Raw genomic sequence first — 57,671 nt, 5'->3', positions numbered from 1 at the left:
GACGAGTTCACCACCAGCCTGGGCCGGGAAGCTCACCGTACCCACCATGCTCGGATGCTGATATGACTCACTGATCACCACGCGGACATGGCTATTATCCAGCGTGGAGATGGCGGCCTCATAGCGATTGCCATGCTCCATCAAAGTGATCAAGCGGTTGGCCAGCCGCGGCTCAATCTGGCCGATCCGCTCGCCCGTAGCGGAGCGCACATAGATGGCATGGCCGTCGCGCTCAAGCTGGACCTTCTCGCCGGTACTGACCCGGGCCAAGACCTGGGGTTCAGCCAGGTTGATCAGGTCGGTAGTTGTCCGTTTGCCAGGCTCTTCATTGAAGATGACTGGATCGATAGCGACAGTTGCGGCATTGACGCGCGCCTGATCCTCCTGGATCAAAGCGAGCTGTTCCAGGTTCTTGCGAGCGATCGTATTATTCGGATTAAGCTTCAGTGTCTGTGAGTAGGCCTCGCGGGCCTCGGCATACATACCCAGCTCGCGGTAGGCCTTGCCCAGACGATTGTAGGCCTCGGCCTCATTTGGAAAGAGACTTAAGATATTGCGGTTGGTGACTACCGCCTCTTGCCACTGACTGGCCAGGGCCTGCTGAATGGCCAACTCCGTCCACTGCTTCTTCAGCCGGGCCTTCTCCTCCGCCGATAGCGCTTGCGTCATCAGATGCCACCTCCATCTACGAACGAACTGCAAAATACCACGGGCCAGATTCTGGCCCGCCTATTATACCGCAACTGCGCAACCCTGCAAGGACCAGGCTGTAGCGCGTTCGATGCGTACCTGCACCAGGTCGCCGGGGCGCAGCGCGTCAAGGTCGATGCCCGCCTCGCGTCCATCATGGAAGGACTGATGTCCTTCGTCATCAGCAGGAGGGAAGTAGACCAGCTTATTGCCGCGGTTGCGGCCCTTCCACTGACGGCGGCCATGCAGCGTGTTGCTTTCCTCGATCAATACCTCCTCCACCCGTCCGACATACTGCTGATTCAGCTCTAGCGCAATGCGGGCTTGCAGTTCCTCGACGGCATGCAGCCGGCGCTTTTTCTCGGCCAGCGGCACATCGTCGGGCCAGCGGGCCGCCACCGTGCCCGGGCGCGGCGAGTAGGCGGCCACATGGACCACGTCGAAGCGGATCTCCGCCAGCAGGTCGAGCGTATGCTGAAACTCTTCCTCGGTCTCGCCGCAGAAGCCCACGATGACATCGGTCGAGAGCGTAACGCCAGGCCACCAGGCCCGCAGCTTGGCGATCAGCTCGCGATACTCGGCGATCGTATAGCCACGCTTCATGCGGCGCAAGACGGCGTCGTCGCCCGACTGCACGGGAATATTGACATGCTCGCAGACCTTGGGCAAAGCCGCCATGCGCTGAATCATCCGATCCGTCATATGGCGCGGGTAGGAGGTCATGAAGCGAATGCGCTTGAGGCCCTCGATCTCGCTAAGCTTCTCCATCAGGTCGGCCAGGTCCGGCTGACCCGGCAGATCGAGACCATAGGCCTCGACCGTCTGGCCCAGCAGTGTCAGCTCACGCGCGCCCTTGGCGACCAGTGACTGCGCCTCAGCATAGACCTCGTCCAGCGGGCGGCTGCGCTCGCGGCCCCGGCGATAAGGCACGATGCAGTAGGTGCAGACCTTATTGCAACCCAGAATGACCGGTAGCCAGGCTGTAGGTGCCACGTAGCGCGCCTCGATCTTGGTTGGGTAGTGCGCCACGCGCTCCCCAGGACGCGGCGTGATTGCCATCGGCAACACGGTGCGCTGGCCACTGCGATTGAGCGAGGTGGCAATCGTCGGCGCCGGCTGGCTCTGCTGAGGACGCTCCGCTCGTTCCGCTGGCAGCGGCTGCAACTGATGCAGTTGGCCGCTGTCATCCTGGTACTCGATGTCCAGGCAGCCCGCTCCGGAGATAGGCGTCCAGCGCTCTTCGAGGAAGCGCGGCAAGATATCCGCCTGCTCGACCTTGAAGAGCAAATCGATATGGGGATAGCGGCGGGTCAGCTCGTCGATGGTCTTCTGGTTGCCGATCATGCAGCCCATCAGAGCAATCAACAGGTCGCCGCGCCGCTCCTTCATCTGCTTGAGACGCACAAGCAGATTATGAGCCTTCTCCTCGGGCGCCTGGCGCACGCTGCAGGTGTTGAGCACCACTAGATTGGCCTGCTCCAGGCTTGTTTCCTCCCAGCCCAGTTCATCAAGCATGCTCTGAATGCGCTGCGAGTCGGCCTGATTCATCTGACAGCCGACCGTCCAGATGTGATACTTCCCCTTGGGAATGGTGGCAGTTGTGGTCATAATGGATCGTCCCTCTCCGAGCCTCTAGGCTTAGCGTTGCATGCAAGCTGCTTTCTCGTCGTATACTTTGCTTCCTTCGCGCTCCTCTGTACCTACCTGTGCTGTGTACCTGCCTACCCTGCGCTGACTAGTTGCCTGGCTGGCAGCTAGCCAGGCTGTGTGGATCTGTCGCTTTTCCCTGGCTGGGTATTATACACCATCTCCTCGGGATTTAGAAAGCCCAGACTTTGAGATGGCGATAGCTGACCTCTGTTTCCTGGCCCTCATCGGCAAATGGCACTGCCAGCAGGGCCACCTGACCCAGCCGGTAGCGTCCGTCTGTTACCTTGATCACCGGCTCATGGTTGAGATAGAGCGTCAGGCTCGACCCTCGGGCGACCAGGGCCAGCAGGTTAGTGCTGCCTTGACCGCGCTCGAAGCTCAGGGCGATACTGCGCGCCAGCTCCTGAGCCTCGTTCCCGTTGCCGGTATAGGCGAAAAGTGAGCAGAAGCCGCTGGTGTCGATCTGAAACAGATAATAGGTGTCCTTGTCAATATCGCCGCGGAAAAGCAGCCCACCCTGATCTCCCTTAACGATGCTCATGGTGACCTCGAGGGCGAAGTCGCGATAGCTGAGGCCGTTGCTGCATTTCTCGAAGAAGCGCGGGTCCTGCGCCATCACATGGTAGGCCCCGGCCTGAAAGGCGCAGTGCGTGCCGGTTTCCCAGCCGATGCTATTGTGTGCATCGCTCAACGGCGCGTAGAGCACCAGTCTGCCACCACCTGGCGGGTAGGGGTTAGGGTAAGCTGCAATCGTCGAGGCGGTGGCCTGGGCCGCCGCCGTCGCCTGGGTGACAGTGCTGGTGCGCCGGGCCGCTTGCCTGGTGGCAGTAGCGGCGGTGAGCGCTGCGCTGGTCGCGGTGGTGTTTGCCTCCTCCCGGACGTGCCGCTGCTGCAGCTCCAGGAAAAAGCCCAGGCTGCTGGCAAGCAGCAGCCCAATGATCAGGGTCGCGATCAGGAGCGTGCGCTGCCGTGACCAGCGCCTCGGGCCTGGGGGGGGCCCCTGTGAGGCTGAGCCAGGGGGCGAACCTGGCGGCCCGGCGCTGATGAGCGCGGGATGGGCTGCCCACTGCCCTGGCTGGCCGCTCAGCAATGTGGGGGCCTCAGCCTCGGGTGAGCCTGACGCAGGCGCCGCCGCCGGCGGTCCGGGCAAGACTACAATCGTCAGATGCAGCGTGCTATAGGTGCCGTCCTCTCGACGCCGTCCCTGGCCAGCCAGGCTGAGCCGCTGGCCTGACTGCATGCCCGCCGGCAGCGTCATCGGCAACCGGCGCCCGTCAGGCAAGGTCAGCACGCGGCTGGTGCCGGTTTGGGCCTCCTCGGCGCTGATAGCTAGCGTGGCATGCAGATCGTCAGCGCGCTCTGGCTCGGACTGTGCAGACATCGGAGCCTGTGACCTCCTGTACTTGGAATAAGCGCCCATTGGGTGGGCGCAGGTGGGCGCGGGGCAGAGACTTGCGGGCCTGGCGCCAGGCGTCGCTACTCCAGCCTGGCCCGCGCTGCTAGCTGCTTTCTTTCCTCCTAAGAAAGGGAACGCATGGGCGCCTTGGAAGTGGGGCCTGGTCCGCCAGTCCCGTTCAGGAACGGGGGAGAACGCGCTGAGCCTGGAGTATGCGTAGTCCGCCAAGGAGCAGGCAGAGGTCGGCCACCTGAAGAAAGAACAGATTGTTAAAGCTGTTCGTGATACCGGGGATCGAGAGGATCAGGATGATGATCGGGAAAAGCCCGAAGAGAAAGGTGGGACCCGGGTGGAGGCGCCAGCAGATCGGGCGCAGCCACCAGACCAGCAGCCCCAGCCAGAGCGCCACGGCGGCAATGGCATCGGCTACCGTCACGAGAGAGCGCTGATCTGGGGCTGTTACGAGATAATCGATCAGGACCGCGCCGCTGCCTCCCACCAGGGCCAGAGCGAAGAACCAGCTATCCCAGCGAGGAGAGCGGGCCTGCTCCGTAGCGAAACAGAGATACATGCCCAGCAAGGAGAGATTGCCCGAGACGTTCAAATAAGCGACTGTCGCCGGCTCCGCGCTGGCGCGCAGGTTGAAGAGCAGGTTGATGCCCACGAAACAGGCCCACAAGCAGCCGAAGATAGCTCCCAGCCGGACCCAGGCCGTTCGTCCCCGAACGAGGAGCGCCAACCAGAGCAAGAGCAGCGCCGCCAGATGACCAAGCTGGGGCCAGTTGCCGCCGTAGAGATGGGCCTGCCAGCCATTGGTAAGAAGGCACTCAGCGCTGAGGCCCAGGCCGAGGGTCAGGGCAAAGACCACAATAAAGCCTGGCGTCCACAGTACTGTCTCTGCAGCAGATTCGCCTGTGGAGATCACTGCTTCCTCCGTTGCTTGCCCCTCCGCCAGGGTAGATGTCGGGCTGCTCGTGACCGACGCTGGGGCCGTGCAGGCCGCCTGCTCTGGCTGTGGCTGGGCGGGGTGCTCGCGCTGAGCCGTGACCAGCTCGGGCGGCTCAGTGGCCCTCTCAGCCATGCTCTCTCCCCCTTTCCTAATAATAAGAAAGCGCTGCTTTCAGTCATCGCTGCGACCGCTGCATTGCATCCTCGCATGGATCGCTTCCTCAGCATTATACTCCACGCGGGAGAGAGAACAGCAGCGCTCACCGTCAGGTCCCAGTCAGGCTACGATCCGAGCGCGCGGGCGCGGGCGAACAGGGCGGAGCGCGCTTTCATCCAGGGCGACGCCGCGCGCCTGGCCCGCCCGCGCTACGCTACTCGGGCAGCTCGACCCCAACGATGCGCGCCGCCTGGCGACGCAGCACCTGCAGGCCCTCGCTAAAACGCACCGGATACGGCTCCTGCACCGTCAAAGCTCGATACTTCTCGGGCAGCGCAGCCAGATTCTGCTGAGCCAGCTCGCGGATCTCTGACAGCGGCGGCAGACTGCCGGGAACCATCTCGCCATTGCGCATCACCGGCTTGAGCAAGCGATGGTAGCCCGCCGGTGCTGGCTCATGGGCCAGTTGGACTACATCCTCCTCCCACTGCGGATGACGATAGATCTCCTTCTTGCCCGGCCACGTCGCTTTCTCACTGGCCAACTTCACTTTCGGGTACTCGGTGCCGTTCTCATCAACGTACCAAACCTCCTTGTAGACCGCCCCAAGTGAGCCGCCGGCAATACCACGCTCCACCGAGCCGGCGCCGCTGCCCAGGGCTGTCCCGACACCGAAGGCATCGATAGCCGCGCCGGCCTGCAGTAGCTCCAGAATCTTCCACTCGTCCAGGTCGCCGCTCGCCAAAATGCGCACATGCTGCAGACCAGCCTTGTCAAGCTGCTCGCGAATATACAGGCTGTCGGCCACCAGGTCCCCGCTGTCAATGCGGACCGCGGCTAGCGTATGGCCCAGGGTCTCCTGAGCGCGCAGCGCCACCTCAATCGCGGTATGGATGGCGCGGCGCGGATCGTAGGTGTCCAGCAGCAAGGTATAGCGGTTATAGGCCTGAGCGATGGCCTCAAAGGCTTCTTCTTCGCTGTCGAAGAGTTCGATCAAGGCGTGGGGAACAGTGCCGGTCGCTGGCAGGCGGAACTCATAGGCGGCATTGAGCAGCGACGTACTGGCGCAGCCACCGATATAGGCGGCGCGCGCCACCGTCATTGGCTCCTGAGCACGGCGGAAAGCGAACTCCGCCACGCGGCGTGGCTGACCTTGCTGGGCCGCGTAGACGATGCGCGAGGCCTTTGTGGCGATCAGCGTCGCCAGGTTCATAGCCTGCATAATGCCGGCTTCCAGGAGCAGGGCCTCGCGAAAGGGGGCCGTCACGCGCAGAATCGGTTCGTTGGGAAAGGCGATGGAGCCTTCTGGCATGGCGAGAATCTCGCCCGTGAAGCGCAAATTCGCCAGCTCATCCAAAAAGGCCGCGTCATAGTCGCGGATGCGGGCCAGAAAGGTCAGTTCTTCTTCGGTGTAGCGAAACGACTGTACGAATTCAAGCGCCGCCTCCAGACCGGCAACGAGCAGGTAAGCACCACCAAAGGGGGCGGTGCGCGTATACAGGTCGAAGGTCGCCAGTCCGTTGCGACCGGTGCGCCAGCTTACATAGGCAGCATCTGGATGATACATGTCGGTCATCAATCCCGGGTGCACACTGGGGGCGCGGCGATGCATCGGATGCCCTCCTCAGTTAGTGTACTTTGTACGCTATTAGAAAATCAGGGATATTGTACCACAAGCGAGCGGGGGAGGAGCAAGGAATCGGCCTGACGGGCCTGGCGCCGATTGACACTCAGCCCATTCGTATGCTACTCTCTATCTGTTAGCTGAAACGAGTTCCTGCCGGTCTGGCGCGCTTGTAAAGAGCGCGCTGCCCGCGGTCCGGTGCCGGCGCGAGCCTCAGCGGGCCCGGACGCGGAGAAGAGCGAGGGAGTGCGTGAGTAGGTGAACGAAGCCGGCAAGCGGCTCGGGCGTGCAAGGTGCTCAAAAGGTCGTTCTCTCTGGGCGTGTGTAAGGAGCGAGAAAGGAAGGAGAAGCCGCGGCATACAAAAGGCAGGGAGGTAGCGATCTGGCGAGCCTCCCCCTGATGATCCTTTCCCCATGCTTGTTTGCGCGCGTGTGCAGCAGCCAGAGTCAGCAGCGCCAAAGAAGGGGGCATCTGAGCGCCTGCGGCTCGTGATGGGCCGGTGACGACGGCCGGCGCGCCCAGGTCCGTCATTCCGTTCCACGACGACTGCTGCAGCCCAATAAGAAGCTGAGCTGTTCCCAATGGGCCTATGCTGTTCCAGGCCTTTGTATACTGAACAGAGGGCAGAAACTTCACGGGCCTGATCAAACCGACCACATGGAGGTATCACCAATGACGACGAAGCGCGAAATCACGGTGACTGTGAATGGTCAGCAATACCGTTCAGAGGTCGAACCGCGCATGTTGCTGGTGCACTATTTACGCGATGTGCTGGACCTGACGGGCACGCACATCGGCTGCGACACCTCGCAGTGTGGGGCCTGCACCGTGCTGCTCAACGGCGAAGCGGTCAAGTCCTGCACCGTACTGGCCGTGCAAGCGGACGGCTGTGAGGTCACGACCATTGAGGGCCTGGCTCCAGAGGGACAGCTCCATCCGCTGCAGGAAGGCTTTTGGGAAAAGCATGGGCTGCAGTGCGGTTTCTGTACGCCAGGCATGATCATGGCGGCCTACCAGTTGCTCAAGACCAACCCCAACCCGACCGAGGCTGAGATCCGCAAGGGGCTAGAGGGCAATATCTGCCGCTGCACGGGCTACCAGAATATTGTGCGGGCCGTCCAGTATGCAGCGGAAAAAATGCAAGCCGGCGCCTCGCAGCCTGTGGGCGCCAGCGAGTAAGGCCGGCTGCTTTCCGACGGCAGCCTGTTAGCTAGCTCGCTTGCTTGTCAGTCTCTCAGACTTCAAGCGACGACCCCATTGAGCGAGCGTGTGTCCTTAGCCGAGGTGCCTCTGTGCTGGCGCGTGAGCGCGCCGGATGTGTTGGGCTCGCACTGAGGTGGACGCGACGGCTCTGCTCGCTCGCGATTACTGGCGATTGTTCACGTAGTCATCCAGCGGAAAGCTTGCTCACCTGGCTCAGACAGTGCTGTCTGCAGGCCGTCCGCCCTTCCGTTCGGGGCCGGGCGGGCTGTGTTGGCTGTGTTGAACTGACCAGGTCTCCTCTATCCATTTGTCTCTGTTGCCTGTTACGAGGAGAAAGGAACGGTTGCTTATGGGTATTGCTGCACTGGTTGGTACGCCGATTAAGCGGCGCGAAGATCCCCGCCTGATCACCGGTCAAGCGACCTACGTTGACGATATCAAGCTCCCCGGTATGCTCTACATGGCGGTCCTGCGCAGTCCCTACGGCCATGCGCGCATTCGCAGCATCAATACGGAGGCGGCCAAGCAGGCCCCAGGCGTCGTAGCGGTTTACACGGCCCAGGATCTCAAGGGGGTTGTTGGGAATATCCCGGTCGCGGCGCCGCTGCCGCCGCACATCACCAATGGTATGGGCCGGCGCGGACCGCTGGCGGAAGGCAAGGTTCGTTTCTATGGCGATCCGGTGGCGGTGGTGATCGCTGAGAGCCGCTACGGGGCGCGCGATGCGCTCGACCTGATCGAGGTCGACTACGAGCCGCTGCCGGCGGTGGTTGATCCTGAGAAGGCGGCTCAGCCCGATGCGCCCTTGCTCTATGAGGAGTTTGGGACCAATGTGGCCGCTTCGGTGCGCCCCCCAACTGATGAGATCGATCGGGTTTTTGCTGAGACCCAGGCCAATGGCGGCATTGTGGTCAAGCAGCGCATGGTCAATCAGCGCCTGGCGCCTTCGCCAATGGAGACGCGTGGCGTGGTAGCCGAGTTCCGCAAGGCGGATCGCACGCTGACTATCTGGAGTTCCTCGCAGATCCCTCATCTGTTGCGCAACTACCTGGCCGAGCAGCTTGGTTTGCCACAGCATCAGGTGCGTGTGATTGTCCCCGAGGTCGGCGGTGGCTTCGGCTGTAAGCTCAATATTTATCCTGAAGAGGCCCTGGTAGCCTTCGCCGCCATGAAGACGGGCCGCCCTGTCAAATGGATCGAGGATCGCAGCGAGAATCTGGCGGTGACCATCCACGGGCGTGACCAGATCGATTATGTGGAGGTGGCGGCCACGCGCGAAGGGAAGATCACCGGTCTGAAGGTCCATGTGGTCTCGGATCTGGGTGCCTACCTGCAGTTCTTTACGGACGTGATCGCGATTGCCTTCACGCTGCCGATGATCTGTGGCTGCTACGACATCCCGGTGGCCTATGGCAGTTGCGATATCGTCTTCACCAATAAGGCGCCGACCGATGCCTATCGCGGCGCGGGCCGGCCCGAGGCGGCCTATCTGGTGGAGCGCGCTGTTGATCTGGTGGCTCATGCCCTGGGTAAGGACCCTGCCGAGGTGCGCATGATCAATTTCGTGAAGCCCGAGCAGTTCCCGCATAAGATGGCCACGGGTACGGTCTATGATAGCGGCAACTATCAGGCCGCCCTGGAGAAGGCCATGCAGTTGATCGGTTATCAGCAGTTGCGCGCCGAGCAGGCTCAGAAGCGGGCCCAGGGGAAGCTGATGGGCATCGGTATCTCTTCCTACGTGGAGATCTGTGGTATTGGTCCCAAGGGCCTGACGCCCTTCGGTCTCTATGAGAGCGCGCGGGTGCGCGTCGATCAGAGTGGCGATGTGCTCATCTATACGGGCGCTTCACCGCATGGGCAGGGCGAGGAGACGACTTTTGCGCAGATTGCTGCCGATGAGTTCGGTATCCCTATTGAGCGCGTGCTGGTGATCCACGGTGATACCGATTCGACGCCCGAGGGGCGCGGTACGTATGGCAGCCGCACGACGGCGGTGGGCGGCACGGCGGTCTATAATGCCGTGCAGAAGTTGAAGGAGAAGATGAAGCAGATCGCTGCTCATATGCTGGAGGCCAGCCCGGCAGATGTGACGCTGGAGGATGGGAAGTTCTCGGTGGCTGGGGCGCCGCAGAAGGCGGTGACCTTCGCTGAGGTGGCGGCGGCGGCCAATTTCTCGAATACGTTGCCGCCGGGGATTGAGCCGGGCCTGGAGACAACGGTCTTCTTTGAGCCGGAGGCCTGTACTTTCCCGTTCGGGACACATATCTGCGTCGTGGAGATCGATAAGGATACGGGTGAGGTGCATTTGACGCGCTATGTGGCCGTCGATGACTGTGGGCGCCAGTTGAATCCGTTGTTGGTGGCGGGCCAGATCCACGGTGGCATTGTCCAGGGGGTCGGGCAGGCGCTCTTTGAGGGCGTGGTCTACGATGAGAATGGCCAGTTGCTGACGTCGACGTTTATGGATTATGCGATGCCGCTGGCTTCGGAGCTGCCGTCTTTTGAGTTGGATCATACGGTGACGCCCACGCCTTATAATCCGTTGGGGGTCAAGGGTGTGGGCGAGGCTGGGACGATCGCGGCGACGCCGGCGGTCGCTGGGGCTGTGGCGGACGCGCTCGGTCTGCCGCATGTCGATATGCCCTTTACTCCTGAGCGCATCTGGCGCATTATCCAGCAGCAGCAACAGGCGCAGCCGCAGGCCTGAGTGAGTCAGCCTGCTCTCGCTGTCAGTGAGGATTCGTCTGTTGCTCTGGTGAACGTCGATGACGACGGCGAAGGCTGAGGTGGGGCGCGGGCCGGCGGGCCGCTCTGCTGGCTGGTTGGCTGGTGGTTGGTGGTGATGCGTGGGCCTGCTGGTCTGCCTGCCCTTGACGTACGACGCGAGGAGGAGATGTCTGATGATTCCTGCCGCTTTTGAGTATCATCCTGCGACCTCGGTGGATGAGGCCATTGCCCTGCTCTCGCAGTACGGCGATGATGCGAAGTTGCTGGCTGGCGGCCATAGTCTGATCCCTACGATGAAGCTGCGTCTGGCCCAGCCGGCCCATTTGATCGATATCGGGCGCATTCCCGGTCTTTCTTATATTCGAGAAGAGCCAGGTGTGGTGGCGGTCGGGGCGTTGACGACCTATGCGCTGATTGAGCGTTCGGAGGTCTTGCGACGGCATTTTGCGGTCTTGCCTGAGTGTGCCTCGGTGATTGGTGATCCGCAGGTGCGCAATCGGGGGACGATTGGCGGCAGTATTTCGCATGCTGATCCGTCGGCGGACATGCCGGGGGCCGTGAGGGCGCTGAAGGCGGAGATTCGTGTCCGGGGACCCAAGGGGGAGCGCAGTATTGCGGCAGATGATTTCTTCCTGGGGACCTTCACGACGGCGTTGGAGCCGGGCGAGATGGTGACGGAGATTCGCTTTCCGCTGCCGCCGGAGCGCACGGGGAGCGCCTATACTAAGCTGGCTAATAAGGCGTCACACTATGCGGTCGCCGGTTGTGCGGCGGTGGTGACGCTGGGGGCCGATGGCGCCTGTACGGCGGCGAGCGTGGTGATTACGGGGGCGGGCACGATGCCGACGCGCGCTGCGGCGGTGGAGGCGGCCCTGGTGGGCAAGCAGCTAGATGAGGCGACGGTGGCCGAGGCGGCCAGCCATGCCGCAGAGGGCCTGGAGCTGATGGAGGATATCCACGGTTCAAAGCAGTACCGGGCTCAGATGGCGTGTGTGATGGCGCGCCGGGCTATTCTGAAGGCTGCCGAGCGTGCGCGCGGCTGAGGTCCTGCGGGGCGAACGTCAGTCAGCCAGTCAGTCACTCAGTTGGAGAGAACAGCGATTCCTGGCACCTGGGCATGACGCGGCCCGGGTTCGGGGCTGAGTGAGACCGGGCAGAGAAGTTGAAGAGGACAAAGGGAGGACCCTGGGCGGGCCAGATGGGAAAGGCTCTGCTCAGGGTCCTCCTTGTTAGTGAGGAGGTGAGGGTGATGGGCGATGGCGGTGGCTCTGACTTCAGTCACAGACCCTCATCTGCCTCGCTTTCCAGAGAGGGAGAGCCAGTGACCCGCTGCTGCCGCGATTGCCCTCGTTCTTTTTCAAGCCCCTCCAATACAGGCAACAGCCCTTGAATCATTCTCTGCTTGGCCTGGAGATAGGTGTGAAGCTCCGTGGGAGCCGCCAAAGAGCACCCTTCACGATAGTGAGCAAGAGCCTGAGCGACCTGGCCCCGGACGACGAACAGGTCGCCCAGGAGTATTTCACTGTGGGCTAGCAACAACCGATAGCCCTCTTCCCTGGCAAGTGTTTGGGCCTGAAGACAATAGCGCTTGGCCTCTGCATAGTGACCAGCTTGCTGCAGCACTCTTGCCAGCTCCAGGGAACTTTTCGCCTGGAGATAGCGATGTTGCAAACGTTGAGCGCCTTCGCAGACGCGGCTTAGACGGCTTATTGCTTCTGGCCAGCTTTTTCTACAGGCGGCAAGACAGCCTAGTCCGTGCTCGCTCAGCAAGGCAATCTCCTCTTTGCCCTTGCAATCTCTTGCCAGTATGTTCACCTGTTGGAATAGTCCTGCTGCTTGTTCAAGCTGAGTCTTGGCCAGAGCGATCAGTCCCTGATAATAGCAGAGGGTAGCGATTCCTGGTTGATAGGAATCTTGCTGATAGCAAATGAGCGCGGCAGAAAAATGCTTTTCGGCCTCAGCAAGCTCCCGAAAGGAGAGCCAGACCAGGCCAAGCGCAGCGTGGCTCATTCCTGTCGCAAGGGTATTGCCCTGGCCCTGATCTGCAAGCTGGAGATGAAGGCGTAAGCCAGCCAGGCAATAAAGAAGTGCCTCTGAAAGGCGCCCTTGCTGGAGCAGCACTTGGCCGATCTCGCTTGTCAGAAAAGCAGACCGGCCAGGATCGGGGATGCTTCTGTAGAATGCTAAGGCGCGCTGATAGGCTTGCAATGCTGACTGCGAGCGACCGAAGCGGCGGTAGATCAAGCCGCACCATCCCTGTAGCCTTGCCGCCTCGGCCGGCAGCTGAGCAGATGCTGCCAGCTTCCAGGCTGCTTCGAAGGAGTGTAGGGCCTCTGCTAACCGGCCCTGTTGGAACTCCTGCTGGCCCAGCTTGATCAGTGAATTGAGGCGGCGAATCCGTGATGTCCAGTCGCCTTCTTCTGTCAATGAAGCTGCCTGGATCTGGGGACTGCTGATGGTCATCTGATCTTCCAGGCCGACCAGCCAGCCCGGTTGACGATCTGATGACTGGTGGTATAGATCCGCTGTAAGCAAGGGTCCGCTCTCCTTCCTGTGCTCCTACCTTGTGGGATTGCTCTGCTTTCCACATCAGTCCAGGGTCTCTGACCTCTGCAGCGAATGTCGCTCTTCCCTGTCCTATTGGGAGATTTGCTATCCTCTATGGCCCTTTTTGTGGTTAAGGATAGCATGTGCTCTGTCTAGCAGGACACTATGCGAGTGAATTTTACTATTATGAGTATCATGGTTTACTTGCATTCAGAGTGATCTAGAAGGGGAAACTTATAGATTGTCTCGTGCTCTTGTAGTCGGGACGCAGACCAATCAGCTCAGGATAGCGGATCAGGGACCGCCAAAAGAGGAGTATCTTGCGCCTGAAGCCTGGGCGTGACTGCCTCTTGCGAATAGCTGTCTATCCCTTTACCCATCTCTAGCTTTTCTGGCAAGATCTGGCGGCAGACCGTGACTTTCTCTAGGCTGTCTCGTACGCCTGTGTAGCCTCTGGCGCCTTAAGCAAATGGATGGTATACTTTCTTGAGAAAAAGCATATATGTACTCTTGGATAGAAGGTTTCTCAGAAGAGGTAAATCACCCCTTGTCAGATTCGCTTCCTCTAGCAGGCGCCCATAGGAGGTCTTTAGTATGGAAGGGAAGAATGTCGCCGAAATTTGGCTCGGAGAGGACACCATAGGACAGAAGCCGAGAGATCTGCGGCTTGTGTTACGCGCCTTCGGCTGGCTGACAGTGGAAAGGCCGGGGCAAGCCCCTAAGCAGGTATACGCTTGTCGCGTCCTCTCTCAGGAAGAACGGCGAGAGAGGCTCAAGAAGTATCTGAGCAGTTATCAGCACGTCTTTGCATTGCTGGCGGCCTTGCTGTGCCAGCCGGGGCGGCTAGCCACACGTGAAGACCTGCAGGAATGGCTCTTTGGGGATTATTCTCCCCGCAAGGCTGCAGCTCGACTCGATGATACAGCTTCTCGCCTACGCTCTCTATTAAGGTCTGTGGTGCCAGAGGTTGAACCTGATACATTATTCTGGTTAGAGCAGGCGGGTATCAGCAGGGCCTATCGCCTTGCTCCTTATCCAACTGTCTGGTTAGATGTTGATGCCTTTTTATGGTATATGGAGCAGGCCAGCCGTTTTGAGCGTTTTGGAGAGCAGGGTTTAGCCTTAGTCTGTTGGGAACGGGCTTTTCAGCTCGGACGGCGTGGCATCTTTCTGGCAGGTTGCTATGCCCCCTGGCTGGATGCCAGACGTGAGCTGCTCGAAGGCCTCCTGAGTCAGTGCGCTCAGGCTCTTGCGCGCTGCTATCGGCTTCAAGGGGGAATAGCCCAAGCGGAGTTCTCTCTGCGGCTCCTGCTGGAAAGGCAGCCAGACAATGAAGATGGCTTTAGATTACTTGTGGAATTATTAGGAGAGCGAGGAGCCTATCAAGAAATTGAAATATATTATGATCGCCTGCAGAAAGTACTAGGGCAAGCGGGCCGCCGTCCCAAGCCTCAGACCGAAGAACTGGTGGCATACCTGCGTGCGCGCCCTCTGGTGCGGTGGCTAGCAGGACCTCACCTTCGACTGCCGACCGGCCAGCCGGCACAAGGATCAGGCGAGAGGTCTGCTGGTTGCACTGGGCAGAGAGTGATCCCTGATGACCTCTCCATGTGGCGATCTGCCTGTTTAGAGGGCTTCGGAAGCGTTGAATCTCAGCACCTCCAAGAGGGGAGCCAGGATATGCCTTCGTTTGACCAGGCCCGACGAGAATTACTTCGTGCTCTGCAGCGTATGGCGGTTGCTTTGGGAGCCGGTGCCATCGGCGCTAACGAACTGCTCCAGGAGAGTAAGGCGCTTAGACAGCCAGTTGCTCTCTCCAAAGCTGCCCTTGATCTGGATCTCTTATACATACTCCTGAACTCTCTGGAGAAGCTCTTGCAGCAGGGGGAGTATCAGTATGTATTGGCCGTGACACAAAGTCTTTATGAGCGTTGGCTTGCTACCCCCGACCTGCGCGATGATCCAAGAATGACATCGTGGGAATTGCGCTTAGGCTTACTCAGGGCCCGCGCTCAGGAGTATGTAATCTCGTGGTACCGGCGTGCCCCGCAGCTCATTGCTTTCTACAATGAGCTGGAGGACCGTTTTCTATGTGCCAGCAATCTCAAGAAGGGCGAAGAGCGTCTTCTGGCTGCGCAGTTACTTGCTCGCCGCGGGAGGCATCAGCGTGTGCTCTGGCATTTTGAAGAAGCTGAGCAGGCCTGTCAAGAGGGTCTCAAGTTGCTTCAGGGACAGGAGCTGGCTCCTCTCTGGACTCACTTCCTGTGCGAGTATGCTCATCTGGCTGCTACCCGTGGAGATGAAAACCTCTGGTTGCAACGGCTCGACGCCGCACGCGGCAGTGTGCTGGCACTTCCTAGCAGCGAACGGGCTAAAGCCTTCAATCAAATTACCTATATGCAAGGAGAGGGTTACAAACGGTTTGCTTTTCATCTGCGCAAAACACTGCCGCTGGCTCGTCGCGAGCAGGCTGCAGGCCTGGCATACCAGCTTTTCCAAGGGTGGGAAGGACTGAGTATCGAACTCCCAGGTTTTGAGTCCCTGGTCATGCAAGTGTCTCGGGCTCAGTGTCTTATTCTGCTTGACCCGGCGGCTGCTATTGAGGAGGCTCAGCGTCTAATTCTTGTGGTTCAGGATCACTACCCGACCCTCTTGGGGAAGCTATCGCGTCTCATCTGGCTAGCTGAGCAACGCCTTCAGATGGGCAATGCTGGCTTTCTTGCTCTCTTGCAAGAAGGCAAAACGACCGCCTACTCAACAGGCTATCAGTTACTCTGATGGTATCTTGAGAGTAAAGCAGCGCCATCAATCAGAGGAGAGAGATTATGGCTGATCATGACTATTTCGCGCCCGCTCAGAAGCTCCAGCGCCCGCTTATACGGGCGAGGGAGACTGTCCCTCGGGAACCAACGCGTCACGGGGCTCTCAAGCGAGTCCTCTTGCGTCGCGAAGAGGCGCTCTCAGCTCTGTGCTTTGTCAATGAGGTGGAGGTGGCCCCCGGCGAGACGATCCACAGTCATGCCCATGAGAGCATGCAGGAGGTGTTTTATCTGCTGGAAGGGGAAGGCCTGATGAAGCTTGGTGAGCAGTCTCTGACGGTGCGAGAAGGAGACTGTCTACTTGTCCCTCCTCTGCTGCCTCACGAGATAACAAATGCTGGCCCGCTTCCTCTACGCTTTCTCTGCTTTGGGGTCGAGATCGCTCCTCCCACAGGATAACCGTGCTCGCCCGCTCATTCACCATAGCTGGCTGGCATGGTTTGACAAAGCAGTTTTCGCTAGACTAGACTAGACTAGGAAAGGAATCAATGCAAGAGGAAGGCAATGGCTCCTGAAGAGAAGCAGCGTGAAGAGCGAGAAAGCAGTCACAACACCTACGTGATTGATGCGGAGAACGCAGGAGAACTGGCCCGACTGATGCATCAGGACCAGATGCTGACCCGAGGAATGGGGGGTCTCTTCCCTGAGTTTGCCGGGGGACCGCCACTGCCCGACGGAGGGCGAGTACTTGACCTGGCCTGTGGCCCTGGAGGGTGGGCCCTGGAAGTCGCCTTTACCTATCCCAAGGTGGAAGTGATCGGCGTCGATATCAGCCAGGGCGTTATCGATTACGCGCAGGCGCAGGCCTGGTCGCGCGGCCTGGAGAACGCCCACTTCCAGGTAATGGACGTCATGCAACCGCTGGCCTTTCCCGCTGCCTCCTTTAACCTGATCAATGGGCGGCTCCTGGTGGGCTTCATGCTCCCAGCCGCCTGGCCCAAGCTCCTGGCGGAATGCCGCCGTCTGCTCAAACCCGGGGGAGTGCTCAGGCTCACCGAGGCCGAGCTACCCCTGACAACCAGCCCCGCTCTAGAACGCCTTCACGCCCTCATCTCTGCGGCCTTCAAGAAGGCGGGCCAGAGCTTTTCAGCGGACGGGCGTCACTTCGGCATCACCCCAGTGCTGCCACGGCTAGTGCGCCAGGCGGGCTTTGAACAGGTGCAACTGCGAGCCAGTGCCGTAGAGTGGTCGAGCGGCACCGAAGCTCACTATAGTGTCTTTAAAGACTACCTTATGATGCTAGAGCTAATTGAGCCTTTCCTGATAAAGATGCAAATGATCTCTCAGGAAGAGCTACAACTAGCCAGGCAGCAGGCCATAGCAGAGATGCAACAAGAGGACTTCTGCGGTCTCTACACCCTTATCACCGTCTGGGGATACAAGCCGCAGTAGGCCCGGCAGCGACCGAACCCACCCCGCTGCTCCTGAGCGACTCGCCCCTCTCAACAGCGGGCGTGAGCGCACCCAAAAGAACAGCCTGCTGAGCGCAGGGGAAGCCCGCCGTACCGTGGGCTTCCCCCTTGCCGAAAGATACGACTGCCAGGCCAAGCGCCGTCGGGGCCCGGCAGTGGTAGCTGTTCTGCTGTCTGTCTGTCTGTCTGCCTGGCTAGACGCCTGGCTCTCTCAAGCGCCGGGCCGGCTGGAACAGCCGGCCTCACTCCCGTCACTGCTCTGACAAAATAGCGGCTACCCCTTCCGCCTGAACGCATCTCACCAGGCGCATCCCCCTCTAACGCTTACTACCTGCCATGACAACAGGACTCCACCGCCCCTCAGAAGAGGGGTCACAAGCGCCGACCCAGCGCCTGGCCTGGCCCCGCATAACCGCGCTCCCTGGCGGGCAGTCCAGCCAGAGTAGTCAGCACCGGATCTCTGTGCTATCATCAGTCAACGACCCCTGGCTCAAGCCAGGGGCTTGCCCGCAGCCTCGTCAGCCCGGGCTTCAGGGCTGGTTGACTGCAGCCCACTGCCCCGTAGGATGGTATAACACTGGAGCTGAGTTGACCTGCGCCGCTCCCCTCTCTGCACGATGAGGCATAGCCGTTACTGGCCACACACAGACCAGTGCCTTCAGCCTCACGAGCAGGATACCCGAGGAGTGCCGAAGGTGTCAGCTCCAGGTGAGAGAAGGGAAGGAGCCGCCTTCCTCCCCTGGCTGCATCCAGGGGTCCCCGGCGGCACGTTTCTATGGACTAGAGAAAAAGGAAACAGAGCCAAGCTCGAACGAAAGAGGAGCAGCCATCATGTACGATCAGCGACTGGCACGCTGGGCGCGCACCCTGGTCGACTACTGCCTCCAGGCTCAGCCTGGCCAACTCATCGCCATCCAATCCACGCCGCTAGCCGCGCCCCTCATCGAAAACGTCTATCGCGAACTCCTGCGAGTCGGGGCCTATCCCCTGCCACTGCTCAACCTGGATAGCCTCGAAGAACTCCTCTTAAGGGAAGGCAGCGATGACCAACTGCAACATACCCCCTTGCTACTCGAAGGCTTTGCCGAGCGCATAGCCGCGCGCCTGGGGATCGAAGCCGAAAGCAACACCAGCGCCCTTACCACCCTTGACCCAGCCCGTCTTGCCAGCCGGCGCAAAGCGCAAGGCCTTCTCAGAAGCCGCCTCCAGCAACGCGAGCAAGAAGGCAGCTATCGCTGGTGCCTGACCCTCTATCCGACGGCGGCCTACGCACAAGACGCAGGCCTCTCTCTGAGCGAATTCGAAGAATTCGTCTTCGAAGCCTGCTTTCTCAATGACCCCGACCCTGCCGCCCGCTGGCGCGCCCTCTCCCAGCAGCAGCAGCGTCTTGTCACCTGGCTCGAAGGCAAACAGCGCATCCGCGTCGTGAGCGAAGGCACCGACCTCGTCCTCTCCATCGCCGGCAGACGCTTCATCAACAGCGACGGACGGCGCAACTTCCCCAGCGGAGAAATCTTCACCAGCCCCGTTGAAGACAGCCTTGAAGGCACCATCACCTTTGACCTGCCCAGCTCCGTCGATGGGCGCCTCGTCGAAGGCATCCGCCTCGTCTTCGCCGGCGGCAAAGTAGTCGAAGCCAGCGCCCGCCAGGGACAAGACTACCTGCTGCGCATGCTTGACCTCGACAGCGGCGCCCGCATCGCTGGCGAATTCGCCTTTGGCAACAACTGGAACATCCAACGCAGCACGCGCAACATCCTGTTCGACGAAAAAATCGGCGGCACGATTCACCTGGCCCTGGGAGCCAGCTATCCCGAGGCCGGCGGCCAAAACCGCTCGGCCCTCCACTGGGACATGATTTGCGACCTGCGCAAAGGGGGCGAAGTCTGGGTCGACGACACCCTCTTCCTCAAAGACGGGCGCATTCTCGTCTAAGACCGGCCGCCCTTTGCTACACGAGCCAGCGGCCCGGCACCCGCCCAGAACTGGCCTGAGAGAGAGCAAAAAGCGCGCGGCCTGGCTGGCCTCTGCCCTGTGCCCTCCCACAGGGAACAGCCAGCGGCCCGACCAGCCGCGCGCCTCGCCCACTCCACTCACTGCCCACAAACGAGAGCATCCCTGACCTGGCTGAGCGCCCTCTGAGCGGCCTGCTCAGGCCGAGCGAGCCTGAGCCTGCTGCCAATAGGGAGAAAGCTTCAGCATCTGCCGGCGCACCACTGGGCGCAGCAGCGGCATCAAAGCCCGCACTGGCGCCGGCGGAGCCGCATACTTCGCCACATCCCGAATAATCTCATCAAATGAATGCCGCTGGTAGCGCAGCACTCGCTGACTCTCGCTCGTATCCAGCCAATCTGTACAATATGGCTCGTGCCCGAAGGCCTCCTCCGGCAGCGGCCCGATCCCCATCACCTCCAGCATCCGATTCAAATAATCACGGTAGCGCACCTGGCACGACGGGCCGCCACCGATCAGCCAGACCTTGCCCCAGACCTCTTCACTGCTCACCGCATTAGCCACCGCCAGCCCGGCATCGAAGGTATGCAACATCTCCAAACGCGTATCCAACGGAATACGGAACATAATCGGATGGACCGGCCTCGGCCCCAGAGGCGGAACATCGGCGAAGCGAAAGATCGCCCACGTCAGCCCCGACTGCCTCAGCATGGCCTCCCCTTCCAGCTTATGGCGCGTATAGTCATCAGTAGCCTGCACCGGATCAGTCACCTTGCGCGGCGGTGGCTGATCCTGCGTATGGCCGAACACATCCAGACTCGAACTAAAGAGAAAGCGCGGAGGCCGAGGCTGCTGGCGCGCCACCTCAATCGCATTGCGCGTCCCCTCTACATTCACCTCGTAGGCTAACTGGGGCTGCTCATCGCTGTCCGGAGGCAGAATCGCAGCCAGATGGACCACCACCTCCTGATCACGCACCGCTTCAGCCACCGCCTCGCGCTGACGAATATCGCCCCACTGCACCGTCACGCGCTCGCCCGCCTCACGGCTGATCTGCAGCGCTTTCTGCTCATTGCGCTTCGTACGTAGATCAAAACAACGGACCGTATGGCCCTGGCGCAGCAGCTCCTGCACCGAACTAAAGCCAATGTTACCAAAAGCACCTGTCACGAGGACTCGCATACAAAAGCCAAGCTCCTTCTAGCTAGCTAGCCAGTAGCCAGGAAATAGCTCCAGGAATCGCAGCGCGCCACGAACGCCGGCCCAGACCGAGCGTACGGGCGCGCACAGCAAGAGAACAAGCAAGGAGAACCTCCCTCTGCCCGCCGCTCACGGCAGAGGCGACGTGCGGTTCGCCCTGGTTGCCTTTTCACTCAAATACTGAATTTCTGGTAAAATAGGATCAAGAGGCGTACCCGTTGGTTGCGTAAAGACCGCTGGTACCTGCTGCAGGCGGCAGCGCTGCAGATAGCGCACCAGCTGATGAGCAAGTGAATAGGTGTGCTCCAGCAGATCAGAATTGCGCTTCCACTGCTGGGCATGATTCAGCAGGTTATTGAGAGGAACAGCGATCTGCCAGAGGACCCCCTCCTGACCGGTAGGCACGCGGGCATCGAGATTGCCATTGGCGACAGCGGCGTGGACCTGAGCGATCTGAGCGATGCCCTCCTCAAGCTGGCGCTGTTCCTGAGCGCGCTGACGCTGGTACTCAGCGATCTCCTTCTGCAGCGCGATGATCTCCTCCGCCCGATCGGCGCGGCGGATCGTTGCGATCAGATAGCGCATAATCACATAAGTGATGATTCCGACGATCAACTGCAGCGCGATAGGCAAAGCGATCATAATAGAGCCATAGCCAAGACGGAGCCAGCGATCATACTCGGGAGTATGCTGCTGGAAGAGCGTCAGGCCGACGATGACGGCGCTATTCAAGAAGCTGGTGATCAGAGCCGCCACCGGGGGGAGCAAAGCGCCGGCCAACACCACCGGGATCACCAGCGCGCTGAAGATCCCCACATAGACCGGATCAAGAGGGTTCGTCACCAGGTTCCCCACCGAATTAATGACCGAATTCAGCACCAGCAAGGAGGCGGCCACAGTCGTAAAGCCCCAGCGGTTCAGCAGAGGGGAAGCCAGGGCGCAGAAGCAAGCCACGCCCTCGATCCAGGGAGCGATCGGATTCAAGGAAGTCAACGCCCCATAGATAAAAGCCAGCAGGCCGAGCGGCGCGATCACCAGCCCGAAAGTGCTCGTCAAGCGGGCATAGCGGGCGCGTTCACGCTCAACCGGCGTTGTTTCTGGGAGATGCCTGGGGAGCGTCAGGCGGAACCACCAGGCCAACAAGGATTTCATGAGACCATCCTCCATCGTAGCGAAGCTGCAGCGTTGAGCTAGCTGATCACACCCAGGGTGCGCAGCGTCGTCAGCGCTTCCTCAACCACCGCCGGCGAGAGATTCAGCTGAGCCTTAATCTGCTCAACCGAACGCTCGCCATTCACCATCGTAAAGACCAGGCGCAAGACGAAGCGCTGGCGCATACTGAAGCCCGCCAGCAGCTGAGCGTCGAGCGGGCGCAGCGGTCGGGGGACTGGCGAGAGCGAGAACGAAGACGTGCCAGCAGGAGGAAGCGCGGTCTGAGCTGAGCGTGATCCCGGACCTGGTTTTGGCTCTGGCTCGGGCAGGGCAGGGCGGATCATGGTGCGCAGAATCTGCTCTACATCCGGCTGAATGCGCACCTGCCACTGATCTCGACTGCTCAGCAGCGCATAGGCGCGGGACCCACTCGCGAGCAGCGCGCCGTTCGGCCCCTGAATAAGGCTTTCGAGCACTATCCCCTCCTTCACAAAAACCAGGCCCTGGCAGGTGCCGCGCACAGTGGGTACGCTCACCGTCGTCGAGAGAATCGCCGATTGCCCCTGCAGGTTATCCAGGAGGGTCTGTAAATCAAGATAATAGACCTTGTCCATCGTCGTCGCCATCGGAGGAAGAGAAAAGGTGCACGTTCACCCATCCCATAGTCGGACTCGGCTCATGCCATGACCAGCGTTGGTGGCGCGACAGCAGCACAGTGAGTATCAGCCGACGAGAGAGACGCTGGCTTCAGAGCCTGCCCGTCGAGGGTGAGGCACTCACCTGGCTGCAGTGGGCGCGATCTCACGATTCTGCGCTCGCCATTCTATCACGGACTGGGGCGTCCTGCATAGAAAAAAACCGTTAAGATAGCACATAGGTAATACTCGGGATGGAAGAGCTAGAGCATCGCTGCACTTTTGCCCGTCCAGAGACTTTTCTTTTCTGCTGAAATCAGGGTATAGTTATTCTAGAGAGCGTCCATCTAAGGGCGCAACTGCTCCCCTGAGCAGTCTATTCTCCTTTCCTCGCAAGCGCGTCATGAAGCGCGCCAAACCCTCGTATCCTGGAGGTCCTCCTCAACATGTCCAGCACGTCTGACAACTCTCTCCCCGCTCTTTCACAACCAGATCAGCCCGCATCCATCCCGCACCCCTCCGCTCGCGTCGCCGACGCCGTCTTCGAAGGTGGCGGCATGCGGGCCTTAGCCCACATTGGCGCGCTGGCCGTTGCCGAAGAGCACGGCTATCGCTGGTATCGCCTGGCCGGCACCTCCGCCGGCGCCATGATCGCCGCCCTGATTGCTGCTGGCTACAGCGCCGCCGAGTTACATGCCATCATGGGCGCCATCGACTACCGACGCTTTGCCGCTGGCGCCGCCGATGATCGCCTGCATCAGGTGAGCCGTCTCCTCTTTAAGCTCGGCCTGCATTCTGGCAACGAGCTGGAGCAGTTCATACGCGAACTACTGCGGGCGCGCGGCTTACGCTGCTTTGGGGATCTGCGGCTGCCAGCGGTCGGCGCCCAGGAAGCAGCGCACGGCCCGCGCTATCGGCTGACAGTGGTGGCCGCTGACATCAGTCGCCGACGTCTGCTGCTCCTCCCCCAGGACCTGCACAGAGCGCGCGCCAGCTACGGTCTTGATCCTGACCAGCTAGACATCGCGCGCGCTGTGCGCATGAGCGCCAGTATTCCCTTTTTCTATGTGCCTGTCACCTTGCAGCGTCCCGACGGCGGTCTCAGCTACATCGTCGATGGGGGCCTTGTGAGTGGTTTTCCGCTCCTGGCGCTACTGCCCTCTGACGCTGAAGCGGCGCGGCCTCTCCTTGGTTTTCACCTCTGCGAAGGCACAGATGACAGCGAAAGCGACGGCGGAGAGGTTTGCGGCGATGGGGCAGGCACGGAAGCTGACCAGGCGGGCCTGGCCAGTCTGCCCCTACCGGCCAATCTGATCGCCTTTAGTCAGGCCCTGCTCGCTACCATGCTCTCGGCTCATGATCGCTTCATGCTCGAGCAGCGTTCTCGCTGGCGTGGGAGCGTACGCACCATCAGCATTCCCGTCGGCAGGATCGGAGCCACGCGCTTCGATCTCAGTCACAGCGAGATCGAAGCCCTCTATCAGCAGGGTCGTGCCGCCGCAGAGCGCTTTTTCGCCGGGCTGGCAGCCGAAGGCTGTGAGCCATCGGCGTTACCCTAAGCCGCGCTCCGGCCCGGCGCCTCAGCCCGCCAGGTGTCCCCGCAGATCCAGATGGCAGTAGGCCATCTGGGTCGGGGCCTCCGAAACACCCACGGTCAGCGTCTGCACATTCAAGGTATTATAGGGTGTCAGGGCCTCGAGCAGTTCCTGCGCGATGTACTCGGCCAGGCGCTCTGCCGTTGAGTTATCGATCGGCAGCTCCACGACATCGGCTCGTGGGAAGACGTAGCGTTTCTCCCGAAAGCGGATCTCCCACTCATCGGCGGAGGCAATAAGCTCGATATGGGGGTTCTTCATCGGCAGCAAGAAGCGATGGTTGAGGCGTTGGCAGATCTCGCGCGTCAGACGCTTGAGGATCGTGAAGTCAAAGACCAGTTGATCTTCATTGAGGGTGCCCTCCGCCTCCACACTCACTCCATAGTTATGGCCGTGAAGGCGCTCGCACTTCCCGCCGTAGGTGATGAAATGAGCGGCACTGAACTGGAGATAGCCGCCCTCCACTTTAACCTTAAAGCTGCTTGCACTAGCCATAGCGGACTCTCCTTGTCGTCCCTCCCTCCCTGCTGGCTCTGCTCGGTGATAAGCGGTTGGCAGACTGCCACAGCCAGGCTTGCCGGCGAGTAAGCGCGCTCTCCCCGCCCGCGCCGGCGTGCCACTATGCACTCAGGATGGTGGCCTGCCAGGGACACGATACCATTAAGCTCCTGGCCTGACAAGAGGCAGCTCTCCCCAGCCTGCTCCGCTGACGCTTGCTTCTCGCCAGCAATGGCTCGCCTGACCGGCTGATCCGGCTGCTCTGGCCCGAGCCGCTGGCCGTTCCTTCAAGGAGAACGCTAGCTGCGAGGGGGAGAGCAATTCTGACCCCGCGCCAGATTCGGCGGAATGGCGGTCAGTTAGCTGGAAGCCGTAGCAAGCGGGCATTTTTGTTAGCTAGTTGCCTGGAATTCTTTGTAGGCCATTGCTATACTGTAACCAGTGCCAGTTAGGGTAACTCCCTGCGAAAGAGCAAAGAAGGAGTGCACCGATGACAACTGCTGAGATCTTCGAAGCAATGGTTCAGAATGTCAATCCGTCAGCCGCGAGTGGGCTGAACAAGACTTTTCAGTGGAACATCACTGGCGATGATCCTGGCGTGTATGCCATCAAGGTAAACAATGGTCAGGCCGAGCTGATCAAGGGTGGCGTCGAGAAGCCCGATATCACGCTCACGGTGAGTGATAAGGACTGGGCCGCCATTGTCGAAGGCAAGCTTGATCCCACCACGGCTTTCATGACCGGTAAGATCAAGATCAGCGGCGATATGATGCTGGCGATGCGCCTGCAGAATCTCTTTAATCGGCCTCGCTAGGCCTCATTCCCTATTTCGGCTGAGCCAGGCTGGCGGCAGCCGAGGCCAGTGACCAAAAAACAGGATAGACGAGCAGAGGCGCTCATTCACACGGCGTCTCCCGGCTGAGACACCTTGGTCCCATGAGAGACCTCTCATGGACCCGAGGTGTTCTTCGCTTTCTGGCACTGACCTACTCCTCTCTTGATGGCGCTTCTGGGCTTGCCCGAGGCGGCTACTCCTCTTATGCCTTGCTAACCCTCCCCAGGTATGGTATACTCACCATGAACAATTGGATCTTGCCCGTTGTCTGCTCGCGCTGACTACCAGCGCACTAAGGCGAGACGAAGACAGATAATCTCACACATCCCAGGTGGAGAAAGGCGTCCAAGATGGCCCTACGGAGTGATGAACTGCATTATAATCTGCAGCACCTGAACGGTATGTTGACTACCCACGAGGCCGCCAAACAACTCGATCTGAGCTATTGGCACTTTATGCATCTCGTAGAGGCCGGACGCATCCCCGGCGTACGAGTCGTTGATCGCTGGTTGTTCTCTCCGGCGGACCTCGATGAGTATAAGCGCAGGCGCTACGGTGAACTGGTCGATCTGGCACGGACTGCCCTCTCTCATCCCGATGTTGATTTGACGGAGAAACAAGCCACCATCTGTCGTTATCTGGCCAATAGTGAACGCCCCTCCGCTATCGCCCGCAAGCTCCAACAGTCCCGTCAGGCCGTCTACTCCCAGATTACGCTGATCCGCGAAAAAGTTGCCCGCATTCTCGATCAACGCTCCGACGCCAATGGCGATCAGTCATTAGCTCGCCGCAGGGGACGCCGTCGACAGCGCAACAAGGGGCCGATTCCCCTGCCGACTTCCGTCTCTGATCCGCAGGCCGAGGCTCCCGCTTGTTCCAGCTCCACTGCTGCTGAGGCTACAGACCCCTCTGTTACCCCGTGAGCAGGCTGCTCCCGTCCCCCTTCTCTTCTCCCTCTTCTTCCCTCCTTCTCTCCGTGCAGTTGATCTGGCCCCTCGCTCCTTTGCTGCTCTGCCCTGCGCCGGGCTGCTCGCCGCTGCGCTGGCCTCTGCCCTGCCTGCCCGGCCCGGGCGAGTCAAGCCGCCTCATTCAGGAGCGCGGGCCGGATCGCCTGGCCCAGCTCAGGCACGCGCTCGGCCAGCGCCCGCAGCAGGCCAAAGCAGCCCGCAAGCATCATGTCGCCATGCGGAACGGCCTCGTAGTGAGGCAGAGCCGAGCCGCGCAGCAGCTCGCGACGGGGACCGGTGACCGCCAGGAACGGAAACCCCGCGGAGGAGGAAGAAGCAGACGGCAAGGCTGGGTCCGCTGGCTCCAGGACGAGCGCGCCGTGACCGCTATCGTAAAAGACCTCATCGTTGGTCAGCGTGCCGGCTGCCAGCTTCTGTAGTAGCTCCTCCAGGCGTGTCCGACTGATCTCGCCGGTGTGGTGCTCGAAGAGACCCACGATGCGCCCCTCGACCACGTGAAAAGCCAGCGTATGGAAGTTGCCGATGTTGCAAAGCAGACTACGGGCCTGGCGGCGTACGAGGGGGTCCTCCAAGGCGCCCAGAGCCGCCGCGGCCCCGGTATCCATCAGCAACACGGGGAGGTCCGGCGCGGAGCCGCTGCAGGCTACGTAGCGCGCAACGCTGGCTTTAATCGCCTGCAAACGGGTGAGCGCCGGCGGGATCTCCTCCGCCAGGTAAGCGAACGTAGCCGGAGTTGGCGAGCGGCGAATCATCCGCTCCAAAAACTCGAAACGGAAGCGCCGATCGCTATAGCCCGGCGGGGCCGCGCCGTGATCAAAGGCGGCGATGGCCAGCGCATCGACCCGCGGGTCAAGATCGAAGGAGCGCAAAGCCCTCACGATGGCCTGCGCGTCCAGGTCCTGCAGCTCAATATGGACCACCTCCGGGAGCTGAGCCCGGTGCGCGGCCTCCTCCTCGCTGATGATCTCAAAACCCATCTGGGCCACTGCACTCAAATCATCGTCAAAGGTCCGCGCCGCCTCGGGAGTCACCGCCACCGGATAGCCAGCCAGGGCATGATCGCGCGCCGCCCAGTGCGAAGGCCCGCCGCCCATCGTCACCCCCGTGAGCAGCAGCGGTCGGCCCGCCGCCGTCGCCCGACGGATTCGCTCGGCCACAATCACCGTTGGTGAAGGCATCACCAGCTTGACATTGTTTTCCATTGTCCTGCCGCTTTCAAAGAGCAGGATATCCTGTGTTCCCGTACCGATATCGATTGCCAGCACGCGCACTGAGGCTGCAGATGCCATACGAACCAGCCCCCTTTCTGCTCGCTTTGCAAAGTCGAAAAACCTGGTGCCGTTCGCGGCCTTCTCTGGCGCTGCCTGCGTGAGAACCAGCGGTGGGCCAGACGGAACCCAGACACTTTCAGCGCTTCGTCGGTTCAGTATAGCATGTCAGCGGCGGCCTTGCTTGTGAGCGTGATCTCTGAGACCAGGAGGATGGACCGAAAATACAGCCAGACAGACACCCTGGCAGGCAACGCCAGCTTGATGGGCTGCCGAACTGGCCGGGTGGGCTGGCTAAAAGCTGAGTAGTGTGAAACCGGAGCGCGTCGTAATCGGGCGAGCCTTCTTCAACGAGCGCCAGGCCGACTTACTCATGCGGGCTCGTTTGCGCAAAGCCGTCAACTGCCCATCAGAAAAGTGCTCGGAGGCCACCAGCACAAACGTCCGCAGTTCCGCACGTAGCTGATTGAGACGGCGCTCCAGCGCGGCCAGGCGGTCCCGGTCATGCGGCAGCCCCTGGACTGCCAGGCGCGCCAGATCGGCCCACTGACTCATCAAGGGGCGCATGCGCTCAAAGCGCTCAACGATACAGGTAGCAACCATCTCAAAATCAGGTACGGACGCCAGGTCTGCCATGCTCCTCTTCTCCTTCCTTCCGTGCTATTTGCCCTACCTTTGGCCTGGCCCTGGCCATAGCTGCCAGGCTCTCTGCAAGAGGCGCCTGCTCGCTCGTATCTGTCGCCTATTCCTCCAACCAACCAACCAACTCAACCGAGAGAAAAAAACAGCCGACCAGGCTCGACCGTTGGCATGGGTCTGGCTGTTGCCGCACCAGACTGGGCTTTGGACTGCGCGACGCGGCGCGCTCTCTCGGGCAGGCCCTCTGCCATATGGAAACGGGCACGCCTCCCGCAATCGGGATATGGCTTTCTTCCCTTTCTCTGCCCTTCTGAAGACCTCCGCGGCCCGTGGGGGCTATAGCCAGACGCGACTACTAACTGAGCCGGGCTGCTCCACCGTTTCGGCTGTGATACAATGCATACCAGCAGCCAGCAACAGGGAAGCGCGACGGGTTCGACGGCGAGGCGAGGCGAGGCGACTCCCTGCCGTGCAGCAGGAGCGCCGGCCTTCTGCCTGACTCAGTCGGACGCGACAGGTCATGCTACGACTACTGCTACAACATAGCTTTCTCTGTATACCATACCCTGTGGCGTGAAAGCAATGATGGCGCGAAAGGACTCTGGCATGGAACAGGCAAAGCCGCACGGCGAAGGAGAGACAACGCCGCCCGCTCAGCTACAAGGTCGCCTGGAGCAGGTGAGAGCGGCGGACGAGCGCCCCGCGACCTATCTGCCGATCGAGGACTATGCAGTCATTGGTGATCTCCATACGGTGGCTCTCGTCGGTAAAAACGGTTCAATCGACTGGTGCTGTATTCCCCGCTTCGATTCCCCGAGCGTCTTCGGGGCCTTACTTGATGCTCGTAAAGGTGGTTTCTTCCGCATAGCGCCGCCCCCTCACGATCATATCCCAATGGGGCAGAAGCAGCTCTATATTCCTGAGACCAACATACTTCTGACGCGTTTCCTCACCGTCGATGGCGTTGGCGAAATCACGGACTTCATGCCGGTGAAGCTGCCTGGCAGCGCCGAGCATCAGCATCATCTCTATCGGGCTGTGACCGTTGTGCGTGGCTCGCTCAAGTTCGAGTTGGTCTGTCGTCCTGCCTTCAACTATGCCCGCGACGGGCACGTCGTTCATCTTGCCCCGGAAGGGGCCCTCTTTCACAGCGATGGCTTGTCGCTGGGCCTAGCCAGCACGGTCCCGCTCAGCGAAGACGGCCAGGGCGGTGTACGCGCTGAATTCACTCTGGAGGCGGGCCAATCAGCCTACTTCCTGCTCGAAAGTGCCAGGCGCGGCGACCTTGGCCCGCAGCATGTCTCATGGCGCCGCTACCACGAAGCCTTTCAGCGAACACTGAGCTTTTGGAGACGCTGGCTTGCCCAGTGCCAATATCAGGGGCGCTGGCGGGAGATGGTTCAGCGTTCGGCCCTGGTGCTCAAGCTGCTGACCTACGCCCCGACGGGGGCCATTGTGGCTGCTCCGACGACCAGCCTCCCTGAGACGATCGGTGGCGCTCGCAACTGGGACTATCGCTATACCTGGCTCCGCGATGCCGCCTTTACGCTCTATAGCCTGCTCACGCTCGGCTTCACGCAGGAAGCCGAGGCCTTCATGCAGTGGCTTGACGCGCGCTGTCATGAGCTGAAGGAAAATGGCTCGCTCCAGCCGATGTATGGCGTCGATGGAGAGCATGAGCTTGTCGAGTACACGCTTGATCACCTGGAAGGCTATCGCCAGAGCCGCCCCGTGCGCATCGGCAACGCTGCCTACAAACAGCAGCAGCTCGATATCTATGGCGAGCTGATGGATGCCATCTACATTTTCAATCGCTATAGCACGATCTCATACGATCTCTGGGAGAACCTGCGGCGGCTGCTGGAATGGCTGCAACATCACTGGGACGACCCCGATGAAGGCATCTGGGAGGTGCGGGGCGGTCCCAAGCACTTTGTCCACTCGCGTGTCATGAGCTGGGTCGCCTTTGATCGCGCTCTACGCCTGGCACGCCACCGCGGCTGGCCGGCGCCGATGGTAGAGTGGATGGAGACCAGCGCCCGCATTTATGAGCAGATTATGCATAAGGGCTGGAGCGAGCGTAAACAGAGCTTTATCCAGTATTATGGCAGCGATGCCATCGACGCCAGCGCTCTCCTGATGGCCATTGTCAAGTTTACCGGGCCGAACGAGCCGCGCATGCTCAAGACCATTGAGCGCATTCAGCGCGAGCTGGCGAGCGATTCGCTGGTTCACCGCTATGATCCCCGGCGAGCCGCTGATGATGGCCTGGGCAGCCAGGAAGGAACCTTTAGCCCTTGCAGCTTCTGGCTGGCCGAGGTCTTGGCCCGCTGCGGACGGCTCGATGAGGCGCGCCTCTTGCTGGAGAAGATGCTGACCTACAGCAACCATGTCGGTCTCTATGCCGAGGAGGTCGGGCTGTGTGGCGAAGCCCTGGGCAACTTCCCCCAGGCCTTCACTCATCTCTCGCTCATCACCGCCTGCACCAACATCGATGCGGCCCTCAACCGTGCCCAGGGGAAGGCCAACGCTGAACGGCTGGCCCCTCCGCCTGAGCGTCCCTGGAGCCTTGCCTGAACTGAAGGAAGCAGGCCGAGAACGCTGGTAGTCTGGCGGAGGGACTAGCGTCAGTCAGGCTCTGCCGAGAGAGCGGGGGCATAAAAGGCCCCCCTTCCCGTGTTTTCACAATTGAACTTGTAGCGTCCCTACTGCCTATGTCCGGTCAGGTCAGGGGAATAAGTTTGCAAGAAGCGGAGTGCATACCGTCTATGGCGAAGCTCTACGACGCGATCATCATCGGCTCAGGGCCGGCGGGCTATACAGCGGCCATCTACGCAGCGCGTGCCAACCTCTCAGTACTGGTCTTTCAGGGCTATCAGGTTGGCGGACAATTGATGCTAACCAGCGAAGTCGAGAACTATCCCGGCTTCGAAGAGGGCATCCTGGGGCCAGACCTGATGGAGAAGCTAGAGCGACAGGCGCGGCGCTTTGGAGCCGAAATGCTTCCCGAGGACGTGACCGCCGTCGATTTCAGTCGGCGCCCCTTTGTGATTACCAGTGAATCGGGCAGCTACCTGGCCCGCGCCGTGATCATTGCCACCGGCGCCAGCGCCAAATGGTTAGGCCTGCCAAGCGAGCAGCGCCTACAGGGGCGTGGCGTCAGCGCCTGTGCCACCTGCGATGGCTTCTTCTTTAAAGGCAAAGAGGTGGCCGTGGTCGGTGGAGGCGACACAGCAATGGAGGAGGCCCTCTTTCTTACCCGCTACGCCAGCCATGTGACCGTCATCCACCGTCGCGACACCCTGCGCGCCAGCAAGATCATGCAAGAGCGCGCCTTCAAGAACCCCAAGATCAGCTTTATCTGGAATAGCGAGGTCATCGAAGTTCTCGGCGAGGAGTCGGTGACCGGTCTGCGCCTGCGCAACGTCAAGACGGGCGAAGAGCAGACGCTAGCCGTCGAAGGGCTGTTTCTGGCCATTGGTCACCAGCCAAATACAGGCCTCTTCCGCGGCCTGCTGCAGATGGACGAGGCGGGTTACATTATCCCCGTTGAGCATACGATGACCAACATTCCGGGCGTCTTTGCCGCCGGCGATGTCACCGATCGCCGCTATCGTCAGGCGGTCACCGCCGCTGGCGATGGCTGTCGGGCGGCGATCGACCTGGAACGCTGGCTAGAGAGCCAGGCCCATGAAGAGGCGAGCCGCCAAGAAGCGCTGACTTCGCGTGAGCCTGCGGGTCAGTGAGCGAATGACCTGGCGAGCAGGCTCCCTATGCTTATGGCCGCGCGCTCTGCTGCGACGGCGGTCCCTTCCCGCCAGGGAGCGAGCGGCTAAGATGCGAAAGGAAGAAGATCTGTGAGGCAAAAGCGGCAGCGGCCCCGGCAGCCAGCGCTCTACGCCCAGACCCTCTTTGAGGGCGCAGAACCAGAGGCAGAGGGCGAGAGTCCAGCCAGGAAGGCCGAGCAGGAGGATATCACGGCCCAGCGCCTGCGAGTTCAGGAGATTACACGGCGGCTGGTTGAGCACTATGGTGAGCCGGAGTGGTCGCGCAAAGACCCCCTCAGCCAGCTCGTTGACGTGCTGCTCTCGCATCGTACCCGTGACGAGCAAACTGCCGCGGCCTACGCGAGCCTGCGCCAGCACTTTGGCAGTTGGGAGGCCGTACGGGATGCCCCAACGGCAGCCGTAGAAAAGGCTATCGCGGTCGTCAACTGGCCAGAAATTAAGGCGCCGCGCCTGCAAGCCATCCTCCGCCAGATCACGGCGGAGCGCGGCGCCCTCAACCTTGATTTTCTCTGCCGCTTGCCTGTTGAGGAAGGCCTCACCTGGCTCAGTCGCTTCGAGGGCGTCGGTCCTAAGACCGCCGCCTGCGTCTTGCTCTTTAGCTGCCGTCAGCCCGTGCTTCCCGTCGACACCCACGTCCACCGTATCTCTATACGCCTGGGCCTCATTCCGGCCCGACTCACCCCCGAGCAAGCCCAACCTCTACTACAGGCCCTGCTTCCAAGCGACGCCCGCGCGATCTACAACTTTCATAAGGGCCTTGTCTGGCATGGTCAGCGCTGCTGCTTCTTTCAGCGACCATGCTGTGAGCAGTGCTTTCTGCGCGACCTCTGTGCCTATTATGCTGCTCACCAGCGCTCGGAGACAAAGCCAGATAGCGCAAAGGGAGCCGAGCCGCCTGCTCCTGGCCAGAGCCAGAAGCTCCCCGGAAGGCAGGAAGAGAGACGGAGCGGAAAACGGAGAGATGAGACAAACAACCCGGGCGACCGCTCTGGCCGCCCAGGTTGAGTTACTTCTGCGTGGATAAGCGAAACCGGCGCGCAACTGGCAGGCGGTAGCGGTAGCGCTACCGACGGCGGACTACCTGCTCACCTACCGCTGCGCACCTGCCGGGGCGTGGTTCAGCACGGGATAGCCCTCAGAAACGTACTCGCTGGGATCGGGCTGGATCTCGTCCAGATGGTACGAGTTCTTAGCATCCGTATTGATACCGGGCCAGCGAGCACCGTAGAGATAGTGTCCGGTCTGGGCTGGCGAGAGGGGCAGCTTGCCAAACTGGGGAATACCGCGTACACGCGGTACATCCGGCTCAGGTGGCTCGCTATAAAGATCATCGGGCACCCGAGAGTAGCCCAGGCGCTGCAGATCCGCTTCGCTCAGATCCAACTGGACCACGCCTTCGTCGGACAGCGTTTTCACCGCCCGACGCGGCACATAATAGACCTTGGGGAAGAGGCGCCCGCGCTCAACCAGCAGATAGGTCGGAAAACGGGCCTGAATCGTTCCGAGCCAGCTCCCACGCGCATCAACCACATCCATACCCAGCTTGAAAGGCGAACGATCGCGCGCCTCGGCGGGCGCGGGAACGTACAGCGGCGGCAGAGACTTGAAGGGGTCTTCCAATCCCCAGCCGACCATGAAAGCAATCACAAAGATGCCCGCCACCAGCGCCAGCCCGAGCGAGAGCAGAGGGGCGCTGTTCAGCAAGAGCAACACGGCAAAGACCGCGGCCACGGCCACAGCTAACAACAGCGGCCAGTAGCTCGGCCCGGGTGTATGGATGTGCTCTTCCCCATCCTCGCCCTCAACGTCGAGGAGGGTCGCGTGAATCTCGTCGGCGATTGAGCCGACCGTCTGAGGAGACCTGTCCATACAGCTCCTGTTCCTCGCTTCAAATCGCACTCACCAACGAGTAGGGGCTAGCCGACTCCTCCAACCCGTCGGTGAGCGAAGCTAGCTTCCTGAATACCTGGATAGATAGAAGAAACTCCCCCTACCAAATACCATAGCACATAAGCGCAAGCGCGAAGCCCATCGCTCGCCCTTAAGTATAGCACATCTCTCCATAGATGGACACCACAGCCGCCAGGAAGGCGGACCGGCGGCCTGTTCTCGCTGCCGGACTGATGAGTAGCCGAACCTGAGCGTAGCGAACGAGCGAACCAGCGCACAAGGGAGCGTTCGCCAGTACGCCCGATCGGTGCTTTCTCTCTCGGGCTTGCTTGATTTTGGGAGCGGGCTGGGGTAAGCTTACTGATAGGTGATTCACCTTTCATATTTGGCAGCGAAGGAGGCCACCACACCGATGCCCACCTCAGTCCTTTTGCCCGGCATCAGCCAGAGGCGCTGCCGCACGGCCCGCCTCGAGATAGCCTATCTCGAAGCGGGGAGTGGAGAGCCGACGCTCATCCTCATCCACGGTAACTGCTCCTCAGCGCTCTTCTTCCAGGACCTGATGCTTGCCCTGGCGGCCCTGGGCTATCACGTCTACGCGCCCGACATGCGAGGCTACGGCGACAGCCAGACCCTGCCCATCGATGCCACCCGTGGCGTACGCGATCTCTCGGATGACCTGGCCAGCTTCGCGGAAGCCCTGGGACTGAGCAGCTTCTACCTGCTTGGCTGGTCGCTCGGTGGCAATGTCGCCATGCAATATGCTATTGACTATCCTGGCCGGCTGCACGGCCTCATTCTCGAAGCCACCGGCTCTCCCTTTGGCTTTGGGGGGACGCGCGGCGTCGAGGGTCGCCCGGTCTGGCCAGACTTTGCCGGCAGCGGAGGCGGGACCGCCAACGCCGATTTCGTGCAGCGTCTAGCGGCGGGCGATCGTAGTGCCGAGCAAGGCTCACCGCGTGCCGTCATGAACAACTTTTACTTCAAGCCGCCCTTCCGGGTTGACCCCGAGCGCGAAGAGATCTATGTCAGCGCCATCCTCTCCACACGCACTGGCTCTGGTAACTACCCGGGCGACTCTCTGCCCTCCCCAAACTGGCCCTACGTAGCGCCTGGTCGCCAGGGAGTCAATAACGCCCTTTCTCCTGCCTATCTCAGGCAAACGGCCTTGATCGAACTCAGCCCCAAACCGCCGATTCTCTGGATTCACGGCGCCGACGACCGCATCGTCTCCGATGCCTCCTCCTTTGATATCGGCTATCTCGGGCAACTGGGCATCGTACCCGGTTGGCCAGGTCCCGACCGTTACCCGCCACAGCCAATGAAGGCCCAGATTCGGCACTTCCTTGAGCGCTATCGTCGGCAAGGAGGCCTCTATCATGAACTCCTGCTAAGCGACTGTGGGCATGCCCCGCACATCGAGAAGCCGCAGCAGGTGCTAGAAGCTATACGCGATTTCCTTAGCGCCCACAGCCGGCGATGACCGGAGGAGAGAGCGCGAGTGGCCATCGCTTCACGCCGCCGGGGGGCTCCGCGCGCTGTGGCCTGGGACTGCCCAGGCCCAGCGCAGCAGCGCGCACCGAGGACCTTCCCCCGGCGCTCCAGGCGCGGTCTCCTGGCCATTGCTGGGAGGCTTGCGCGAGCCTCCCAGCTCAGTAGCCTGGCTAACCCTGGCTGATCAGCTCCTCCATCTGCCTCAAGTGTGCCTCGAACAGACGCAGGGCCTGGCGCACCGGCTCCGGCGTCGTCATATCGACCCCTGCCCGTCGCAACAGCTCAATGCTGTAGTCCGAGGAGCCAGCTCGCAGGAACTGCAGGTAGCGCTCAACCGCTGGCGCACCCTGCTCCAAAATCTGTCTGGCCAGCGCGCAGGCCGCCGAAATGCCCGTTGCATACTGGTAGACATAGAAATTGTAGTAGAAATGGGGGATGCGCGCCCACTCAATATCGATCAAATCATCGATAACCACCTCGGCCCCATAGTACTTCTCATTGAGACGATGGTAGAGGCGGCTCAGCGTATCCGCCGTCAGCGGCTCACCCTGCTCAGCCAACTGATGGATCTGATACTCAAACTCGGCAAACATCGTCTGGCGGAAAAGCGTCCCGCGGAAATCCTCCAGCGAATGATTCAGGATCGCCAGGCGCTCTTCACGGCTCTCCGTGGTCTTCAGCAAGTACTCTGTCAGCAGCGTTTCATTTAAAGTCGAGGCCACCTCGGCCACGAAGATTGTGTAGTCACCGTAGACAAACGGCTGATGGCGACGGGTATAGTACGAATGCAGCGAATGCCCCAGCTCATGGGCCAGAGTATACATGCTGTCGCGGTTCCCCTGGAAGTTGAGCAGGATGAAGGGACGTGTTCGGTAGGCCCCGCCGCTGTAGGCTCCGCCGCGCTTACCCGGCGTCTCAAAGACATCGATCCAGCGCTCGCTGAACGCCCGCTTAAGCACACTGACGTACTCGTCTCCCAAAGGCGCGAGGGCGGCGATGATCGTATCGCGCGCCTGCTCGTAAGAGATCTCCTGGAGCGTCTCCTTGACGATCGGTACGTAGAGATCGTACATATGTAGCTCATCGAGCTGGAGCATACGCTTACGCAGGCGCAGATAGCGATGGAGCAGCGGCAGCTCCTCGTTGACCGTCTCGATGAGCATATCGTAGACACTCTCGGGGATATTGTAGCGCGCTAAAGCGCGCTCACGACCTGAGCGGTAGCCCCGCTGCCGGGTATAAAACATATCCGTTTTGATATGCCCGGCCAGAGTCGCCGCGATCGTATTGCGCTGCTTGAGAAATGTCCCATGTAGAGCCTCAAAGGCTTCCTTGCGCACACGTCGATCGGCGCTGCGGATAAAAACCAGGTAGTTCCCCTTTGTCAGCTCCACCTCCTCGCCCTGCTCATTACGAATGGTAGGCAGATGGAGATCGGCATTATCGATCATCGTAAAGATGGCATCGGGCGTCTCGGCCATCTCGCCGGCGGCGGCTAAGACCGCCTCCACCTCGGCGGAACGGATATGCGGACGTTGGCGGTTGAGGTCGTGCAGCTGATGCTCATAGAGCGCCAGCCCGGGGGTCTCGCGCAAATAGCGCTCTAACTCCTCCTGGGGCACGGCCAGAATCTCCGGCTCGATGAAGGAGGTCACCGTCGACGCGCGTACATAGAGCTGCAGGGCGCGATCGTACATCCCCTGGTAATGGCTATTGCTGGTATCCTCATCCTTACGCATCGAGGCGTAGACCAGCAACGTTTCCAGCCGCTCGAAGAACTCATCTCGTCGGCGCAACACGTTCAGCAGAGCCTCGCCACTCTGGGCTAGCGTGCCCTTGAGTGCCTCCAGACCTGGCAGCAGCTCTTGCAGCTCCTGATACTCGCGCTCCCAATCCTTATCAGTTGGAAAGATGCTTTCCAGATCCCACGTATATTCTTTAGGAATATCGCTCCGTTTCTTCCAGGTTTGCAGCATCTCGCCTCCTCAAAAAGCAACCATAGACTGAAGAAAGTGTCCTTTATTGTAGCAGAAAATTGATAGACACGCGCAGCGGCGAGCGCACAGGCAAGCAGCGTCGGGCTGAGGCGGACCGGAGCAGCAGAGGAAAAGAGTGACTGCCCTGCGACGCATCAGCAGAAACGGGCCCGTACCATCCGCTCAAGATGAGGGGTACTGACCGAGCACCGGCACGCAGGAACAGTGGCACCAGGCAGCCGGACCGAGAGCAGGACACACTCCGTTAGCTGTGCCCAGCCAGCTCCTGGCCGGGCCAACCCTGTCCTGTTGGACTCAGCAACAGAAGAGCGTGCCGCTGGCAGGCAGACAGGCGGCACGCGCCGATGGGGCGAGAGGTCCACGAGGCCTGGCGAGGCGAGCCGGGCCGGGCTGGAGCGCTGAGGCAGCCAGATCAACTGGCCGATGAGCTGACTAGAGGCTACCAACCGAGGGCTAAGCCATCGCAGCGTGGATCTGCAGCGCCCTGAAGCACGCGGCTACCAGGCGTAATCAAAATTGCCTGAGCATGGCCCATATCATCCTCCCACGGCCCCCAAACTGTCACACGGTGGCCCAGCATCTCCAGGCCGAGCGCCACCGCATTCGGAAAGCGCTGCTCCAGCGCCACCACCTCGCTCGCCGTACGTTCTAACCCTGGATGGGCGCCCTGCTGTCCCTGGAGCAGCTGTCGACGCCCGCCCTGCTGCTGCAAGAGGCCGCTGCGCCAGCGCGGCGCGTTGAGCGCCTGTTGGATATTCAAGCCGAAATCGATCACCGCCGTCAGCAACTGCACATGAAGCTGTGGCTGCGCATCTGCCCCCATCGTTCCCAGCACCAGGAAAGGCTCGCCGGAGCGCAAGACCAGCGCGGGTGTCAGCGTGTGCATAGTGCGCTTCCCGGGCTGGAGATAGTTTGCATGGCGCGGGTTCAACGAGAAGTAGGAACCGCGATTATGCAGCAGCACCCCAGTGTCTCCGGCCACGATCCCGCTACCCCAGCTAAAGAAAAGGCTCTGGATCAGCGAGACCGCATTTCCCTCGCCATCCACCACACACAGATACATCGTATCGCCGTCGCGCTCTGCTGCGGCCTCAACGTGGAAGGCTGCGCGCTGTGGATTGATACGCGCGCGTAGCTGCTCAGCATACTCCTTGCTCAGCAGGCGCTCCACAGGAATCTCTACAAAGGCCGGATCAGAGAGGTAGCGATCGCGATCGGCAAAGGCTAACTTTTTGGCCTCAATCATCAAATGCAGCGTCTCGGGGCTTTGGTAACCGAGCGCTTTCAGATCATAGCCCTCCAGAATGTTCAGCATCTCCAGGACCGTCAGGCCCTGTGAATTGGGAGGAAACTCAAAGACCTCGTAGCCGCGATAAGTGGTCGATAAGGGCGCGACCCAATCGGAATGATGCTCCTGGAGATCTTCCAGACTCAGCACGCCGCCGCAGCGCTGCACATAGTCCACAATGGTGCGCGCCAGAGGCCCGCGATAGAAGGCCTCGCGCCCTTCGCGAGCCAGCAAGCGGTAGGTGCGTGCCAGATCGGGCTGACGCAGGATTTCGCCGCAGCCTGGAGGCCGGCCCCCGGGCAGAAAGACCCGCGCCGTCGCTTCCCAGCGCTGCAGCACCGTCTCCGCGGCGCGTTCCAGCCAGCCAGCTAACTTCGGCGAGACCGGGATGCCCTCCTCAGCGTAAGCGATCGCTGGAGCAAAGACCTCCTCGACCGGCAGTCGGCCAAAGCGCTCCAGGGCCTCGAACCAGCCATCGACTGCGCCCGGAACGGTAATCGAGAGCGGGCCAATTGTCGGAATCTCGCGCAGTGCATGCGCGGCGAAGTACTCGGGAGTCAGAGCGCGCGGCGCGCGTCCGCTGCCGTTGAGAGCGTGCAGTCGCCGATGCCGCGCCTCCCAGATCAGCATAAAGACGTCGCCGCCTGCTGAGCAGGTTGGCGGGTAGACGACCGTCATCGCCGCGTTAGCAGCGACCGCGGCATCAATGGCATTCCCTCCGCGCTCTAAGACCTGCAGGCCAGCCCGAGTGGCCAGGTAATGAGCGCAAGAGACCATTGCATGTGAGCCAAAGACGGGTTGGTCGGAGAGCATGGCAGGAGATCGCCTTTCGCACCGAGAGCCTTCGTCAGCCACGCTGAAGCCTGGTTTCAATCACTCAAGCAAGCAAGTGTCTCAGGCGGCCTGGCTGACGAAGCGAGCCTACCTCTGCAACGGAACGCAGACCAAACCAAAACCAAACCAACTAAAGTGGCAGCCTGCCACTCTCAATCCAGAGAGCCTGGCTGGTGCCTCGTCTGCTACCCATTATAGCATAGGTGGCGGGGAGGAAGGAGAGACGGGGACTTGCTGACCTGCCAGCGGGAGCGTCGTGGGCGACTTGACGCCCTGGCCAGCTCTGGTTATCATGAGCCTGCTGACGAGCGTCAATTTAGTCCAGGAGGCTAGCATGTTATCCATAGCAGTCCTTGCCGCCCAGCCACTCTTCACCGTTACTCTCGCCCATTTAATCTATTTCATCATAGCCATTCTGCTCGGGATCATTGCCGAAACAATTATCGGCTGGCGTTTGCCCTATGGTATCCTTGGGGCGGTCCTCTGTGCCTTCATTGGCATCCTCATTGCTATCATCCTGCCCTTCCGCGTTGGTGGCGAAGTGATCATTTTCGGGGAGCCAATTGCTTTGACCCAGGCGATCATCGGAGGAGCCATTTTGCTCACCATCTGGCACCTTGTCACTTACCGCCACTGGCGCCATCGTCATCGTTACTACCGCGGCTATCGCTACCACGGCGAGTATGGTGAGCGCCACGACTGAGAGGGCGGGGTAGCTCAAACGCACCTGGCCCCCGCCCTGTATCCGCTCGAAGCGAAGGAATTGAACGGGAGCAAGAGGCCGAACGAGAGGCAGCAGGCTCAAGCGGTTGGCTGACTCTCTTCGGCGGAGCTACCCGGCTCGCTACTGGTACTGGGGTCTGACACCAATCCCTCGGCGCTGATCGCAGGAGCATCATGAGCGGTCAGGCCGAGGCCAGACAGGGAACTGCTCTGGCCGCTTGAGGCTGGCCCAGGCAAAGTATTGGCGGCTGGCGCTGGCCCCACCTGATGGCCATTGCGGGCCACTGCCGCGCTCGCACGTTGGAGAAGCTGAGCTTCTGCCAACTCGCGCACGCGCTGCACATGGTTCTTGTGGCAGATCAGAGTCTTGTCCTCCAGCGCCACCACAATCACATCCTTCAGGCCGACTGTATAGATCTCCCGCTGCGTCGTGTTATAGACAAAGACATTCTGGCTCCCCAGAGCAAAATGGTGGCCGATGCCGCGTAGGCCATTGCCATCAGCGGCATAGAGTGCCCCATACTGCTCCCAGTTCCCCACATCGCTCCAGCCGATATCGACGGGGATCACCACCAACCGATCGGTTTTCTCCAGCACGCCGTAATCGATCGAAATCGAGGTCAAGGAAGGCCAGACTTCCTCTAACACTGCCCGCTCCGTGGCAGTACCCATTGCCTCCACAATGCGTGTCACCTGTTCCGCCAGCGCCGGGAGATGTTTGCGCACCTCTGCGAGGATGGTTTCAGCCTGCCAGATAAACATGCCACTGTTCCAGACATAATGCCCATCCTGGAGATAGCGCTGTGCGGTAGCCAGATCGGGCTTTTCGACGAACTGCTCCACGCTGAAGGCCTGGTGGCCGTAGCCATCGGCCACGGGGCTAGCAAAACGGATGTAGCCGTAACCGGTGGCTGGCTCCGTGGGACGAATACCCCAGGTCACCAGGTAACCGCGTTGAGCAAGCTGGTAGCCGAAGCGAATCGCGCGCTGGAACGGCTCCAGCTTCGTGATGACATGGTCGGCGGGAAAGACCGCCATCGTGGCCTGGGGAGAGCGGCGTGCCAGCAACGAGGCCGCCCAGGTAATAGCGGGGGCCGTATTGCGCCCGACCGGCTCCTCCAGAATCTGCGCCGGCTGCACCTCCGGCAGATGCTGGCGCACTAACTCACTGAAAGCTCGCCCAGTGACCACCCAAACCCGTTCCCGCGCTACCAGCGTTCTCACACGCGCCAGCGTCTCTTGAATCATGCTGCGGCCTCCCGGAAGAGGCAAGAACTGCTTGGGGAACTCAGGGGTGCTCAGCGGCCAGAGCCGTGTTCCGCTGCCGCCTGCCAGGATGACAGCGTGTAAGTCTTCCATCTATCTACCTCGATCGCTCAGAATGGTGCACACCTACAATGGTGTTAGCCGATCCACGAAAGGAAAGCAAGAGGCGAGAGCTTGCTAGCGAGATAGCCTCTTCCATCCCAGCCCTCCAACCGCCAGCAGGTGCTTGCTCGCTCAAGGTGATGTCCTATCATAGCAACAGAACGAGTACGCTCTCAAGAAAGGCACGACCCACCGGGGACAATTCTACCACGAGAGCGTCTGAGGGCGCAGAGGGGGAACACGGAAGAAGAGAAGGGGAAGTTTGACCCAAATGGGGGAAGCTGACGCTACGGCTCAGTTCAAGGGCTTGACTTGTCTGCCTAACCTGTTATTCTCTAAAAGAAGCCGCAAGAGAACGACGGCAGGACTCTCAGGAAGAAACCGTATGTGATCCACGAAAAAGAGGAATAGCACCTGGATGGCAGAAGAAAGCAACAAGTCAACTCCTTACTATGGCTGGCAGTATGATCAGGAGCAACTGGGGGCAGGAGCGACAGGGACGACGGGCGCCCATCTGCCTCCCGCCTCGCTCTCGCCACAGCAGCAGCAGCCAGTCTATCCTCCCCAGGTGCCTTCTGGTGGCAGGGTAGGGGCCCAGCCGAATCGCGCATATCAGCAGGAGCAGCACCTGCCAGATATGGGGGGATCGCTGGGCTATGGGCAGGGGATGGAGTATCTCTACGCCAATGTGCCGCAGCCATCGCAGCCGTTGCCGGCTCTACGTCAGGCGCGTTTGCAGCAGTTGCGTGAGGAGCGCCTGCGTCGGCAACAGCGGCGTGTGCAGCAGCCGGATCTGAGCGAGTTGATCCAACGGAAGGTCTTCAAGCGGCGCATGGGGGATCTGGCGCCTCTTCCGCCGTCCAGCCTGGGAAACCAGGTTGGGGGAGCTGGGGGAGCGGCTGGCGGTCAGGGGCAAGCTCAGGCTCAAGTCCAGTTGCCGGCTCCGGGGACCCAGGCGGCCAGGGCGACGACCTCGGCCTCTGTTGCGCCCACGGCTGCATCGACGCCCTCCGCGCCCGCTATGCAGCCGGCTTCCGAGCCGGCTCAGGATACCGCCATGATCCGGCGGGTGCAGGTACGCAATGCGGCCTTTATTCTCACGGGGGCCTTTGTGGCCAGCCGTGTTCTGGGGTTGTTGCGCTCCTCCATGTTCGCGGCGGTCTTTGGAACCGACCCGACCTCCGGCGCTTTCTACCAGGCCTTCCTTTTGCCTGATACGATCTTTAACATCGTGGCCGGTGGCGCTCTCAGCTCAGCTTTTATACCTGTTTTTACGCGCTACATGGTCAGCGATCGCGATGAGAAAACGGCCTGGCATGTTGCCAATACGGCCCTGACGCTGGCCACGACCATTATGTTAATCTTTGCGCTGATCGGCTTCATCTTTGCCAATCAGATTGTCCCTCTCTATAATCCCAATGTCAGCCCGGGCGAGCTGAGCCTGATCATCTCCTTGACGCGCATTATGCTCTTTCAGGCGGTAATTCTCGGGAGCGGGGTGATTGTCAGCGCCGTGCTCAATGCCCAGCAGCATTTTACGCTTTACGCCTTGGGCACGGTGCTCTATAACGTCGGGCTGATTATCGGCCTTTTGCCAGGGCTGGTGCTGGCGCTCATCGGTCATCGCAATTCACTGGTCGCGGTCTACTGTGCCAGCGCTGGTGTGGTGCTGGGGGCCTTGCTCCAGGTCGGTATTCAGATCCCCGGCCTGCCTCGCGTAGGCATGCGTTTCCGCCCCTCCTTTGACTGGCGTCATCCGGGCGTCCTCCAAATCGGACGTCAGATGATCCCGCGCATCATCAATGCCGCCATGCTCTCAACCACGACATTTGTCGATCGCGCTCTGATCCTGTTGCTGGGCACCCTGGTAGCTGCGGGGGCCCTTGGTCAGCAGACGCTCCTTGGCTTTATTACGGCCTACTACTACGGGTTCTCCCTGATGCTGCTTCCGCTGGGCATCTTCGGTATGGCCATTTCAACAGCGGCTTTCCCCACGATCGCCGAGTATGTGGCGCGCGGGCGCCTGGAGCGAGCGCGTAGCATTGTGATGGAGACATTGCGCGGCATTCTCTTCCTCTCGATCCCTTCCAGCCTGGGCTTGATCGTGCTGGCGCTGCCTATTATTCAGACGTTGTATCAACACGGTGCTTTTGGTCTGGAGAGCGCTGAGATTACGGCCATTCCTTTGTCGATGTTCGCCATTGGCCTGGCGGGTCAGGCTGCTGTGGAGATTCTAACCCGCTCTTTCTATGCCCTGCGCGATAGTAAGACGCCGGTCATTGTCAGTGTCGGCCAGTTTATCTTTAAGATCGCTTTGGGGCTGTTGTTGATTAATGCCTTTGCGCGCCTGTGGGGGGCTGCCTGGGGCATGGGGGCCCTGGCGCTCTCGACCTCGATTGCGGGCCTGCTAGAGGCCACCGTCTTGCTCTGCCTGATCCATCAGCGCATCGGGGGACTGATTACCCGCGAGCTGGGCGTCTTCCTGAGTCGGGTGCTGGTGGCGACCGGTGTGATGGGGCTGGCCGTCTTGTTGGTGCGCATGCTGCTGGATTTCTTGTTGAACACCACCGACCCGACGCGCCCGATGATTACGCATGGCGGTTTGATTCAGGTGCTGGTAGCTCTGATCAAACTGCTGATTGAAATGGCTGTCGGCGTGGTAGTCTATCTGCGTGCCGCGCGCCTGCTCAAAATCGAGGGGCAGATCGAGCTGCTTGGTCCTGTGCGGCGCCTGCTGGCGCGCTTCAAGTTGTCCTGGATCTAGTGCCTCGTCTGGCTCTGCTGGCCGCTGGCCTCGGCTTACCTCGGCCTTCCTGGCTGGTCGTGCTAAGGCGATGGGGCAGCCAGCCAGCGTCAGGCGGCTGACTGGGCAGAATATGGGTGACAGACAGAGAGGGGTTGCTACCGAGGATGGTCAAAGAACTGCGCCTTGCCTTGATTGGATTTGGGACGGTCGGCCAGGGGTTGGCCGAGTTGCTCGTAGAGAAACGGGAGTGGTTGCGGGCCGCCTATGGTCTTGATGCGCGCCTGGTGGCAGTAGCGACCGCTCGCTCTGGCTTCCTGGCCCGTGCCGAGGGACTGGATGAGGCGGAGCTGCTCAGGCTAGCCGCTGGCCGTCAGCCGTTGACGGCCTATAGAGCGCCGGGAGTCAGGCATTGGCCAACGGTCCGCGAGGGGTTAGCGGCGACGGGGGCCGATGTCCTGATCGAGGTCACGGGCACGAACCTGCGCGATGGGGAGCCGGGCCTGAGCCATATTCGCCAGGCTCTAGAGCAGGGTATGCATGTGATCACGGCCAATAAGGGACCGGTGGCGCTGGCGGCTCACGAGTTGCTGGCTTTGGCGGCGCGCAAGGGTGTGCAGTTGCGCATGGAGGCAACGGTAATGGCCGGCACGCCGGTGCTGAGCACGCTGCGCGAGGGGCTGGCCGGTGCTCGCATTCTCGCGCTCTCGGGTATTCTGAATGGAACGACCAACTATATCCTGACGGCGATGAGCCAGGGGCGCGACTATGCTGAGGCCTTGGCTGAGGCGCAGCGCCTGGGCTATGCGGAAGCTGATCCTACCGCCGATGTCGAGGGCTACGATGCTCTGGCCAAGACCTTAATTCTGGCGGCCCTGGTGTTCGGCGTACCGTTGCGGGCTGAGCAGGTAGAGCGCCGCGGTATCTCGGGCATTACGCAGGAGGAGATCCGCGCAGCCCAGGAGCAGGGGCGCCGCATCAAATTGGTGGCCTCGCTCCGACTGCCTCAGTCTGGCCAGAGGCCGGAGCTACCACTCGAGGCTCGCGTAGAGCCGTTAGCCTTGCCGCTAGAGCATCCCCTGGCTCGCGTCGATGGCGTGATGAATGCCCTGACCGTGGAGAGCGACACCCTGGCCTCCGTGACCGTGATCGGCCCTGGCGCTGGTCGCCGTCAGACGGCCCAGGGGCTACTTGCTGATCTGCTGGCTATCGCTCGCCACTAACGGCCCTCGGTGAGGGCAAGGCCTTCGTTGCCTGGCTAGCCTATCGTCGTAGAGTGAGAGAGGCTAAGGCTGCTTGGCCTCAGTATTGGGCGACTGCGTTCGGGCCGGATCTGCCGAGTTGGACTTAGGCTGCGGTGGATCGGGCTGGCCTGGTATCCGAAAGATGCATTCGAGCGACCCGAAGCGCAGCCGATCGCCATGCTGCAATAACTCGGCCTTCAGCGGCTTGAGCCGCAGACCGCCCAGCCAGGTCCCATTGTGGCTCTTCAGATCCTCAATGTAAAAAAAGGTTTCCTCGAAGTGGATACGGGCGTGCTGGCGAGAGACCACCATCCGCGGATCAAGGGGCGTCAGATCGATATCGGGATAGAGATGGCGGCGCGGGTCGGCGCGCCCAACCACGATATTGCGCCCCTTGATGGGGAAGCGCAGGGGACGCTCACCCCCCTCAAAGCAGAGGTAGGCTAGCACGCCTGCGTCGGCCTGCTCGCTCTGAAGGCCAGCGCTCGCCGGAGGCTGCACCGGAGAGACCTGGCCGGCGGCTGGCTGGCGCACGGTCTTTTCCTGAGTGAGGTCCTGGTCTAGCACGGTCATTTCGCGCGTAGCGGAAGAGGGTGGCGGCTGAGCGGCAGAGGCCAACAGGGTGATCTCACCGAAGGCCGGCACGCGCTCCGGTGGCGGTGGAATCTCAATCCCATTGAGAGCATTCAGAAAGGCTTGCGCCGAGGCGAAGCGCTGCTGTGGCTGCTTGGCCAAGGCATGCTCGAGCAGCGCCTGTACGACGTTTGGCGTATTGTGATGATACAGCTCTAAATGGGGCAGGGGAGCGCTCGCTTGTAGAAAGGCGGTTTCAGCGATAGTGCGCCCAACGAAAGGGAGGCGTCCAGTTACCAGTTCGAAGAGCAAGAGACCGGCATGATAGACATCGCTCCACGGACCGGGGGGCTGTCCCGCGATCTCCTCGGGCGCTAAATAGCGCGGATCAAAAAAACCGATGTCATCGGGCTGCTGACTCTGAGGAGCCACTCCCAGAGCATTGACGAGCAGGCGCAGGCCCAAGTCGTCGATCTGGACATAGTCGCGGAACTCAATGACATGCACGGTGATCAGGGGAGGGCGCAGGTCCAGACCGACCAGGCCCTGGGCCTGCAGAGCCACAACACCCTTGAGAAGCTGACGCACAATCTCTAGTGCGCGCTGCAAATCGATCTGCTCGTGATCCATCAGGTAGCGGAGGCTTACGCCGCGTGGAGGGTCAGTCACTACATAGAGGAGTTGGCCATCGAGGCCCCATGTATAGAGCGGTAGCACCGCTGGAGAATGGACCTGGCGGCGCCGCTCCAGTAGCGCAAAGAGACTCTGCAGGCTCTGTGGATCGGGGGGAACGGTGGGCGGCAAAGGAATCAGGTGCAGACCCACCACGTCATTCGTATTGCGGTTATAGGCCGTGCAACTCGTAACTGTCGAACCAGCCCGCGTCAGTACTTGCCCAATAAGATAAATGCCAGCCACCAGGCGGGGAAACTGCTGTAGCATCGCCTTGCGCCCCTTCTGCTCTGCTCTGGCTCCAACCAGCGCATTGACATACCATCTCAGTCCTGATATCAGCTGCGCCCGCTTGCTGAATACCTAAAAGGCAGCCAAAGGCCTTTATTCAGAGATGCCTCGACCTGGCCAGGCGGTTCCACTGAGGATAAGCTAAAGAAGAGAAGAGGGGCAGCTCGCGTTTCCCGTGCCTGCAAGGGCTTCCCCGCTGCCCCTCACACCTCAGTAGACGCTACTCTCTCTAGTTATAGAGATTTTTGCGGATGTAGTCAATAATGAGCTGCCAGTTATTGTCTGCTGGCAGCAAAATGTACTGCCCATCCGCTGATTGCGAGTCGACCAGCACATTTTGATTGCTCAGGCCGATGCGGTGAGCCTGATTAAGATCCATCTTGAGCGAGAACAGGCCGAGGTCGGTCAGGGACATATTTGTATAGATGGTATGCTTCAGGGCATCCATCGCGTCAAAGAGGTGGGGCCAGGTTGACCACTGCTTCACCTTACTGACCACCGCCTTAATGATGATCATCTGGCGAGCCGAGCGAGCGAAATCGGTGCCCTCAGCGGGATTATCCAACGACTCGCGAGCGCGGGCGTAGCGGATCGCCGTCTCACCATCCATGTGCTGCATCCCCTTAGAGAAATGCACCTTGATCCAGCTCGCGTCGATATTCGGATCATCGTTCTTGGGGTAGAGGGCGGTAAACGAATCGGGAACATAGACATCGATACCGCCGATGGCATTGATCAAATCGCGGAAGCCCTCGAAATCGATCGTCATCCAGTACTTCACGTCGAGACCGGTGATCAGCGAAACCTTCTGCGCGGCAGCGTTGCCACCTGCCACGGGGTCCTTACCATCGTTAGAAGCCACCTCGTAGACGCTATTGATCTTGCCATAGTGACCAGAGCCAGAAGGGACCTGGACCCAGAGATCGCGCGGGATCGAGATCAGCGTTGTATGTTGAGAAGACGGAATGAGGCTCATGAGCACCATCGAGTCGGTCAGGTAAGCGCCGGGATGATCACCGCCGCCAAAGCCCAACACCAAGAGATTGACCCGCTCCGAGGTTGTCATGAAGCCCGTCTGTGTGCTCAGCGGAGCCTGCGTCGAGATAGCTGAGCCGAAAGCAAGCACACGCTGAAGCACATAGATAGAGAAACCTGCGAGCACGACCACCACCAGCAACAGCGAAAGGCAGCCAATGGCGCAGCCGCGTCGGCGTAACAGCGAGCGGCGCGGACGTAGAGCGGGCGTGGCCAGCGCGGCGTAGCTGCCTGGATAAGGCTCGGTCCCAGGACGACGCGGCTGCGTATAGACTCCCCCACGATAGGCCTGGTAGCCTTGATAACCGGGTGGTGGCTGACGCCTGCCTGCTGGCTGGCCCCCGGCTGAGTCGTGAAAACCACCTATAATCAACTTCCCCTGCCCTCCACTACCAGGCGATGAGGCAGAAGGAGGGACTGGCTCCGTCGGATCGTCATGCGGATAAGCGGGATATTCCGGCATGTTCTTCCCTTCTTAATAGTAACGCTTCTGTAGTCACATCGCTCCCACCGTCCTCCTCCCAGCACTGCCTACCTACAGAGAAGCAGGCGCACCCCCTTTCTCTGATAGATAGAAACGTAGCGACCACCAGGAAGTTACAGATACTATTTGCGGGACCAGTCCAGAATGGCTGCACGATCTTTCCCATAGCGAGCCGCGACGATCTCGGCCATAATCGCTAGCGCCATCTCTTCAGGGGTCTTCGCCCCGATATTCAGGCCGATAGGCGCGTGAATGCGGCTCAGTTGCTCATCGGTCAGCCCCTGTTGCTTGAGCCGCTCATTGCGCTCCTGACTTGTCTTGCGGCTGCCGATCGCGCCGACATAGCCGACCTGGCGTGAGAGCACCACCTTTAAGGAAGGCTCATCGAACTTAGGATCGTGGGTGAGAATCGCGACCGCCGTCGAAGGATTCAGATCCATCTGAGCCAAAACTTCATCGGGCCAGGCCACAATCAACTCATCAGCGTGGGGGAAACGCTCACGCGTCGCAAAAGCTGAGCGGGCGTCGATGACCACCACACGGTAGCCCAGCGTACGAGCGAAGGTCGTCAGAGGAATGGCGATGTGCCCGGCCCCAACGATAATCAGGCGCGGCGGAGGAGGAAAGCCCTCGATAAAGACCTCGAAAGTCTGCTCGCCCAACGTATAGAGGCGCGTGCCCGGCTCACCGATCCAAATAGCCTGAGCAGCATCGGCGGCCACCTGTGCCTCTAACTCTGGAAAGCCAAAAGAGCCATGAAAGCTCTGATCGGGGAAAACCAGGAGCTTTGCGCCAATCCCCTGGCCAGACGAGGAGCGCACCAGCGTCGCCAGAGCGACGCCACGCTCCTGGGCGAGTTGCTGCTTTAGTTCCTCATAGAGACTGCTCATAGGCCACCAACTCCTGAGCGGGCGCAGCGGGAGAGCGAGAGCTACTTTTTCTTGGCTCGCGCAGGCCCGCTGCGCGCTACCGACACTACCAATCGAGACGTTCGACAAAGACATGGATGGTTCCGCCGCAGGCCAGGCCAATCTGCTCGAAATTCTCCTCCTCGCTGATGCCGAACTCCAGCATCTGGGGCTTGCCATCCTTAATGACCTGCAGGGCTGTCTCAATCACTGCCGGCTCCACGCAACCACCGCTGACGGAGCCGCTGATCTCTCCCTTCTCGCTAACGGCCAATTTGGCCCCTGGACGGCGGGGGGCCGAACCAGCCACTGAGACAACCGTCGCCACGGCCACGCGCTCACCGCGCGCGCGCCAGCGCTCCACATCCGGCAAAATATCGCGCATAGGGAACACCTCCGTAAGCAAACAAGAAAGCCCCTGGCGCCCAGCGCAATCCTCGCCAGCATCGCCAATCGCTCCAAGCGAGCAGCTACCCTCTCAGGTGCGGCGGCTCAGGAATGGAGGCGGCTCCAGGCCTTAACCGCTTCGCGGCGGGCCGCGGGCGTGCGCACCGGGCGCCGATCGTCAATGCGCTCCAGTAGCTTGCCAAGCTTGATCAAGCTATCGAGATTATGGGCGGGCAGGAAATCATCAATGTAGGGTAGGGCCGTCTTCATGCCGATGGTCAGCGGGCGGTAGTCGGGCGAGCCGAGCAACGGGTTGAGCCAGATCAGGCGATGGCAGCTATGCTGCAGACGATCCATCTCGGCGCGTAGCAAATTGGCGTCGCCGCGATCCCAGCCGTCGCTAATGATCAGTACGACAGCGCCACGCCCCAAAACGCGCCGGGCCCACTGCTGATTGAAGGTATGCAAGGCCTCGCCGATGCGCGTGCCGCCCGACCAATCCTGAACCGTACGCGAAACCTCACGCACTGCATCATCGACATCGCGTCGCTTCAGTTGGCGTGTAATGCGCGTCAGGCGCGTGCCGAAGACGAAAGCTTCGACATTCAGCAGGCCGTTCGTAATCGTATGGATAAAGTGGAGTAGAAGGCGAGAGTAAAGACTCATCGAGCCGCTGATGTCGCAGATAATGACCAGCGGGCGCGGCTTCAGCTTATTCTCGCGCCAGGTTAGCTCAAGCAGCTCGGCGCCGTACTTCAAATTGCGTCGCACGATGCGGCGCATATCGGGATAGTCGCCTTTGCGAACCGGGCGCTTGCGGCGTGTCGGACGCAGGCCCAGGTTCCAGCGCATCTCAGCCATCAAGCGCTTGGCCTCCTGAACCTCCTCCCAAGTGAATGACTCAAAATCCTTCTTACGCAGCAGCTCAAGGGCGCTATAGGCCGTACCCTGGGGAGTAGCCTGCTCATCCTCCTGCTCGCCGGCCTGCTCGTCCAGCAAGCGCCGCCGCTCGCTCTCCTGCTCGCCCACGCGCAGCTCACGCTGCTGGTTGTCCGCATTGAGGTGCTCAGCGAGGCGCTTGCGCTCCGCCGGTGGCAGGCGAATCTGGCGATCGTCGCGGCGTGCTGCGCCGGGATCAGGCGGGCGGCTCTGGCGATCGCGTGTCAGCCAATAATAATTGAAGAGCTGATCAAAAAGCGTCTCCTGCTCATGCCGATTCAGGAGCGAGCACTTAAGAGCGTAATAGAAATCAGTCGGATTAGTAATATCGATCTCGTTGAGTGTCTCGGCCAAGTCAAGCAGCTGCTGCGGACCGACCTCGATCCCCGATTCCCAGAGCAGATGACCGAACTCGGTCAAACGATAGAGCAAGCGCTCCCCGCGCTCCAGCTCCAGGGGAGAGAGCGGTGGAGTCGGAGCTGCGGAAGCAGATGAGGCAGGAGTAGGCCGGAGGCCATCCTGTCCGGCGGCCAGCGCTGAGGAAGACGAGCTGGCTCCTTCCCTTAATAATAAGAAGAACGAGGGATCATCAAGGCGCTCAAAATTGTGGGCATCCATAAGCAACTGCGGTTACAGGCTTGCGCTGCGGGCCTTCTCAATCAGCTTGCCGAGGTTGCTCCCACCAACCTTCAGCACATCATCCTGATACTTGAGCAAGGCGCCGAGGGTATCGCGCACCGTTCCCTCGACCAGCTCTAGCTGATTGAGTGCCAGCAGCGAGGCGATCCAATCCAGTGTTTCAGCGACGCCGGGGGCCTTGAACAGATCGAGCGCGCGCAGCTCGCGCACGAAGGCGCAGACCTGCTTGGCCAGGCGCTCGGGCGCCTCCGGCATGCGGGTCAACACAATCGAATATTCCTTTTCCAACGTCGGGTAGTCGATCCAGTAGTAGAGGCAGCGTCGCCGCAGCGCATCGTGAATCTCGCGCGTGCGGTTCGATGTAATCACCACAATTGGCGGTTCCTTAGCTGCGATCGTGCCGATCTCGGGTATCGTGATCTGGAAATCCGAGAGCAGTTCCAACAAGTAGGCCTCGAACTCCTCATCGCTGCGATCCAACTCATCGATCAGTAGGACCGGCGCCTTGGCGTTGGCAGGGTCGATGGCCTGGAGCAGGGGGCGCTTAATCAAGAAATCAGGCCCAAAGATCTCCTTCAGCTCCTCCTGACGTGTTGCGCCGCTGGCCTCCATCAGGCGGATATAGAGCATCTGGCGGGTATAATTCCACTCGTAGACTGCCGTGCTGATGTCGATGCCTTCATAGCACTGCAGGCGGATCAGGCGCGTCTCCAGCAGGTCGGCCAGGACCTTGGCCACCTCGGTTTTGCCGACGCCCGGCTCGCCTTCAAGCAGCAGCGGCTTACGTCGCTTGAGTGCCAGGAACACCGCTGTCGCCAGACTGCGATCAGCGACATAGCGTCGGGCGAACATCGCCCGCTGTACATCCTCGATGGACGAAAAAGGAAGAGCCAGTGACTGCTGTTCCTGGTTCAACGAAAGCCTCCCATAAGCAAACGATCAACCTCTGATGCCGCCTCTAGAGCCGTGCAGGGCTGGCAGATAGGCAGACGCGCGCCATGAGCGACGGGCAAGCACTCATCAGAGGGCACCGCTCTTCTCTGGCCAGCATGCGGGTGGTGGCTAGCCAGTGAGCAGGCAGACGCCGGGTCGCTGTTGCGGTACACCATATTGTATGTTGCAAAGACAGAGAGCGTCAAGGAAGAGGCTGGGCAGGCAGCCGCCTGCCCTCAATCGCAGCGCTGCCCTGCTGGGCCAGGGCGGCTAGCCCCGCCCTGGCGACGCTCTTCGAGGATGCCGCGGACTAAAGGAACCAGCAGGGGTAGGTTTACCTGGAAGGCTTTCCAGCGGCGAGGATAGCGCTGCCAGTCTCCGTTTCGGAGCAGCCAGAGCCGTCCGCGCTGCAGGCGCAGATCTGTCAGCTCCTGCCAGTCAATCAGCTCTGCCCCCTCATAGCTCATGCCTCGCTGGTCAACCAATAAGACTTTCTCGCCTACGAGAAAGGCGACTGACTTGCCTCTTGCCAATCGCTCCTTCATTAGGGGTAAGAGGTATTCTTCCACTTTTTGGATTATGTGGTTGCTCAGTTCATTAGTACAGAAGCTTAGAGGCCAGGAAAGGAGTGTCTCTCCATTTTCAATGAGGGGCCAGGGGAGGCTAGCATCTTCATCGCTAGCGTCGTCTTTATCCTCATCATCTTCCTGATTCTCAGAGGATTGTTCATGCTGATGCTGATGGCCTTGTCCTTCTTCAGGCTCCAATCCGCCGACGCCGGTGACTTGTCCACGTGTGGTGTAAAGCACGCGTGCATTCTGCCAATGGAGGATCTGCTGCTCTTTGGCTCTCTGTTTGAGCAAACCGTGAGTGCAGACGAGTACCTCCAGGCGGAGGAGATTGGCCAGGGAGACTGTGCCTCCTATTAGCTCCAGTAGCAAGAGTCCGCCGCAGATAAGGGCAATGAAGGGCTGTCTCCAGAGATCCAAAGAGATCTCTACAAGAAGCGGAGAAGAGAGCAAAAATCTCCAAAATCCAAGATCTTCCCATAGGAAATTATGAAAAACGACATTGATCACAAATGTCAATATCAATAGCATTGTCAGCGTGGCAGTTACCAGTCCAAATAAAAAGAAAATGATATAAGTGTGGATGGTGGCCCGCGCGCGCAGCAAAGGCTGCCCCAATCCACTTTCCTCAAGTAACTGTTCTTGCTCCGGCCTCAATTGGATGGGAAGCCTGTATTGCATGCTATTAATCTCCTTATAACAGAGATGATTAGATGATCAAGGAGCAGGGAGGGCTTACCAGGGTCAGCGCCTCTAGAGCAGGTCAGGGAGAAGGAGGAGTTGAATCAGTGGCTGCCCCCCGGAAAGCGATCACTTTGAAACTGAGTCTAGCTTAATGAAATGAGGGGGAAGAAGGTAGAGGAATATTACTGAAGCCTGAAAACACAGCACTGACCTTCTGAGTTGAACCAGGCGTCCCATTGTAGACTAACAGAGCCAGCGAGTCAGTGCGCCGATACAGGCTATCGAAGATAGTTGTGATGAGAGTGCTATCGACAAAAAGCAGCTGCTCGTCGGGCCAGACCTCTACTTCAGCGGTCAAGAAGGGGGCAGGAGAGGGCAGGGCTCCCCGGGCCAGCAAGGTGAAATGCTCACAAGAGCTATCGCAATGCCCTGCCAGTCAGGCGCCGTCGGCGCAGATATCGAAGGCCCGGTATCCTCCATCCTTCTGGACATGCCCCCACAGCGAGGCGCAGGCATCAGCAGGATCTTCCATAAAGGTCATGCTGACCTGCATCTGATAGTGAGCGGAAAAGACATCGCCGGTCAGACCACGATGGTCCTCGGGATCGAAAGAGAAGAAAGTCCCGGCCTCGTAGGAGGTAGTGGTCTGGGCAATCTCTAAGCCCTCGTCCAGGCAGCGGAAGATCGAAGGAGGAGGATCGTCAAGCCAGCGGCCCGGGCCGCTGGCACACTTTTGGCCGGGAACGCGGGTATAGTAGAGGAGGTGGGCCAGAGTGCTGATCTGGTCGCGCAGGACGGCCTCTTGATGCTGCTGGAAGAGGATCAGGCCGCTGACCAGCACGCCTGTCAATACGATGGGCGAGGCTAAGAATGCCACCGGCAGGATGAGATAGCGACGGTTTCGCTGCTGCAGGCGCGCGCGGCTGCTGCCCGCTGTGGCTGACGAGGCGCTGTTTGCTCCCCAGACACCAGCGGCATCGCCAGCACGCCGGCTATGTCGGGCGCCGGCTCCGCTGCTGGCTCGCCAGGCGCGGTCAGCAGTTGTCCCTCCTCTTTCTTGTTCAGCATCTTCTGAATCAATCGCATCAACAAGGGCAGATTAGAACGGCTGGAGGGGGATTCGGGCTGTTCCCCCTCGCGGCGGCATCTGCTATAATGACTTTGATTGAAGGCGAGAAATCCGCCAATGCCGGCCTGGAGCCGGTGAAGCCAATAGAGGAGACGATAGCATGTTCTGCTCTCGCTGCGGCGCAGCGCTGGCGGCTGGAAATCATTTCTGCACGTGGTGCGGTGCTCCTTTGGACGAAGCAGGAGCTGTAATGCAAGAGGAGGAGAGTCTCCTACAACCAGCTCCAGCCCCTGCAATGCCTGAGCGATTAAGGGCAGGTCGCCGTTTGCCGCCGTACCGCAGAGGACGGTTACAAGACCCCTACCGCGAGCGCATTCAGCAGCTCCGGCTCCAACTCCGGGCCCTCAAGCTGGATCTCCGCCAGCTCAATGCCTATCTGGCGAATGTACGCACGCACTACTACATGACCGCTGCCTTTGTCCCCCGGGGGCTCCTGCGCTGGGGATATAAAGCCATCGAAGATTTGCGGTTAATGTCTCCTTTGCAGCAAAAACAGCTACTTCAGCAGCGGATTTTTGAACTGGAGCGAGAGCTGCTCCAGTTGCAGCAAGAGCAAGCAGCCTGGCGCGCTCGCCAGCATACCACTCCTGAGCAAAGCGGCGAGCGCTGGTAAGGCTTACCAGCAGGGATGCCATCAAGCAAGGAGTCACAGCAGAGGAGCAAGGAGCGTTTCCTCCAGACATCTGCGTCTGCATGACTGAGCCTGGTGAGAGCAGCGCCGGGCCGTGCTAGAAAGGTTTGCCGATGGCAGAGCACACATCGCCATTTGACAAAGAAGCCACCGGAGCGCCGGGAGGGTTGCCGAACGTGCCAGAAGCTCCCTACTATGAATATGCTCCGCCCGGCCTCCGCTACCAGGAGCGTAACGATATCATTTATCCTCTCTCTCGATCGGAGGAAGCAAGCGGTTCCAGATCGTTTCCACCTCCTGCAGGCTCGCATGCGAACAGCCGGGCAAAGCTGCCTGTAGAAGGACCGGCGTCTCCGCCCGGCTGGCCATCCTCTCCAGCGGGACCAGGCGTAGAAAGCGCGCCCGTTCCTCCCCCGAGACCTGGGCCGTCGGGGCCACCCAGTCCCTGGCGCTTCATCCTGGCTATCCTGCTCATCGCTCTAGTGCTCTTTGCCGGCGGAATAGCGACCTATCTCGTGCTGGCCGCTCGGGGAGAAAACAAGACAATCAGCGCCCAGCCGACCAGCGGGCCCAGGAGGGCCGCCACCGCAGGAGCAGGGACGCAGCCAGCCACAGCAGACAGTTTCCGCCAAGGCCCCTGCCCCTTTCAGCCAGGCAGTGGGATCATCCAGGGGCGCGACCTCATCTGTGGCACGCTCACAGTACCTGAAGACCGCAGCCAGCCACAGGGCAACACCATCCGCCTGGCTGTGGCCGTCTTCAAAGCCGCTACAGCTCAGGCGGCTGAGACCACACCTTTTCTCTATCTGTCCGGCGGCCCTGGGGGTGCCACGCTCAGTGAGCTAGGCCCCTACATTAATCAGGCTAACCGCCAGGCGGTGACACTGGGCCGCACCTTTATCCTTTTTGACCAGCGCGGTACGGGCTACTCCTCACCCTCGCTCTATTGCCCTGAAGTTGACCGTTTCAACCAGTCTACCAAGGACCAGAATCTCAGTCGCCAGGCCAATGATGCCGGTTACCTGCGAGCCTTGCGCTCCTGCCATGATCGGCTCACCGCCGAAGGCATCCACCTGAGTGCCTACACCACCATTGCGGACGCCCAGGACGTGCATGACCTCATTCACGCCCTCGGCTATCGTCAGGTTGATCTCTACGGCGTCTCTTACGGCACGCGACTGGCCCTCACCGTCATGCGGCTCTTCCCGCAAGACCTGCGCAGCGTCATTCTCGATTCAACCGTTCCCACGCAGAGCAATCTCTTCACTTCCCTCTCAGCCTCCATGCAGCACGCCTTTGACACGCTCTTCAAAGGTTGCCAGGCCGATGCTTTCTGCAGCGAGACCTATCCTAACCTGCAGACCACTTTTTATCGTCTCGTCAATCGTCTCAATGCTCACCCGGTGACCTTCAATGATCTCCAGTATGGTCCGATTCTGCTGACGGGCGATGGCTTCGCCCAGTGGGTCTTTACCTCGCTCTACGTCACCAGCTTTATTCCCGATCTACCGCGCGCCATCAGCGAGATCGATCGTGGGCAGTACACCTTGATCTCCGAGACCTACGGTGAACTGATGCTGGCCCAAGACATCAGCTATGGCATGTACTACTCAGTTGAGTGCGGCGAAGATATGCGCTACACCTCACTCCAGGAGCTGAATAAATCCGTCTCAGTGCTGCGGCCTGAGCTGCGGCCCGGCATGCAGGACGGCCTGGAAGTCGACTATCAGGTCTGCCAGCTCTGGAACGTTCCAGCGGTGCCCCCAGAGCAGAAACAGCCGGTCACCAGCAGCCTGCCGACCCTGATCCTCTCCGGCGAGTACGATCCGATCACGCCGACCAGTAACGCTCGCCAGGCCCAGAAAACCCTGAGCCATAGCTACCTGTTCGTCTTCCCAGGTACTGGCCACGGTGTTTTTCTCACCAGCCCCTGCGCTAACCTGATCATGGCCGAGTTCCTGGACAATCCCCAGGTGCAACCAGGCAGCTCCTGCCTCTCCAGCATGGGCGAGCCAGCCTTTGTCTGAGCATCGGCGCCCTTTGTTGCCTGCTCCCTGTCCTTGATACCTGAAGAAAACGCGAGGCATGCGCCGACAACCCCAGAAAGCCGGCACATGCCTCGTAATCCCTGTTCCCATTGGCCGCATGGACTGGATGGACAACGGCGGGCCTGCCCTCACATGCCAACACGCACCAACCTTGGTGAACAGCCTGAGATGCAGAGCGACAAAACGGTCGGAGGCGCTCAGGCCATCACAAAGGAGCGCCCGATTGCCTGGGCCACCGCCTGGGCGCGTGGCATCAGCTCGGCAAACTGCTCAGTGGTGAGCGACTGAGCGCCATCCTTGAGCGCAACCTCGGGATTGGGATGAACCTCGATAAGGAGGCCATCACTGCCAGCGGCCACGGCGGCCAACGTCATCGGCGTTACCAGGTCGCGCCGGCCTGTTCCCTGGCTGGGATCAATGACAATCGGCAAATGCGAAAGTTGCTTCACAAGTGGAACAGCGC

Annotated in this window: 45 protein-coding genes and 1 pseudogene (2 of these 46 cut by a window edge); 20 read left to right on the top strand and 26 right to left on the bottom strand. The window is 60.5% G+C overall.

The window, feature by feature from the left end:
- From AC6H1L_RS04300 to AC6H1L_RS04280, 5 genes are all read right to left on the bottom strand, one after another.
- Positions 1 to 669 carry the 5' portion of a tetratricopeptide repeat protein gene (locus AC6H1L_RS04300; RefSeq protein WP_497600307.1) on the bottom strand. 147 nt of this gene lie to the left of the window's left edge, so the window shows 669 of its 816 coding nt (coding positions 1–669); the start codon lies at positions 667 to 669; the stop codon falls past the left edge of the window.
- Positions 670 to 732: 63 nt separating this feature from the next.
- Positions 733 to 2,298, bottom strand: a complete 1,566-nt coding sequence (locus AC6H1L_RS04295) for a MiaB/RimO family radical SAM methylthiotransferase (RefSeq protein WP_497600306.1) — start codon at positions 2,296 to 2,298, stop codon at positions 733 to 735.
- A gap of 211 nt (positions 2,299 to 2,509) precedes the next feature.
- On the bottom strand, positions 2,510 to 3,721 hold the full coding sequence (locus AC6H1L_RS04290) for a LamG domain-containing protein (RefSeq protein WP_497600305.1): 1,212 nt from the start codon (positions 3,719 to 3,721) through the stop codon (positions 2,510 to 2,512).
- A 193-nt stretch (positions 3,722 to 3,914) separates the two neighbouring features.
- A complete protein-coding gene (locus tag AC6H1L_RS04285; protein WP_497600304.1) occupies positions 3,915 to 4,817 on the bottom strand; it encodes a hypothetical protein in 903 nt (300 codons plus the stop codon).
- Positions 4,818 to 5,055: 238 nt separating this feature from the next.
- Positions 5,056 to 6,453, bottom strand: coding sequence for a nicotinate phosphoribosyltransferase (locus AC6H1L_RS04280; protein ID WP_497600303.1), 1,398 nt, complete (start codon positions 6,451 to 6,453; stop codon positions 5,056 to 5,058).
- A 685-nt stretch (positions 6,454 to 7,138) separates the two neighbouring features.
- Here AC6H1L_RS04280 and AC6H1L_RS04275 point away from each other — a divergent pair.
- The 3 genes from AC6H1L_RS04275 (at position 7,139) to AC6H1L_RS04265 (ending at position 11,439) form a co-directional block, all read left to right on the top strand.
- Entirely contained in the window at positions 7,139 to 7,645 is a 507-nt protein-coding gene (locus tag AC6H1L_RS04275; RefSeq protein WP_497600302.1) for a (2Fe-2S)-binding protein, read from the top strand.
- Positions 7,646 to 8,018: 373 nt separating this feature from the next.
- Entirely contained in the window at positions 8,019 to 10,376 is a 2,358-nt protein-coding gene (locus AC6H1L_RS04270) for a xanthine dehydrogenase family protein molybdopterin-binding subunit (RefSeq protein ID WP_497600301.1), read from the top strand.
- A gap of 193 nt (positions 10,377 to 10,569) precedes the next feature.
- Positions 10,570 to 11,439 (top strand): FAD binding domain-containing protein, encoded by an 870-nt coding sequence (locus tag AC6H1L_RS04265; protein WP_497600300.1) that lies wholly within the window; start codon positions 10,570 to 10,572, stop codon positions 11,437 to 11,439.
- Positions 11,440 to 11,674: 235 nt separating this feature from the next.
- On the opposite strand, the gene AC6H1L_RS04260 is transcribed toward AC6H1L_RS04265, so the two are convergent.
- Entirely contained in the window at positions 11,675 to 12,931 is a 1,257-nt protein-coding gene (locus tag AC6H1L_RS04260; protein WP_497600299.1) for a tetratricopeptide repeat protein, read from the bottom strand.
- Between the two features lie 606 nt (positions 12,932 to 13,537).
- Here AC6H1L_RS04260 and AC6H1L_RS04255 point away from each other — a divergent pair.
- From AC6H1L_RS04255 to AC6H1L_RS04235, 5 genes and pseudogenes are all read left to right on the top strand, one after another.
- Positions 13,538 to 14,356 (top strand): annotated as a pseudogene (locus tag AC6H1L_RS04255) (AfsR/SARP family transcriptional regulator); the annotation flags it as partial.
- A gap of 267 nt (positions 14,357 to 14,623) precedes the next feature.
- Positions 14,624 to 15,721: a hypothetical protein gene (locus AC6H1L_RS04250; protein ID WP_497601590.1), complete on the top strand. Its 1,098-nt coding sequence runs from the start codon at positions 14,624 to 14,626 to the stop codon at positions 15,719 to 15,721.
- Between the two features lie 47 nt (positions 15,722 to 15,768).
- Positions 15,769 to 16,161, top strand: coding sequence for a cupin domain-containing protein (locus tag AC6H1L_RS04245; protein WP_497600298.1), 393 nt, complete (start codon positions 15,769 to 15,771; stop codon positions 16,159 to 16,161).
- Between the two features lie 105 nt (positions 16,162 to 16,266).
- Positions 16,267 to 17,154, top strand: coding sequence for a class I SAM-dependent methyltransferase (locus AC6H1L_RS04240; RefSeq protein ID WP_497600297.1), 888 nt, complete (start codon positions 16,267 to 16,269; stop codon positions 17,152 to 17,154).
- Positions 17,155 to 18,005: 851 nt separating this feature from the next.
- Entirely contained in the window at positions 18,006 to 19,109 is a 1,104-nt protein-coding gene (locus tag AC6H1L_RS04235) for an aminopeptidase (RefSeq protein WP_497600296.1), read from the top strand.
- 216 nt (positions 19,110 to 19,325) lie between these two features.
- Here AC6H1L_RS04235 and AC6H1L_RS04230 read toward each other — a convergent pair whose 3' ends face one another.
- From AC6H1L_RS04230 to AC6H1L_RS04220, 3 genes are all read right to left on the bottom strand, one after another.
- Complete coding sequence (locus AC6H1L_RS04230; protein WP_497600295.1) at positions 19,326 to 20,309, bottom strand: NAD-dependent epimerase/dehydratase family protein; 984 nt, start codon at positions 20,307 to 20,309, stop codon at positions 19,326 to 19,328.
- A gap of 147 nt (positions 20,310 to 20,456) precedes the next feature.
- Positions 20,457 to 21,479, bottom strand: a complete 1,023-nt coding sequence (locus AC6H1L_RS04225; RefSeq protein ID WP_497600294.1) for a hypothetical protein — start codon at positions 21,477 to 21,479, stop codon at positions 20,457 to 20,459.
- 38 nt (positions 21,480 to 21,517) lie between these two features.
- The gene (locus tag AC6H1L_RS04220) at positions 21,518 to 22,105 is read right to left on the bottom strand and encodes a hypothetical protein (protein ID WP_497600293.1); all 588 of its coding nucleotides are present in this window, start codon (positions 22,103 to 22,105) and stop codon (positions 21,518 to 21,520) included.
- Positions 22,106 to 22,560: 455 nt separating this feature from the next.
- Between AC6H1L_RS04220 and AC6H1L_RS04215 the strand changes: the two genes are divergently transcribed.
- A complete protein-coding gene (locus AC6H1L_RS04215) occupies positions 22,561 to 23,673 on the top strand; it encodes a patatin-like phospholipase family protein (protein ID WP_497600292.1) in 1,113 nt (370 codons plus the stop codon).
- Between the two features lie 21 nt (positions 23,674 to 23,694).
- Here the strand turns inward: AC6H1L_RS04215 and AC6H1L_RS04210 are convergent, their stop codons facing one another.
- Positions 23,695 to 24,204, bottom strand: coding sequence for a 6-pyruvoyl trahydropterin synthase family protein (locus AC6H1L_RS04210; RefSeq protein WP_497600291.1), 510 nt, complete (start codon positions 24,202 to 24,204; stop codon positions 23,695 to 23,697).
- A 493-nt stretch (positions 24,205 to 24,697) separates the two neighbouring features.
- Here AC6H1L_RS04210 and AC6H1L_RS04205 point away from each other — a divergent pair, with 493 nt between their 5' ends.
- The gene (locus AC6H1L_RS04205) at positions 24,698 to 25,021 is read left to right on the top strand and encodes an SCP2 sterol-binding domain-containing protein (RefSeq protein ID WP_322480721.1); all 324 of its coding nucleotides are present in this window, start codon (positions 24,698 to 24,700) and stop codon (positions 25,019 to 25,021) included.
- A 371-nt stretch (positions 25,022 to 25,392) separates the two neighbouring features.
- A complete protein-coding gene (locus AC6H1L_RS04200) occupies positions 25,393 to 25,965 on the top strand; it encodes an excisionase family DNA-binding protein (protein ID WP_497600290.1) in 573 nt (190 codons plus the stop codon).
- A 152-nt stretch (positions 25,966 to 26,117) separates the two neighbouring features.
- Here the strand turns inward: AC6H1L_RS04200 and AC6H1L_RS04195 are convergent, their stop codons facing one another.
- Both AC6H1L_RS04195 and AC6H1L_RS04190 read right to left on the bottom strand, forming a co-directional pair.
- Positions 26,118 to 27,299: a DUF1786 domain-containing protein gene (locus AC6H1L_RS04195; protein WP_497600289.1), complete on the bottom strand. Its 1,182-nt coding sequence runs from the start codon at positions 27,297 to 27,299 to the stop codon at positions 26,118 to 26,120.
- A gap of 273 nt (positions 27,300 to 27,572) precedes the next feature.
- Positions 27,573 to 27,914 carry a hypothetical protein gene (locus AC6H1L_RS04190; protein WP_497600288.1) on the bottom strand — a complete coding sequence of 114 codons (342 nt, stop codon included), beginning with the start codon at positions 27,912 to 27,914 and terminating at the stop codon, positions 27,573 to 27,575.
- Positions 27,915 to 28,523: 609 nt separating this feature from the next.
- Between AC6H1L_RS04190 and AC6H1L_RS04185 the strand changes: the two genes are divergently transcribed.
- The 3 genes from AC6H1L_RS04185 to AC6H1L_RS04175 all read left to right on the top strand — a co-directional run bounded on the left by AC6H1L_RS04185 (position 28,524) and on the right by AC6H1L_RS04175 (position 32,710).
- Positions 28,524 to 30,494 carry a glycoside hydrolase family 15 protein gene (locus AC6H1L_RS04185; RefSeq protein WP_497600287.1) on the top strand — a complete coding sequence of 657 codons (1,971 nt, stop codon included), beginning with the start codon at positions 28,524 to 28,526 and terminating at the stop codon, positions 30,492 to 30,494.
- A gap of 191 nt (positions 30,495 to 30,685) precedes the next feature.
- Positions 30,686 to 31,663, top strand: a complete 978-nt coding sequence (gene trxB, locus AC6H1L_RS04180; RefSeq protein ID WP_497600286.1) for a thioredoxin-disulfide reductase — start codon at positions 30,686 to 30,688, stop codon at positions 31,661 to 31,663.
- Positions 31,664 to 31,774: 111 nt separating this feature from the next.
- The gene (locus AC6H1L_RS04175; protein ID WP_497600285.1) at positions 31,775 to 32,710 is read left to right on the top strand and encodes an endonuclease III domain-containing protein; all 936 of its coding nucleotides are present in this window, start codon (positions 31,775 to 31,777) and stop codon (positions 32,708 to 32,710) included.
- 84 nt (positions 32,711 to 32,794) lie between these two features.
- Here the strand turns inward: AC6H1L_RS04175 and AC6H1L_RS04170 are convergent, their stop codons facing one another.
- Complete coding sequence (locus AC6H1L_RS04170; RefSeq protein WP_497600284.1) at positions 32,795 to 33,574, bottom strand: hypothetical protein; 780 nt, start codon at positions 33,572 to 33,574, stop codon at positions 32,795 to 32,797.
- A gap of 433 nt (positions 33,575 to 34,007) precedes the next feature.
- On the opposite strand from AC6H1L_RS04170, the gene AC6H1L_RS04165 reads away from it, so the two are divergent.
- On the top strand, positions 34,008 to 35,078 hold the full coding sequence (locus tag AC6H1L_RS04165) for an alpha/beta fold hydrolase (protein WP_497600283.1): 1,071 nt from the start codon (positions 34,008 to 34,010) through the stop codon (positions 35,076 to 35,078).
- Positions 35,079 to 35,259: 181 nt separating this feature from the next.
- On the opposite strand, the gene pepF is transcribed toward AC6H1L_RS04165, so the two are convergent.
- Both pepF and ggt read right to left on the bottom strand, forming a co-directional pair.
- Positions 35,260 to 37,065, bottom strand: a complete 1,806-nt coding sequence (gene pepF / locus AC6H1L_RS04160; protein ID WP_497600282.1) for an oligoendopeptidase F — start codon at positions 37,063 to 37,065, stop codon at positions 35,260 to 35,262.
- Between the two features lie 460 nt (positions 37,066 to 37,525).
- The gene (gene ggt, locus AC6H1L_RS04155) at positions 37,526 to 39,187 is read right to left on the bottom strand and encodes a gamma-glutamyltransferase (RefSeq protein ID WP_497600281.1); all 1,662 of its coding nucleotides are present in this window, start codon (positions 39,185 to 39,187) and stop codon (positions 37,526 to 37,528) included.
- A 355-nt stretch (positions 39,188 to 39,542) separates the two neighbouring features.
- Between ggt and AC6H1L_RS04150 the strand changes: the two genes are divergently transcribed.
- Complete coding sequence (locus AC6H1L_RS04150) at positions 39,543 to 39,911, top strand: hypothetical protein (RefSeq protein ID WP_497600280.1); 369 nt, start codon at positions 39,543 to 39,545, stop codon at positions 39,909 to 39,911.
- 98 nt (positions 39,912 to 40,009) lie between these two features.
- Here the strand turns inward: AC6H1L_RS04150 and AC6H1L_RS04145 are convergent, their stop codons facing one another.
- Complete coding sequence (locus tag AC6H1L_RS04145; RefSeq protein ID WP_497600279.1) at positions 40,010 to 41,290, bottom strand: mannose-1-phosphate guanylyltransferase; 1,281 nt, start codon at positions 41,288 to 41,290, stop codon at positions 40,010 to 40,012.
- A 427-nt stretch (positions 41,291 to 41,717) separates the two neighbouring features.
- On the opposite strand from AC6H1L_RS04145, the gene murJ reads away from it, so the two are divergent.
- Positions 41,718 to 44,063: a murein biosynthesis integral membrane protein MurJ gene (murJ, locus tag AC6H1L_RS04140; protein WP_497600278.1), complete on the top strand. Its 2,346-nt coding sequence runs from the start codon at positions 41,718 to 41,720 to the stop codon at positions 44,061 to 44,063.
- A gap of 146 nt (positions 44,064 to 44,209) precedes the next feature.
- The gene (locus AC6H1L_RS04135) at positions 44,210 to 45,265 is read left to right on the top strand and encodes a homoserine dehydrogenase (RefSeq protein WP_497600277.1); all 1,056 of its coding nucleotides are present in this window, start codon (positions 44,210 to 44,212) and stop codon (positions 45,263 to 45,265) included.
- Between the two features lie 63 nt (positions 45,266 to 45,328).
- Here AC6H1L_RS04135 and AC6H1L_RS04130 read toward each other — a convergent pair whose 3' ends face one another.
- The 9 genes from AC6H1L_RS04130 to AC6H1L_RS04090 all read right to left on the bottom strand — a co-directional run bounded on the left by AC6H1L_RS04130 (position 45,329) and on the right by AC6H1L_RS04090 (position 54,277).
- On the bottom strand, positions 45,329 to 46,801 hold the full coding sequence (locus AC6H1L_RS04130) for an FHA domain-containing protein (RefSeq protein ID WP_497600276.1): 1,473 nt from the start codon (positions 46,799 to 46,801) through the stop codon (positions 45,329 to 45,331).
- A gap of 250 nt (positions 46,802 to 47,051) precedes the next feature.
- Positions 47,052 to 48,320 (bottom strand): LCP family protein, encoded by a 1,269-nt coding sequence (locus tag AC6H1L_RS04125; protein ID WP_497600275.1) that lies wholly within the window; start codon positions 48,318 to 48,320, stop codon positions 47,052 to 47,054.
- A 143-nt stretch (positions 48,321 to 48,463) separates the two neighbouring features.
- Complete coding sequence (locus tag AC6H1L_RS04120; protein ID WP_497600274.1) at positions 48,464 to 49,231, bottom strand: XdhC family protein; 768 nt, start codon at positions 49,229 to 49,231, stop codon at positions 48,464 to 48,466.
- An 85-nt stretch (positions 49,232 to 49,316) separates the two neighbouring features.
- Positions 49,317 to 49,634, bottom strand: a complete 318-nt coding sequence (locus tag AC6H1L_RS04115; protein ID WP_052889841.1) for an XdhC family protein — start codon at positions 49,632 to 49,634, stop codon at positions 49,317 to 49,319.
- A 107-nt stretch (positions 49,635 to 49,741) separates the two neighbouring features.
- Entirely contained in the window at positions 49,742 to 51,193 is a 1,452-nt protein-coding gene (locus tag AC6H1L_RS04110) for a vWA domain-containing protein (protein ID WP_497600273.1), read from the bottom strand.
- Positions 51,194 to 51,205: 12 nt separating this feature from the next.
- A complete protein-coding gene (locus tag AC6H1L_RS04105; RefSeq protein ID WP_497601507.1) occupies positions 51,206 to 52,066 on the bottom strand; it encodes an AAA family ATPase in 861 nt (286 codons plus the stop codon).
- Positions 52,067 to 52,383: 317 nt separating this feature from the next.
- Positions 52,384 to 53,397 (bottom strand): hypothetical protein, encoded by a 1,014-nt coding sequence (locus AC6H1L_RS04100; protein ID WP_497600272.1) that lies wholly within the window; start codon positions 53,395 to 53,397, stop codon positions 52,384 to 52,386.
- A gap of 151 nt (positions 53,398 to 53,548) precedes the next feature.
- A complete protein-coding gene (locus AC6H1L_RS04095) occupies positions 53,549 to 53,758 on the bottom strand; it encodes a hypothetical protein (RefSeq protein WP_497600271.1) in 210 nt (69 codons plus the stop codon).
- 78 nt (positions 53,759 to 53,836) lie between these two features.
- Positions 53,837 to 54,277, bottom strand: coding sequence for a hypothetical protein (locus AC6H1L_RS04090; protein WP_497600270.1), 441 nt, complete (start codon positions 54,275 to 54,277; stop codon positions 53,837 to 53,839).
- Between the two features lie 487 nt (positions 54,278 to 54,764).
- On the opposite strand from AC6H1L_RS04090, the gene AC6H1L_RS04085 reads away from it, so the two are divergent.
- Entirely contained in the window at positions 54,765 to 55,142 is a 378-nt protein-coding gene (locus AC6H1L_RS04085; RefSeq protein WP_497601589.1) for a hypothetical protein, read from the top strand.
- 131 nt (positions 55,143 to 55,273) lie between these two features.
- Entirely contained in the window at positions 55,274 to 57,187 is a 1,914-nt protein-coding gene (locus AC6H1L_RS04080) for an alpha/beta hydrolase (protein ID WP_497600269.1), read from the top strand.
- A gap of 218 nt (positions 57,188 to 57,405) precedes the next feature.
- Here the strand turns inward: AC6H1L_RS04080 and aroF are convergent, their stop codons facing one another.
- Positions 57,406 to 57,671 carry the 3' portion of a 3-deoxy-7-phosphoheptulonate synthase gene (aroF, locus tag AC6H1L_RS04075; RefSeq protein ID WP_497600268.1) on the bottom strand. It continues 811 nt past the right edge of the window, so 266 of the gene's 1,077 nt are visible here — the last part of the coding sequence; its start codon lies beyond the right edge, outside the window; the stop codon is at positions 57,406 to 57,408.

Source organism: Thermogemmatispora argillosa (assembly GCF_059696725.1).
Note: the sequence above shows the minus strand (reverse complement) of the source record. Positions and strands in the feature narration are given on the sequence as shown.

Coding starts and splice junctions, on each gene's coding strand:
- AC6H1L_RS04295 (WP_497600306.1), bottom strand. CDS start 2,298: ATGACCACAACTGCCACCATTCCCAAGGGGAAGTATCACATCTGGACG.
- AC6H1L_RS04290 (WP_497600305.1), bottom strand. CDS start 3,721: ATGTCTGCACAGTCCGAGCCAGAGCGCGCTGACGATCTGCATGCCACG.
- AC6H1L_RS04285 (WP_497600304.1), bottom strand. CDS start 4,817: ATGGCTGAGAGGGCCACTGAGCCGCCCGAGCTGGTCACGGCTCAGCGC.
- AC6H1L_RS04280 (WP_497600303.1), bottom strand. CDS start 6,453: ATGCATCGCCGCGCCCCCAGTGTGCACCCGGGATTGATGACCGACATG.
- AC6H1L_RS04275 (WP_497600302.1), top strand. CDS start 7,139: ATGACGACGAAGCGCGAAATCACGGTGACTGTGAATGGTCAGCAATAC.
- AC6H1L_RS04270 (WP_497600301.1), top strand. CDS start 8,019: ATGGGTATTGCTGCACTGGTTGGTACGCCGATTAAGCGGCGCGAAGAT.
- AC6H1L_RS04265 (WP_497600300.1), top strand. CDS start 10,570: ATGATTCCTGCCGCTTTTGAGTATCATCCTGCGACCTCGGTGGATGAG.
- AC6H1L_RS04250 (WP_497601590.1), top strand. CDS start 14,624: ATGCCTTCGTTTGACCAGGCCCGACGAGAATTACTTCGTGCTCTGCAG.
- AC6H1L_RS04245 (WP_497600298.1), top strand. CDS start 15,769: ATGGCTGATCATGACTATTTCGCGCCCGCTCAGAAGCTCCAGCGCCCG.
- AC6H1L_RS04240 (WP_497600297.1), top strand. CDS start 16,267: ATGGCTCCTGAAGAGAAGCAGCGTGAAGAGCGAGAAAGCAGTCACAAC.
- AC6H1L_RS04235 (WP_497600296.1), top strand. CDS start 18,006: ATGTACGATCAGCGACTGGCACGCTGGGCGCGCACCCTGGTCGACTAC.
- AC6H1L_RS04230 (WP_497600295.1), bottom strand. CDS start 20,309: ATGCGAGTCCTCGTGACAGGTGCTTTTGGTAACATTGGCTTTAGTTCG.
- AC6H1L_RS04225 (WP_497600294.1), bottom strand. CDS start 21,479: ATGAAATCCTTGTTGGCCTGGTGGTTCCGCCTGACGCTCCCCAGGCAT.
- AC6H1L_RS04220 (WP_497600293.1), bottom strand. CDS start 22,105: ATGGCGACGACGATGGACAAGGTCTATTATCTTGATTTACAGACCCTC.
- AC6H1L_RS04215 (WP_497600292.1), top strand. CDS start 22,561: ATGTCCAGCACGTCTGACAACTCTCTCCCCGCTCTTTCACAACCAGAT.
- AC6H1L_RS04210 (WP_497600291.1), bottom strand. CDS start 24,204: ATGGCTAGTGCAAGCAGCTTTAAGGTTAAAGTGGAGGGCGGCTATCTC.
- AC6H1L_RS04205 (WP_322480721.1), top strand. CDS start 24,698: ATGACAACTGCTGAGATCTTCGAAGCAATGGTTCAGAATGTCAATCCG.
- AC6H1L_RS04200 (WP_497600290.1), top strand. CDS start 25,393: ATGGCCCTACGGAGTGATGAACTGCATTATAATCTGCAGCACCTGAAC.
- AC6H1L_RS04195 (WP_497600289.1), bottom strand. CDS start 27,299: ATGGCATCTGCAGCCTCAGTGCGCGTGCTGGCAATCGATATCGGTACG.
- AC6H1L_RS04190 (WP_497600288.1), bottom strand. CDS start 27,914: ATGGCAGACCTGGCGTCCGTACCTGATTTTGAGATGGTTGCTACCTGT.
- AC6H1L_RS04185 (WP_497600287.1), top strand. CDS start 28,524: ATGGAACAGGCAAAGCCGCACGGCGAAGGAGAGACAACGCCGCCCGCT.
- trxB (WP_497600286.1), top strand. CDS start 30,686: ATGGCGAAGCTCTACGACGCGATCATCATCGGCTCAGGGCCGGCGGGC.
- AC6H1L_RS04170 (WP_497600284.1), bottom strand. CDS start 33,574: ATGGACAGGTCTCCTCAGACGGTCGGCTCAATCGCCGACGAGATTCAC.
- AC6H1L_RS04165 (WP_497600283.1), top strand. CDS start 34,008: ATGCCCACCTCAGTCCTTTTGCCCGGCATCAGCCAGAGGCGCTGCCGC.
- pepF (WP_497600282.1), bottom strand. CDS start 37,065: ATGCTGCAAACCTGGAAGAAACGGAGCGATATTCCTAAAGAATATACG.
- ggt (WP_497600281.1), bottom strand. CDS start 39,187: ATGCTCTCCGACCAACCCGTCTTTGGCTCACATGCAATGGTCTCTTGC.
- AC6H1L_RS04150 (WP_497600280.1), top strand. CDS start 39,543: ATGTTATCCATAGCAGTCCTTGCCGCCCAGCCACTCTTCACCGTTACT.
- AC6H1L_RS04145 (WP_497600279.1), bottom strand. CDS start 41,290: ATGGAAGACTTACACGCTGTCATCCTGGCAGGCGGCAGCGGAACACGG.
- murJ (WP_497600278.1), top strand. CDS start 41,718: ATGGCAGAAGAAAGCAACAAGTCAACTCCTTACTATGGCTGGCAGTAT.
- AC6H1L_RS04135 (WP_497600277.1), top strand. CDS start 44,210: ATGGTCAAAGAACTGCGCCTTGCCTTGATTGGATTTGGGACGGTCGGC.
- AC6H1L_RS04130 (WP_497600276.1), bottom strand. CDS start 46,801: ATGCTACAGCAGTTTCCCCGCCTGGTGGCTGGCATTTATCTTATTGGG.
- AC6H1L_RS04125 (WP_497600275.1), bottom strand. CDS start 48,320: ATGCCGGAATATCCCGCTTATCCGCATGACGATCCGACGGAGCCAGTC.
- AC6H1L_RS04120 (WP_497600274.1), bottom strand. CDS start 49,231: ATGAGCAGTCTCTATGAGGAACTAAAGCAGCAACTCGCCCAGGAGCGT.
- AC6H1L_RS04115 (WP_052889841.1), bottom strand. CDS start 49,634: ATGCGCGATATTTTGCCGGATGTGGAGCGCTGGCGCGCGCGCGGTGAG.
- AC6H1L_RS04110 (WP_497600273.1), bottom strand. CDS start 51,193: ATGGATGCCCACAATTTTGAGCGCCTTGATGATCCCTCGTTCTTCTTA.
- AC6H1L_RS04105 (WP_497601507.1), bottom strand. CDS start 52,066: ATGTTCGCCCGACGCTATGTCGCTGATCGCAGTCTGGCGACAGCGGTG.
- AC6H1L_RS04100 (WP_497600272.1), bottom strand. CDS start 53,397: ATGCAATACAGGCTTCCCATCCAATTGAGGCCGGAGCAAGAACAGTTA.
- AC6H1L_RS04085 (WP_497601589.1), top strand. CDS start 54,765: ATGCCTGAGCGATTAAGGGCAGGTCGCCGTTTGCCGCCGTACCGCAGA.
- AC6H1L_RS04080 (WP_497600269.1), top strand. CDS start 55,274: ATGGCAGAGCACACATCGCCATTTGACAAAGAAGCCACCGGAGCGCCG.